Origin of the sequence: Mesorhizobium sp. M0983 (genome assembly GCF_040318975.1) — a bacterium.
Lineage (GTDB): Bacteria > Pseudomonadota > Alphaproteobacteria > Rhizobiales > Rhizobiaceae > Mesorhizobium.
In genome coordinates this window covers 111,087-154,859 of sequence record NZ_JAMYNH010000014.1, presented here as the reverse complement: position 1 = coordinate 154,859, position 43,773 = coordinate 111,087, and the positions used below count along the sequence as shown (strand labels likewise).

General features: G+C 63.2%; 45 protein-coding genes (1 of these 45 cut by a window edge). 15 read left to right on the top strand and 30 right to left on the bottom strand.

Annotated elements, in window-relative coordinates; all coding sequences use genetic code 11:
- From NKH71_RS23555 to NKH71_RS23540, 4 genes are all read right to left on the bottom strand, one after another.
- Window positions 1–286, bottom strand: a 286-nt coding sequence (locus NKH71_RS23555; protein ID WP_352549386.1) for an ATP-binding cassette domain-containing protein, incomplete at its 3' end; no start/stop codon positions are given.
- A complete protein-coding gene (locus tag NKH71_RS23550) occupies window positions 283–1,113 on the bottom strand; it encodes an ABC transporter permease (protein WP_023722306.1) in 831 nt (276 codons plus the stop codon). The genes NKH71_RS23550 and NKH71_RS23555, both read right to left, overlap by 4 nt.
- Window positions 1,110–2,096, bottom strand: coding sequence for an ABC transporter permease (locus NKH71_RS23545; protein ID WP_352484963.1), 987 nt, complete (start codon window positions 2,094–2,096; stop codon window positions 1,110–1,112). Before NKH71_RS23545 ends, NKH71_RS23550 begins: the two co-directional genes overlap by 4 nt.
- 282 nt (window positions 2,097–2,378) lie before the next feature.
- Window positions 2,379–3,989: an ABC transporter substrate-binding protein gene (locus NKH71_RS23540; protein WP_352895358.1), complete on the bottom strand. Its 1,611-nt coding sequence runs from the start codon at window positions 3,987–3,989 to the stop codon at window positions 2,379–2,381.
- Window positions 3,990–4,353: 364 nt separating this feature from the next.
- On the opposite strand from NKH71_RS23540, the gene NKH71_RS23535 reads away from it, so the two are divergent.
- The gene (locus NKH71_RS23535) at window positions 4,354–5,541 is read left to right on the top strand and encodes a M24 family metallopeptidase (RefSeq protein ID WP_352484965.1); all 1,188 of its coding nucleotides are present in this window, start codon (window positions 4,354–4,356) and stop codon (window positions 5,539–5,541) included.
- A gap of 12 nt (window positions 5,542–5,553) precedes the next feature.
- Here the strand turns inward: NKH71_RS23535 and NKH71_RS23530 are convergent, their stop codons facing one another.
- The 3 genes from NKH71_RS23530 to NKH71_RS23520 are packed head-to-tail and all read right to left on the bottom strand — an operon-like array spanning window position 5,554 to window position 8,037.
- The gene (locus NKH71_RS23530; protein ID WP_023722310.1) at window positions 5,554–5,973 is read right to left on the bottom strand and encodes a cupin domain-containing protein; all 420 of its coding nucleotides are present in this window, start codon (window positions 5,971–5,973) and stop codon (window positions 5,554–5,556) included.
- Window positions 5,974–5,989: 16 nt separating this feature from the next.
- Window positions 5,990–6,829 carry a phosphoenolpyruvate hydrolase family protein gene (locus NKH71_RS23525; protein ID WP_352495528.1) on the bottom strand — a complete coding sequence of 280 codons (840 nt, stop codon included), beginning with the start codon at window positions 6,827–6,829 and terminating at the stop codon, window positions 5,990–5,992.
- 11 nt (window positions 6,830–6,840) lie between these two features.
- Window positions 6,841–8,037 carry a Tm-1-like ATP-binding domain-containing protein gene (locus tag NKH71_RS23520; RefSeq protein WP_023722312.1) on the bottom strand — a complete coding sequence of 399 codons (1,197 nt, stop codon included), beginning with the start codon at window positions 8,035–8,037 and terminating at the stop codon, window positions 6,841–6,843.
- A 107-nt stretch (window positions 8,038–8,144) separates the two neighbouring features.
- Between NKH71_RS23520 and NKH71_RS23515 the strand changes: the two genes are divergently transcribed.
- From NKH71_RS23515 to NKH71_RS23480, 8 genes are all read left to right on the top strand, one after another.
- Entirely contained in the window at window positions 8,145–8,840 is a 696-nt protein-coding gene (locus tag NKH71_RS23515) for a TetR/AcrR family transcriptional regulator (RefSeq protein WP_023722313.1), read from the top strand.
- Between the two features lie 359 nt (window positions 8,841–9,199).
- Window positions 9,200–10,516: an ABC transporter substrate-binding protein gene (locus NKH71_RS23510; RefSeq protein ID WP_023722314.1), complete on the top strand. Its 1,317-nt coding sequence runs from the start codon at window positions 9,200–9,202 to the stop codon at window positions 10,514–10,516.
- 74 nt (window positions 10,517–10,590) lie between these two features.
- On the top strand, window positions 10,591–11,496 hold the full coding sequence (locus NKH71_RS23505) for a carbohydrate ABC transporter permease (protein ID WP_352895357.1): 906 nt from the start codon (window positions 10,591–10,593) through the stop codon (window positions 11,494–11,496).
- A gap of 1 nt (window position 11,497) precedes the next feature.
- Entirely contained in the window at window positions 11,498–12,457 is a 960-nt protein-coding gene (locus NKH71_RS23500; RefSeq protein WP_352484970.1) for a carbohydrate ABC transporter permease, read from the top strand.
- Complete coding sequence (locus tag NKH71_RS23495; protein WP_023722317.1) at window positions 12,454–12,675, top strand: hypothetical protein; 222 nt, start codon at window positions 12,454–12,456, stop codon at window positions 12,673–12,675. Before NKH71_RS23500 ends, NKH71_RS23495 begins: the two co-directional genes overlap by 4 nt.
- Window positions 12,672–13,775 carry an ABC transporter ATP-binding protein gene (locus NKH71_RS23490; protein ID WP_352495526.1) on the top strand — a complete coding sequence of 368 codons (1,104 nt, stop codon included), beginning with the start codon at window positions 12,672–12,674 and terminating at the stop codon, window positions 13,773–13,775. The genes NKH71_RS23495 and NKH71_RS23490 overlap by 4 nt, the downstream gene beginning before the upstream one ends.
- Window positions 13,775–14,878 carry an ABC transporter ATP-binding protein gene (locus NKH71_RS23485; RefSeq protein WP_023722319.1) on the top strand — a complete coding sequence of 368 codons (1,104 nt, stop codon included), beginning with the start codon at window positions 13,775–13,777 and terminating at the stop codon, window positions 14,876–14,878. The genes NKH71_RS23490 and NKH71_RS23485 overlap by 1 nt, the downstream gene beginning before the upstream one ends.
- A gap of 246 nt (window positions 14,879–15,124) precedes the next feature.
- A complete protein-coding gene (locus NKH71_RS23480; protein ID WP_352483638.1) occupies window positions 15,125–15,406 on the top strand; it encodes a hypothetical protein in 282 nt (93 codons plus the stop codon).
- A 12-nt stretch (window positions 15,407–15,418) separates the two neighbouring features.
- On the opposite strand, the gene NKH71_RS23475 is transcribed toward NKH71_RS23480, so the two are convergent.
- Window positions 15,419–16,399 carry an AraC family transcriptional regulator gene (locus tag NKH71_RS23475; RefSeq protein ID WP_023721991.1) on the bottom strand — a complete coding sequence of 327 codons (981 nt, stop codon included), beginning with the start codon at window positions 16,397–16,399 and terminating at the stop codon, window positions 15,419–15,421.
- Window positions 16,400–16,490: 91 nt separating this feature from the next.
- Between NKH71_RS23475 and NKH71_RS23470 the strand changes: the two genes are divergently transcribed.
- Entirely contained in the window at window positions 16,491–17,714 is a 1,224-nt protein-coding gene (locus NKH71_RS23470) for an MFS transporter (RefSeq protein ID WP_352895356.1), read from the top strand.
- 100 nt (window positions 17,715–17,814) lie between these two features.
- Here NKH71_RS23470 and NKH71_RS23465 read toward each other — a convergent pair whose 3' ends face one another.
- Window positions 17,815–18,162: a GFA family protein gene (locus tag NKH71_RS23465; protein ID WP_352495522.1), complete on the bottom strand. Its 348-nt coding sequence runs from the start codon at window positions 18,160–18,162 to the stop codon at window positions 17,815–17,817.
- Window positions 18,163–18,281: 119 nt separating this feature from the next.
- Between NKH71_RS23465 and NKH71_RS23460 the strand changes: the two genes are divergently transcribed.
- Window positions 18,282–19,577, top strand: coding sequence for an amidase (locus NKH71_RS23460; RefSeq protein ID WP_352483635.1), 1,296 nt, complete (start codon window positions 18,282–18,284; stop codon window positions 19,575–19,577).
- 14 nt (window positions 19,578–19,591) lie between these two features.
- Here NKH71_RS23460 and NKH71_RS23455 read toward each other — a convergent pair whose 3' ends face one another.
- Genes NKH71_RS23455 through NKH71_RS23435 form a run of 5 tightly spaced genes read right to left on the bottom strand, consistent with a single transcriptional unit; the run spans window position 19,592 to window position 23,837 of the window.
- A complete protein-coding gene (locus NKH71_RS23455; RefSeq protein WP_352789276.1) occupies window positions 19,592–19,975 on the bottom strand; it encodes a hypothetical protein in 384 nt (127 codons plus the stop codon).
- Between the two features lie 49 nt (window positions 19,976–20,024).
- Window positions 20,025–21,005, bottom strand: coding sequence for a hydroxyacid dehydrogenase (locus NKH71_RS23450; RefSeq protein ID WP_352483634.1), 981 nt, complete (start codon window positions 21,003–21,005; stop codon window positions 20,025–20,027).
- Between the two features lies 1 nt (window position 21,006).
- On the bottom strand, window positions 21,007–21,723 hold the full coding sequence (locus NKH71_RS23445) for a FadR/GntR family transcriptional regulator (RefSeq protein ID WP_352483633.1): 717 nt from the start codon (window positions 21,721–21,723) through the stop codon (window positions 21,007–21,009).
- Window position 21,724: 1 nt separating this feature from the next.
- Window positions 21,725–22,894, bottom strand: a complete 1,170-nt coding sequence (locus NKH71_RS23440) for a mandelate racemase/muconate lactonizing enzyme family protein (protein WP_352495521.1) — start codon at window positions 22,892–22,894, stop codon at window positions 21,725–21,727.
- Window positions 22,895–22,949: 55 nt separating this feature from the next.
- Window positions 22,950–23,837 (bottom strand): sugar phosphate isomerase/epimerase family protein, encoded by an 888-nt coding sequence (locus NKH71_RS23435; RefSeq protein WP_023721982.1) that lies wholly within the window; start codon window positions 23,835–23,837, stop codon window positions 22,950–22,952.
- Between the two features lie 394 nt (window positions 23,838–24,231).
- On the opposite strand from NKH71_RS23435, the gene NKH71_RS23430 reads away from it, so the two are divergent.
- The 3 genes from NKH71_RS23430 (at window position 24,232) to NKH71_RS23420 (ending at window position 27,658) form a co-directional block, all read left to right on the top strand.
- On the top strand, window positions 24,232–25,287 hold the full coding sequence (locus NKH71_RS23430; protein ID WP_352895355.1) for a sugar phosphate isomerase/epimerase family protein: 1,056 nt from the start codon (window positions 24,232–24,234) through the stop codon (window positions 25,285–25,287).
- A 154-nt stretch (window positions 25,288–25,441) separates the two neighbouring features.
- On the top strand, window positions 25,442–26,629 hold the full coding sequence (locus NKH71_RS23425) for a Gfo/Idh/MocA family protein (RefSeq protein WP_023721980.1): 1,188 nt from the start codon (window positions 25,442–25,444) through the stop codon (window positions 26,627–26,629).
- Window positions 26,630–26,806: 177 nt separating this feature from the next.
- Entirely contained in the window at window positions 26,807–27,658 is an 852-nt protein-coding gene (locus NKH71_RS23420; protein WP_352816906.1) for a sugar phosphate isomerase/epimerase family protein, read from the top strand.
- 23 nt (window positions 27,659–27,681) lie between these two features.
- Here NKH71_RS23420 and phnE (NKH71_RS23415) read toward each other — a convergent pair whose 3' ends face one another.
- The 11 genes from phnE (NKH71_RS23415) to phnG form a co-directional block, all read right to left on the bottom strand.
- On the bottom strand, window positions 27,682–29,049 hold the full coding sequence (gene phnE, locus NKH71_RS23415) for a phosphonate ABC transporter, permease protein PhnE (RefSeq protein ID WP_352895354.1): 1,368 nt from the start codon (window positions 29,047–29,049) through the stop codon (window positions 27,682–27,684).
- Window positions 29,050–29,051: 2 nt separating this feature from the next.
- Window positions 29,052–30,008 (bottom strand): phosphonate ABC transporter, permease protein PhnE, encoded by a 957-nt coding sequence (gene phnE / locus NKH71_RS23410; RefSeq protein WP_031194926.1) that lies wholly within the window; start codon window positions 30,006–30,008, stop codon window positions 29,052–29,054.
- A gap of 52 nt (window positions 30,009–30,060) precedes the next feature.
- Window positions 30,061–30,969, bottom strand: a complete 909-nt coding sequence (gene phnD / locus NKH71_RS23405) for a phosphonate ABC transporter substrate-binding protein (RefSeq protein ID WP_023721976.1) — start codon at window positions 30,967–30,969, stop codon at window positions 30,061–30,063.
- A gap of 87 nt (window positions 30,970–31,056) precedes the next feature.
- On the bottom strand, window positions 31,057–31,905 hold the full coding sequence (gene phnC, locus NKH71_RS23400) for a phosphonate ABC transporter ATP-binding protein (RefSeq protein ID WP_023721975.1): 849 nt from the start codon (window positions 31,903–31,905) through the stop codon (window positions 31,057–31,059).
- 221 nt (window positions 31,906–32,126) lie between these two features.
- Complete coding sequence (locus NKH71_RS23395) at window positions 32,127–32,744, bottom strand: DapH/DapD/GlmU-related protein (RefSeq protein ID WP_352483629.1); 618 nt, start codon at window positions 32,742–32,744, stop codon at window positions 32,127–32,129.
- Window positions 32,741–33,448 carry a phosphonate C-P lyase system protein PhnL gene (gene phnL / locus NKH71_RS23390; protein ID WP_023721973.1) on the bottom strand — a complete coding sequence of 236 codons (708 nt, stop codon included), beginning with the start codon at window positions 33,446–33,448 and terminating at the stop codon, window positions 32,741–32,743. Before phnL ends, NKH71_RS23395 begins: the two co-directional genes overlap by 4 nt.
- A gap of 211 nt (window positions 33,449–33,659) precedes the next feature.
- Entirely contained in the window at window positions 33,660–34,436 is a 777-nt protein-coding gene (gene phnK, locus NKH71_RS23385) for a phosphonate C-P lyase system protein PhnK (protein ID WP_140536281.1), read from the bottom strand.
- Window positions 34,433–35,344 carry an alpha-D-ribose 1-methylphosphonate 5-phosphate C-P-lyase PhnJ gene (locus tag NKH71_RS23380; RefSeq protein WP_352483628.1) on the bottom strand — a complete coding sequence of 304 codons (912 nt, stop codon included), beginning with the start codon at window positions 35,342–35,344 and terminating at the stop codon, window positions 34,433–34,435. The genes phnK and NKH71_RS23380 overlap by 4 nt, the downstream gene beginning before the upstream one ends.
- Window positions 35,341–36,453, bottom strand: coding sequence for a carbon-phosphorus lyase complex subunit (locus NKH71_RS23375; protein WP_352895353.1), 1,113 nt, complete (start codon window positions 36,451–36,453; stop codon window positions 35,341–35,343). The genes NKH71_RS23380 and NKH71_RS23375 overlap by 4 nt, the downstream gene beginning before the upstream one ends.
- A 1-nt stretch (window position 36,454) precedes the next feature.
- A complete protein-coding gene (gene phnH / locus NKH71_RS23370; protein WP_352495514.1) occupies window positions 36,455–37,066 on the bottom strand; it encodes a phosphonate C-P lyase system protein PhnH in 612 nt (203 codons plus the stop codon).
- Window positions 37,066–37,527, bottom strand: coding sequence for a phosphonate C-P lyase system protein PhnG (gene phnG, locus NKH71_RS23365; protein ID WP_352495513.1), 462 nt, complete (start codon window positions 37,525–37,527; stop codon window positions 37,066–37,068). Before phnG ends, phnH begins: the two co-directional genes overlap by 1 nt.
- Window positions 37,528–37,661: 134 nt before the next feature.
- Between phnG and phnF the strand changes: the two genes are divergently transcribed.
- Window positions 37,662–38,405 (top strand): phosphonate metabolism transcriptional regulator PhnF, encoded by a 744-nt coding sequence (gene phnF, locus NKH71_RS23360; RefSeq protein WP_352895352.1) that lies wholly within the window; start codon window positions 37,662–37,664, stop codon window positions 38,403–38,405.
- 18 nt (window positions 38,406–38,423) lie between these two features.
- On the opposite strand, the gene NKH71_RS23355 is transcribed toward phnF, so the two are convergent.
- The 5 genes from NKH71_RS23355 to NKH71_RS23335 all read right to left on the bottom strand — a co-directional run.
- On the bottom strand, window positions 38,424–39,440 hold the full coding sequence (locus NKH71_RS23355; RefSeq protein WP_352642648.1) for a zinc-binding alcohol dehydrogenase family protein: 1,017 nt from the start codon (window positions 39,438–39,440) through the stop codon (window positions 38,424–38,426).
- A 69-nt stretch (window positions 39,441–39,509) separates the two neighbouring features.
- Entirely contained in the window at window positions 39,510–40,475 is a 966-nt protein-coding gene (locus tag NKH71_RS23350) for an ABC transporter permease (protein ID WP_352483622.1), read from the bottom strand.
- Window positions 40,472–42,025 (bottom strand): sugar ABC transporter ATP-binding protein, encoded by a 1,554-nt coding sequence (locus NKH71_RS23345; protein ID WP_352592779.1) that lies wholly within the window; start codon window positions 42,023–42,025, stop codon window positions 40,472–40,474. Before NKH71_RS23345 ends, NKH71_RS23350 begins: the two co-directional genes overlap by 4 nt.
- Window positions 42,026–42,127: 102 nt before the next feature.
- Window positions 42,128–43,123, bottom strand: coding sequence for an ABC transporter substrate-binding protein (locus NKH71_RS23340; protein WP_023721963.1), 996 nt, complete (start codon window positions 43,121–43,123; stop codon window positions 42,128–42,130).
- 332 nt (window positions 43,124–43,455) lie between these two features.
- Window positions 43,456–43,773: the end of a UxaA family hydrolase gene (locus NKH71_RS23335; RefSeq protein WP_352789298.1), read on the bottom strand. The gene runs 1,188 nt beyond the window's last position; only the last 318 of its 1,506 coding nucleotides appear in the window; its start codon lies off the right edge, out of view — the gene reads right to left on this strand; the stop codon is at window positions 43,456–43,458.

The following is a 43,773-nucleotide window of genomic DNA, read 5'->3' as shown; positions in this document are numbered from 1 at the left end:
CCTCTGTCCTGCCGGACATGTCCGGCAGGACAGAGGGGGGTGTCTTGGCACCAGACATTGGCGGCGGGCGCAAGAGCCAATCGATGCGGCCTTCGATCCTGGCAGAACCCGGCAGCAGCCCGGCAATGGCAAGCGCCAGCGTGCTCTTGCCCGAACCGCTCTCGCCGATGATGGCAAAGCGCTCGCCGGCGGGAATGTCGAGGCTGACACTCTTTAGTGCCGTCACCTCGGAGCCATCGCGGCGATAGGTCACCGTCAGATTGCGGATCGAAAGCAGCGCCGTCACGACAGGCCCCTCCTCACCGCCGTCGTCTCGACGACGCCTTCGCCGGCGAGATACACACCTAGCACCGTGAGCACGAGTGCTATTCCCGGAACGATCGACAGGAACGGCGCGGTGCGCAGCACGGCACGGCCTTCGGCGATCATGCCGCCCCAGGTAACGCGGTTGGGGTCGCCGAGGCCCAGAAAGGACAATGCCGCTTCGGTGAGAATCGCCGCGGCGACGATCACCGACGACAATGCCAGTACCGGCGGCAATGCGTTGGGCAGCACCTCGCGAAAGGCGATCTCCAGCGGATGCATGCCGATGACGCGGGCGCCCGCTACAAAATCGCGCTCGCGGATCGACAGCACTTCGGCTCGCGCCACGCGTGCCGGTCCGGTCCAGGCGCCCAGTGCGATCGCCGCGACGACGACGCCGAGCGACGGCCCGACGATGCTGACGAAAGCCAAAGCCAGCAGAAAAGCTGGCACGGTCTGGAAAGCGTCGGTGATGCGCATCAGCACTTCGTCGATAAGGCCGCCGGCAAAGCCGGCCAGCGTGCCGATCACTGCGCCGACGGCAAGGGCGGCGGCCGCGGCCGCCAGGCCGACCGCCAGCGAGGTGCGGGCGCCGTGGAAAAGCTCGGCCAGCATGTCACGGCCGAGGCGGTCGGTGCCTAGTGGTAGCGACCAGTCCTGGAACGGCGGCAGCAATGCCGGCCCGGCAATGGCCTGCGGATCGCCGGGAAAGAACAAAGGTGCGGCAAGCGCCACGGCAAACAGCGCCGCCAGGATGACAATGCCGGCGATCGCTTCCGGCGTCCGGAGAAAACGGCGAAGCGGGTTCACGCGCCGGCCTCATTGGCTCTGACGCGCGGATCGAGGACGGCGTAGGCGATGTCGACGAGAAGGTTGATGATGACGACCAGAACGGCGCTGACGAGAATGATGCCGAGCAGCAACGGCGTGTCGCGTGCCGCCACCGCTTCCTGCGCCAATCGGCCAAGGCCTGGCACCGAAAAGACGCTTTCGATGACGACGCTGCCGCCCAGCATTTGCGCGGACTGCAGGCCAAGCATGGTGACCAGCGGCAACAGCGCGTTGCGGGCGACATGGGCGAGCACGACGCGACGGCGGGAAAGTCCCCTGGCGCGAGCGGCGAGGACAAAATCCTGCCGCCAGACCTCGGCCATGCCGGCGCGCATCATGCGCAGATAGAGCGCGAGATAAATGAAGCCGAGCGCGGAGACCGGCAGGACGAGATGGCGGGCGATGTCGCCAGCGCGATCAAGGCCGGTCCTGGCCGAGGCGATGCTCTCGATGCCGCCGATCGGAAACCAGCGCAGGTCGACGGCAAAGACGATGATCAGCACCAGCCCGAGCCAGAAGCCCGGTATGGCATAGACCGCCAGCGAGCCGATAGACAGGAAGCGATCACGGACGCTGCCGGGTCTGGCGCCGGCATAGATGCCGAGCACCGAGCCGAGTCCGAAGGAGAGCGCGGTGGCGCTGCCCATCAACAGCAGCGTGTTGGGCAGGCGCTCGGTGATGACATCGCGGATCGGCCGCGAAAAGGTGACGGACTGGCCAAGGTCGAGATGCAGCAGCGCCCAAAGGTAATTGGCCAGCCGCGTCAGCTCAGATTGGTCGAGCCCCCAGCGGTGACGCAACAGCTCGATCATGCCGGCGTCGCCGCCGGTCGAGACGATGTAGGCATCGACCGCATCGCCGGGAGCGGCTTCGAGCAACAGGAAGGTGCCGATGACGACAATCAGCAACACGAAGATGCTGCCGACGAGGCGACGGCGAAGGAGGGTGAGGGCGCGGCTCATGGCGGCGCCGGGTGCTTGGCGCAGTGGCAATTAGGAGATGCGGTGTTTCTTCCCACCCCCCTCTGTCCTGCCGGACATCTCCCCCGCAAGGGGGGAGATCGGATGTCATTAGCGATTTCGCCAATCTTCAACGCAGCAGGCAAATAAGCCGACGTTGCGGCCAGCCAATCTCCCCCTTTGCGGGGGAGATGTCCGGCAGGACAGAGGGGGGTATGAAGGAACTCGGTATTTGACCAAGTTTCCACACGGATTTCGGCGCGAATTTTCATCCGCCAGAATGTGTCACGATTCTAAATAGGTGTCCGCCCAGTTCGACACCGCCCAGCGCGGGGTGTTGGCGATGTTCTTGACCGTATCGCGGGCGACGCTGATGAAACTCCATTCGGCGACGTTGATCAGTGGCAGGTCGGCGGCAACTTTTCTCTGGAACTCCTTGTAGAGTTCGGTGCGGGCGGCGGTGTCAAGCGTCTCCGATGCCTTGGCGATCAGAGCGTCGAGATCGGCGTTCTTGTAGCCGCCCGGGTTGGAGAAAGGCACCCCGTCGGGAATGCCGCTCTGCACGAGGATGGTGGTCGAGATCGCCGGATCGCCGCGGAACACCGGCGGCCCGACCGCAAGGTCGAAGGCGTGGTCGGTGTAAACCGCCTTGATATGCGCGGCAGAGTCGTTGTTGACCAGCTGGGCGTCGATGCCGATGGCGGCGAGCGCCTGACGAAGATAGTCGCCGAACTGCTTGGTCTCGTTGAAATAGGGCGCCGGCAGCAGTTTCAGCGAAAAGCGCTTGCCATCATCGCCTTCGCTGTAGCCGGCCTCGTCGAGCAAGGCGTTGGCCTTGGCGACGTCGAAAGCATAGGTCGGCACGTCGGCGGTGTAGAATTGCGGGTCGTTTTTCGGCACCGGGCCAGTGGCGGTGGCGGCATAGCCGAGAAACACCGTCTTGACGACGAAATCCTTGTCGATAGCGTGAGCGATCGCCTGGCGCACTTTCAGGTCGGCCAGCTCCTTGCGGCGATGGTTGATCTCGACGACCAGTTGGTAAGTCAGCCCTTCGTATCCTTTGGTGATCACCTTGAGGCCGGGCACTTTGGAGATGCGGTCGAGATCGGCCAGGGGCACGGCGGAGAAGGCGGCGAGCTGGATCTCTTCGGCCTCGAGCGCGCTGGCCGCCGACGTGCGGTCCGGCAGCACCTGATAGATGATCTCATCGAGATAGGGCTCGTCCTTGCCCCAATAGTCGGTGTTCTTCTCCAGCCGGTAATATTCGCCGGGCTTGTATTCGGCAAATTTGAACGGTCCGGTGCCGACCGGGGCGTTGTTGGCCGGGTTGTCCTCGATCTTTCCGGTCTCGTAGATGTGCTTGGGCACCACGCTGCTCAGCGCCGGCAACGCGTTGCGGATCAGCTGGAACGGGGTCGGCTTGGCGAATTTGAACACGGCGGTCGCCTCGTCCGGCGTGTCGACCGCCTCCAGATCCTTGAACACGGTGCGGCCGAGATTCTGCAGCGGTTTCCAGACCTGCAGCGCCGAGAAGGCGACATCGGCTGAGGTGAAGGGCTTCCCGTCATGCCATTTGACGTCCTCGCGCAGTTTGAACGTCACCGACAGGCCGTCGGCGGCGCCTTCCCAACTGAGCGCCAGCCGTGGCTCGAGCCCGTCCTTGCCGCCGAAGGAGGCCTCGGCCAAGGTTTCCACGATCTTGCTCGAGATGAAGAAGACGCCGTTCGAGGCGACAATCGCCGGATTGAGATTGCGCGGCTCGGAATCAGCGGCGACAACCAGTCGTCCGCCCTTTTTCGGCGTCTGCGCCCAGCCGATCGTCGGCATGGCGGTGGAGGCCAGCAGCAATGCCGAACCCGCAAGCATCGTACGCCTGGAAATGGTGAACTCTGGCATGATCGAACTCCGTCCTCTCCGCGACCCGGCCGGGTGCGCCGTACCCCTCGGACGCTCGTGAGCATCCTGCAAAGCTGATTATGGCCCTTGTCCGGGGTTTCGCCAGAGACGGAATTGGCGCATCCTCACGTGGCTTTGAAATTTCCGTCCGCTGGACCAGTTACAGGGAAGCGGTCCAATGCGCTGATCTGGCCGGACCAGATTAGACCATGCCGGTAGCGGAATGAGCTTTTGGCGCCCGCTCGACCCATTCTGGCTGGACCAGACCGGGCAAAATGATGCAGATTTGAGGGGAGCCAAGGCTCTAAAACCAGAAAGGCCGGCGCCACGTGCGGTCGGTCATGGCACTTCAGGGAGAGAGACAATGAACGTTGCTCCGGGCAAGAATGTCGTCGGCAGCGTGCCGTTCGACCAGGCCAGGGTGGACGGGCTGATGGAGGAAGCCGGCATCGACGTGCTGCTCGCCACCTCCAAGCACAACACGCAATATCTGCTTGGCGGCTACAAGTTCATCTTCTTCGCCGCCATGGATGCGATCGGCCATAGCCGCTATCTGCCTGTCGTCGTCTACGAGAAAGGCGGGCCGGAGCATGCCGCCTATATCGGCAACCGCATGGAGGGCGGCGAGCACCAGAACCATCCGTTCTGGACGCCGACACTGCATGCCGCCTGCTGGGGCACGCTCGATGCCGCCAACCTGGCGGTCGAGCATTTGCGGAAGATCGGCAAGGGCAATGCCCGCATTGGCATCGAGCCCGCCTTCCTGCCGTCCGACGCCTATATGCTGATCCGCAACGCGCTGCCGGACGCCAAGCTGATCGACGCCACGCACATGCTGGAGCGCATGCGAGCAATCAAAACCGAAGCCGAGCTGGAGAAGCTGCGCATTGCTTCGGAGCTGATCACCGATTCCATGCTGGCGACCATCGGCTGGGCACGCGAAGGCACAACCAAGAGCGAGATCATCGAACAGCTCAGGCGCGAGGAGACCAATCGCGGCGCGCATTTCGAATATTGCCTGTTGACGCTAGGCTCCAGTCACAACCGCGCGGCCTCGCCGCAAACGTGGAAGAAGGGCGAGGTGATGTCGATCGATTCCGGCGGCAACTACCACGGCTATATCGGCGACCTTTGCCGCATGGGCGTGCTGGGTGAGCCTGACGCCGAACTCGAGGATCTGCTGGCCGAGATCGAGACGGTGCAGCAGGCGGCCTTCTCCAAGGTAAAGGCGGGCACGCTGGGCGGTGACATGATTTCTCATGCCGAAGGCGTGCTGAAGAAATCCAAGGTTGCGGCCTATACCGATTTCTTCGCGCATGGCATGGGGCTGATCACGCACGAAGCGCCGTTCCTGATGACCAACCATCCGGTGACCTATGAAGGCACCTATGCCGCAAAGCCGCTGGAGAAGAACATGGTGCTTTCGGTCGAGACGACCATGCTCCACCCGACGCGCGGCTTCATCAAGCTGGAGGACACGGTGGCGGTGACCGGCGCCGGTTACATTATGTTCGGCGATCGGGGTAGGGGCTGGAACAGGGGCGGGGCTTAGGCGCCGTCTATCTCAATTCCCACCTGACGGCAGCAGCCTGAAATCCGGCAGGTCGCGCAGTGCCAATTCCGGCCCGGCCGGCGAATAGACGACGAAAAGCTGCATCGGCGCGTCGCCGGTATTGAGCGTCGAATGGAAGCGGCTTTCCGGCACATAGATGGTGCAACCGGGGCCGACCTTCTCGACGACCGGATTGCCCTTCTCGTCTTCGACCATCTGCTCGCCATTGCCTGAGATGACGAAAATGATCTCCTCGGCACCCGGATGGTTATGACGCGTATGGCCCTTGCCCGACGGCAGGTCGACGACACCACCGGAAAAGCGCTTCGCGCCGTTCACTTCGGGAGCGACCGTCAGCGACAGCCTGCCCCAGTCGAAGCCGAAGGCGCTGACGTCTTTTGGGTATACGAACACCTTGCTGTTGTCGGTCATCGTCTCACCCCTTCTTCTACGCAGCGCCGAACGTGACGGCCTTGAAATCCGCCGTTTGCCTGGCGATCGAAGCTTCCGCCGGCAGCCGTTCCATCGAACTCGCGCCGTAGAAACCGTGCAGGCCCTTGCAGCGCTCGAGAATATATTTGGCGTCGTCCGGCATCGAGATCGGCCCGCCATGGCAAAGCAGGATGATATCCTCGCGCACTGAGCGTGCCGCTTCGGCAATGGCGTCGATCTCCTTCACACAATCGTCCAGCGATTTAGCCGAGGTCGCACCGATCGAACCGCCGGTGGTCACCCCCATATGGGCGACGACGATGTCGGCGCCGGCATGTGTCATGGCGCGAGCCTCGTCTGGATTGAAGACGTAGGGCGTGGTCAACAGGTCGAGTTTGTGAGCCTCGGCGATCATGTCGACCTCGAGCCCGAAGCCCATGCCGGTTTCTTCAAAACTCTGCCGCATCTGGCCGTCGAACAGGCCGATGGTCGGAAAGTTCTGCACACCGGAAAAGCCCATCGTCTTCAACTCGGCCAAAAGCAGCGGCATGATGACGAAGGGATCGGTGCCGTTGACGCCGGCCAGCACCGGCGTCTTCTTCACTACCGGCAGCACTTCGTAGGCCATCTCCTTGACGATCTCGTTGGCGTTGCCATAGGCGAGCAGGCCGGCGGCCGAGCCGCGCCCGGCCATGCGGTAGCGGCCGGAATTGTAGATGATGATCAGGTCGATGCCGCCAGCTTCCTCTGCCTTGGCCGACAGGCCGGTGCCGGCACCGCCGCCGACGATCGGAACGCCGTCCGCGATCATCTTGCGGAATTTCTCCAGGATTTTCTTGCGCGGTATGGCGGCCATATCTTGGTGTCTCACTGTCTGGCGATGTCGAGGAAGGCCGTTGTGGCGGCCCAGGCGAATTCGGGGTCGTTGATATGCAGCGGCAGGCGCAGAACGCGCCGCGTTTTGGCGGGTTTGATGGTGCGCTCGATCGCCTCGAACAAAGCTGCATCGGCTTCAGGGTCGAAGAAGGCGCCGCCTTCGATGTCGAGCGCCGACACGCCTTTCTCCGGAATGAGGAAACGAACCGGACCCTGGCAGAGGCTCAGCCTTGTACCGATCCATTCGCCGATCATTCTGCTTTCGTCGGCGGTGGTGCGCATCAGTGTGACGTTTGGATTGTGCTCATAGAATAGCCGGCCGCGATAGCGTTCCGGAATTGTTGGCGGCGCCCAGAAATTGACCATGTCGAGCGCGCCGACCGAGCCGACATAAGGCAGCCCGGTGCGGGCGATGGCACCAAAGCGATCGTCCGTCGCCGGCAGCACGCCGCCAAACAGCAAGTCGCAGACTTCGGTCGTGGTGATGTCGATGACGCCGGACAACAAGCCGCTGTCGGCCAATTTTTCCATGGTGCGGCCGCCGGTTCCAGTGGCATGAAATACCATACAGTCATAAGTCGAACGAAGTTCGTCGGCGATGGCGGTCACGCACGGCGTGGTGACGCCGAACATGGTGAGGCCTATCGAGGGTCTGCCGTCGGCCGGCGGCGCCGGCTTTGCCGCCATGCCTGATATCGCCTGGGCGGCATTGTGGAGCACGACACGGGAAAGCCGGTTGAGGCCGGCCATGTCGGTCACCGACGGCATCATGACGATGTCGGAGACGTCGACATAAGGCGCGGTGTCGCCGGAGGCCAAGGTCGAAACCATGATCTTGGGCAGGCCGAGCGGCAGCGTGCGCATGCCTGTGGTGATGATCGAGGTGCCGCCGCCACCGCCGATGCCGATAATCCCGGCAATATCGCTACGCGATTGAACAAATCGGGCAAAGGCGGCAGCCATCGCCGCCACTGCGGTGCCGTGGTCGTCGACGCCGAGCACGGCATTGCGACCCTCTGAATGGTGGCTGGCGACCTCGTCTGCCGAAACATCGACCGGCACGGTCGCGCCGCGTGTTCCGATGTCGACACGGGCAATCGAAGCGCCGGTTGCGGCGACCGCATCGGCCAGAAAAGCGAGTTCCTCGCCCTTGGTGTCGGCGGTGCCCACCACATAGATGCGCTTCATCGCGTTTCCCCGGTCCTGGGCGTGTTCGACGCTGCCGCCCCTTTGCCCGGCCATTCGACGGCGCGAAGGGCCATTGCAATTTTTTGAGACGCGCGTATCGTATTGACATGAATGTCTCACGTCAACAAGCGGCAACGGACGACGATGCCGGCCAGGGGCCGAACCCGCGGGTAGAGCGCGGGGCCCGCGCGCGCACCAGGCGGCTGATGCTGGAGACGGCGACAAAGCTGATGCAGGCGGGCGCCACGCCGTCGGTCAGCGAGGTGGCGGAGGCGGCGGAAGTCTCACGCGCCACCGCCTATCGGTATTTTCCGAGCCAGGCGGCGCTGGTGCAGGCGGTGGTCGATGAGGGGCTCGGACCGATCCTTACCTGGAAATCGAGCTCTGCCGATCCCGAGCGCCGGGTGGCCGAGCTGTTCGAGACCGCCATGCCGCGCATCGAGGCCTTCGAAGCGACGTTCAAGGCGGCGCTGAAACTGTCGCTCGACCAGTGGGCGCAGCGACAGGCAGGCACGTTTGACGGCGAACCGGCGTTCACGCGCGGCCATCGCGTCGATCTTTTGAAAGATGCGATTGCGCCACTCAAAGGCCGGTTGCCGCCGCGCGAATTCAAGCGGCTCGCGCAGGCGCTGTCATTGATCTTCGGTGTTGAGATGCTGATCGTACTGAAGGATATATGGGGATTGGACAGCCGCAGTATGATGTCGGTCGCGCAATGGGCCGCCAGCGCGCTGGTACGCGCAGCTGTGACGGAATCGATGATTGAAGGAGATGGGATCGCACCGATGACAGCCGCTAGATGACGCCAATCTGGTTCGACCAGATTTGCACCCTGCCTACTCATACTATTGGCGATGCAGCGGCCGAGGCAAGGCCCCTCTGTATCAAGGAGTAGGAAAATTCAGGGAAAACAGGCAGATATCGCAGAAACCAACTTGTCTGCGTGTCCGCCGCCGTCCAAGAAAGGGCTTGACGTTCGTCTGAAATTGGTAATACCAGATCAGGACAAATAAAGCGGATCAAAGGGTGAAGGCTAATATCCGTTTCGGTCGAACGAGGAGGCTCAAAAACCGGAACGGTGCCGTCACGGGAGGACTACCAGGGCCGGCCTCGCCGCCGGCTCGCATGACGCGGTAGAATGCGCACAAGGGAGGAAATCATTATGCGCAAGACAATGACCAGCTTGCTTGCTGGTATCGGCTTAGTGCTAGCCTGCGGAACGTCCGTCTACGCGCAGGAAAAGGAACTTACAATCTTCTGGGCGGAATGGGATCCGGCCAATTACCTGCAGGAACTCGGCAACGAGTACGAGAAGGAAACCGGCGTCAAAATCACGGTGGAAACCACACCGTGGCCCGACTTCCAGACCAAAGCCTTCACCGAGTTCAACGCCCATGGCGACGCCTATGATATGGTCGTCGGCGACTCGCAATGGCTCGGTGCCGGCTCGACCGGTGGCCACTATGTCGACCTGACCGACTTCTTCAACAAGCACAAGGTCGGCGACGTGATGGCACCGGCGACGGTGAAGTACTACGCCGAATATCCGGGCGGCAGCAGCAAGTACTGGGCCATTCCGCTTGAAGGCGACGCCGTCGGCTGGTCCTACCGCAAGGACTGGTTCGAGGATCCGAAGGAAAAGGAAGCCTTCAAGGCCAAGTATGGCTACGATCTCGACGTGCCGAAGGATTTCAAGGCGCTGCGCGACATCGCCGAGTTCTTCTACCGGCCGGACCAGAAAAAATACGGCATCGCCATCTACACCGACAATTCGTATGACGCGATGGCGATGGGCTTCGAAAACGCGCTGTTTTCCTTTGGCGGCGAGCTGGGTGATTATAAGACCTACAAGGTCGACGGCTTCATCAACTCCGACAAGGCGATCGCGGCGCTCGACGCCTACAAGGAACTCTACAAGTTCACGCCTCCGGGCTGGGCCAAGTCGTTCTTCGTCGAGGACAACCAGGCGATCACTGAAAACCTGGCCGCGATGAGCATGAACTACTTCGCGTTCTTCCCCTCGCTGATCAACGAGGCGTCGAACCCGAACGCCAAGAACACCGGCTTCTTCGCCAATCCTCCCGGCCCGAACGGGGACCAGTTCGCCGCACTCGGCGGTCAGGGCATCTCCATCGTTTCCTACTCGCAGAAGCAGGAAGAGGCGACCAAGTTCCTGGAATGGTTCATCAAGGACGAGACCCAGAAGAAATGGGCAGCGCTTGGCGGCTACACCTGCAGTGCCGCCGTGCTCAAGTCGCCCGAATTCCAGAACGCCACGCCCTACAACAAGGCGTTCTACGAGACCATGTTCAAGGTCAAGGACTTCTGGGCGGTTCCGGAATATGCCGAACTGCTGCAGCAGCTCAACCAGCGCATCTACCCCTACATGATCGGCGGCGAAGGCACCGCCAAGGAGACGCTGGACGCACTGGCAGCCGACTGGAACGCGACCTTCAAGAAATACGGCCGCGGCCAATAAGTATGAACCTTCACGGAGGGGGCGTTCGTGCCTCCTCCGTTTCTTTTTCTGATTCTTGAACCGGGAGCAGGGTCTTGGCGACCACGATGATCACCACGCTGGACAGGTCCTCGCGGGCCGCTGCTCGCGGTCTGAGCGACATTTCGATCCGCAATCTCTTCATCATCCCGACGATCCTGTTTCTGATCGTCTTCAACATCTTCCCGCTGATCTATTCGCTGGGCTATTCGTTCACCGATTTCCGCGCCTCGACCAGCGCGGCGGCGAATTTCGTCGGGCTGCAAAACTATCGCGACCTGCTCAGCGATCCCTATGTCTGGTCCAACTTCGCCATCACCGCAAAATACGTCGTCATCTCGGTCGCCGGCCAGCTGCTCGTCGGCTTCGGCGTGGCCATGCTGCTCAACCGCGACATTCCGCTCAAGGGCCTGCTGACGACGCTCCTGTTGTTGCCGATGATGCTGTCTATGGCCGTCGTCGGCCTGTTCTGGAAACTGCTCTACGATCCGTCCTTCGGCATCATCAATTATGCGCTGGGCCTCGGCACCTTCGAATGGCTGTCGGATCCGAAAATGGCGCTCTATGCGGTCGCGCTGACCGATATCTGGATGTGGTCGCCCTTCGTCATGCTGTTGTCGCTGGCCGGCCTGTCGGCCGTGCCCAAGCATCTCTACGAGGCCGCCGCGATCGACAGGGCCGGGCCGTTCTACACCTTCTTCCGCATCACGCTGCCGCTGGTCGCGCCGATCCTGATGATCGCGGTCATCTTCCGCACCATGGAAGCGTTCAAGACCTTCGACCTCGCCTATATCCTGACCAGCCAGCCGACGGCCGAGCTGATCTCGATCCGGCTCTACAAGATGGCGTTCCAGGAATGGCAGACCGGGCGCTCCTGCGCGCTCGCCTACATCGTGCTGATCATGGTGCTAGCGATCACCAACATCTATGTCAAATACCTCAACAAGGTGAAGGAGCGCTGAGATGGCCGCAGTCCGCACTTCTTCCGAAATCACCTTCAACCGGGTCGCCATCGTCGCCGTCCTGCTGGTGACGATCATCTTCCTGGCGCCGATCTACTGGATAGCCTCGACGGCGTTCAAGCCGCGCAACCTCGCCACCACCATTCCGCCGACGGTGGTTTTCCAGCCGGAGATATCGCCCTTCGTCAAGTTGTTCACCAAGCGTTCGCAGCTGCGCAGCCCGCCATCACCGGAGGAGTACGCGGCTGCGCCGTGGTGGGAGCGCGTCGTCTTCAATGGCGGCGAAAAGATCGTGCGCGACGGCAAGGGCCAGGTGCAGTGGTCGGGCTATCCGAGCCGTTTCATGAACTCGCTGATCGTTGCCATAACCTCGACCGTCCTGGCCGTCGGCATGGGCACCTTCACCGCCTATGGGTTCTCGCGCTTCAAGGTGAAAGGCGAGGCGGACCTGCTGTTCTTCATCCTGTCGACGCGCATGCTGCCGCCGGTGGTCGTCGCCATTCCGATGTTCCTGATGTACCGGGCGGTCGGCCTCAACGATTCCCATATCGGCCTGATCATCCTTTACACCGCCTTCAACCTGTCCTTCTCGGTGTGGCTGATGAAAGGCTTCATGGACGAGATCCCCAAGGAGTATGAGGAGGCGGCCCTCGTCGACGGCTATACGCGCATGGAGGCCTTCTTCAAGATCGTGCTGCCCGAGGCCGCCACCGGCATCGCCGCCACCGCCGTGTTCTGCTTTATCACGGCGTGGAACGAATATGCCTTCGCACTGATCATGACCAGCCGCCGTGCCCAGACGGCGCCGCCTTTCATTCCCAGCCAGGTCGGCGCCGGCCTGCCGGACTGGACGGTGATTGCCGCCGGAACCTTCCTGTTCCTGCTGCCGGTTGCGATCTTCACCTTCCTGCTCCGCAACCACCTCTTGCGCGGCATGTCCTTCGGAGCGATCCGCAAATGAGTTTTCGCGACATCAATCAGAAATATCTTGAACCGGGCAGCCAGGTGCTGATGGTGCTCGGCATCATCGCGCTCTGCCAGCCATGGCACATGCTGCTGCACAGCTACGGCGTGACCATCATCCTGATCGGCCTGATCGGCTTCAACATCACCTCCAAGATCGCGCCGGAGGAGAAGGCCGGCACCGGGCAAGGGGCAAACCCGGGGGCACAGCATTGACCCAGATCGAGCTTCGCGGCGTCCAGAAATATTTCGGCGCCGTCCAGGTCATCAAGGACCTCAACCTGAAGATCGACGATAACGAGTTCATCGTGCTGCTCGGCCAGTCGGGCTGCGGCAAGACGACGACGCTCAGGGCCGTTGCCGGACTGGAGACGATCGACGGCGGCGACATCCTCATCGACGGCAAGCCGGTCCAGCACCTCAAGGCCGCCGACCGCGACATCGCCATGGTCTTCCAATCGTTCTCGCTCTATCCGCATATGAGCGTCTACGAGAACATCGCCTTTCCACTGAGGGCGACGCGCAAGAGCAAGGCCGAGATCGACAGCGAGGTGCGCTCGGTCGCCAAGACGCTGCAGATCAGCGATCTCCTCGCCAAGAAACCGTCGGCCCTGTCCGGCGGCGACATGCAGCGCGTCGCGATCGGCCGAGCCTTGGTGCGGCGGCCGAAGGCGATGCTGATGGACGAGCCGATCGGCGCGCTCGATGCCAAGCTGCGCGAGGAGATGCGGGCCGAGATCAAGCGGCTGCACATCAAGCAGGGCTCGACCAGCATCTACGTCACTCACGACCAGATCGAGGCGATGAGCCTCGCCGACCGCATCGTCATCATGCATGAGGGCGTACTGCAGCAGGTCGGCTCGCCGGACGAGGTCTATTCGCATCCGGCGAATCTTTTCGTCGCGCAGTTTGTCGGCAGCCCGGTGATGAACGTCGCCGACGCTTCGGTGACCGAGAAAGCCTCGTCGGCCTCGGTCACGGTCGGCGATGCGGCCGCCGGCTTCGAATTCCCGCGCACCTTGCTGTCGAAGCTCAACGGCCATGTCGGCGGCCAGCTCGCGCTCGGCATCCGGCCGGAAGGCGTTCTCGTTCGCCGCGAAGCCGCCGAGGGGTTCTTGCCGGTGGAGACGCAGATCGTTGAGCCGCTCGGCTCCTTCGATATCGTCGACCTCAAGGTCGGCTCCAAGATGCTGCGTGCACGCACCAAGAGCGGCTTCATCGGCGGCCCCGGCGAAAGGGTCTTCGTCAGAATCGATCCCAGCCAGGCGCATTTCTTCGACACGGCGAGCGGCAAATCGCTGGGAGTGAGACTCTGATGGCCCACATCCAGCTCAAGAACATTTCGAAGAAATTCGGCAACCACACCGCTTTGACCGGGCTCGACCTCGACATCGCCGACGGCGAGTTCTTCGTCCTGCTCGGCGAGACCGGCGCCGGCAAGACGACGACGCTGCGCATGATTGCCGGCCTGGAAAAACCGAGCGAAGGCCAGGTCTTTATCGACGGCGTCGATGTCGCCGATTGGGGCGCGGCCGAGCGCGACGTGGCGCTGGTGCTGCAGCAATATTCGCTCTATCCGCGTTATACGGTGCGCGAAAACCTCGAATTTCCGCTGAAGCCGAAGATCCGCCGGTTGCCCGATGCCGAGATCAAGGATCGTGTCGACCGCGCTGCCAGGACACTGCGGATCGAGCATCTGCTCGACCGCAAGACCGACCGGCTTTCAGGCGGCGAGATGCAGCGCGTCTCGATCGGCCGCGCCATCGTGCGCAAGCCGCGGGTATTCCTGATGGACGAGCCGTTGTCGGCGCTCGACGCCAAATTGCGCGAGGCGCTGCGCACCGAATTGAAGAACCTGCAGATGCAGCTCGGCGCCACCTTCCTGTTCGTGACGCACGATCAGATCGAGGCGATGTCGATGGGTGACAAGGTCGGCGTGCTCAACCATGGCCGCATCGTCCAGACCGGCACGCCGTACGAGATCTACAATAATCCGCGCGACACCTACGTGGCGAGCTTCGTCGGCTCGCCGCCGATGAATCTCATCGACGGCAAGCTTGTTAACGGGCGTGCGGTGATGGCACCGCTGAATTTCGAATTGCCGTTTGCGGGGGGTGCCAAGACTTCGGGGGGTGCCAAGACGGGCGCGGCGACCGACGGTCGCCCGCTCGTCTTCGGTATTCGTCCCGAGGACGTCTATCTCGAGACCGGCGCGCCGGTCGAGGCGCGGGTCCATGACGTCGAGAACCATGGCGTCGAGAAGATCCTGACGCTGCGGGTCGGCGACGCCATGCTGCGCGCCACTGTGCCGGCCAGGACCGACGTGCAGATAGAGCAGCCGGTGCGCTTTGCCTGGAACCCGGACAAGGTGGTGCTGTTCGATAAGGGCAGCGGAATAAGCCTGCGTCACGCCGGCTAAGTACAAGCCTCTTTACTGCAGCTAGAGCGGGATGCGTTCAAATTGACCGTGCATCCCGCTCTAGCTATCTATTTTAGTCGCATTTGTGCGACGCCGTGTGATTCCACTTGGCTGCGAAATGCTCGAGTCTTCCCGTCATCCCCCGTACGGGGGATGCGGATGCTCCGATTTGTCGAATAGGCTGATCCTTTGGTCCCAAACGGGCTTTGCACGCCCAATTTGGAGACCCAAAACGGAGGGTTGGCTATGGGAAATCTGTTACGCAGCTTTGCGACGATCCTGCTTGTCGCGGGTATGGGATTGTCGGCGGTGCATCTGAGCGAGGCGCAGGCAGCCAAGAAAGTTGTCGCCGGTGCGAAGGTCGACGCCAAGAAGATCAAGGATCTCAACGGCACGGTCAATCTGTCCACCAGTGACTGCAAGCTGTTGTTGAGCGGCACCGTTGTCGAAGTCTCGGATGGCAGGTGCGGGGCTTCCGGCAAATATTGCAAGAGCAGCGCCGGCTCGGCCTGCATCACCGAGCAATAACCCGGCCAACGTTTAGCCGGCCTGGCGGATCTCCGCCTGTTCCTCGGCCCGGAAATGGCTGGGCGGCGATCCGATTACCCGCTTGAAGGCGCGGCTGAAGGAGGCGTCGGATTCGTAGCCGAGGCGCGCCGCGACGACGGAAATCTTGAGCCGGTCGCGGACCAGCCATTGCCGCGCCTGGTGCATCCGTACCTGCGTGACGTACTTTGCCGGTGTTTCGCCGACAATGGTTGCGAAGCGCTCGGCGAAACCTGATCGCGAGGCGCCCATCATCTTCGCCAGAGCGTCCACCGTCCAGTCGCGGCTCGGTTCCAGATGGATCGCGGCCAGCACCCGGCCGATCTCGCGGTCCCTCACCGCCGCGATCCATCCGGAAGAGTCGCCGCAGCCGCGCTCGACCCATGAGCGGATGACGGTCGCGGCGAGCACATCGGCCAGCCGCGCCAGGATGCCGCCGGAGCCGACGCGCTCCATCGTCACCTCGCGGGCCATCGCCTCCAGCAAATGCGGGATACCTGGCTCATAGGCTTCCAACTCATGCGCGCGCATCACGTCCGGCATCATGCCGAGCAAGGGGTGCAAGCCATCGAGATTGAAATACATGCTGCCGAAAAACAGCAAGGTGCCCGGACGGCAGCCGGGCACGCCGTCGTTCGACATGCAATAGACACCCTTGCAGATCTCCTCGACCTCATAGCCGTGGATCGGCGCCGCCTCGATACCCGGCTCGCTCGCCAGCGTGTGGGCTGAACCGCGCGGCAACAACACCGCGTCGCCCGCCTTGAGCTCGACCCATTCGCCGGACGGCTGCAGCAACCAGCAGCCTTTGCGACCGATGAAATGAAACCGTGCCGCCGCCTGAGCCGGAAAATGGATGCCCCAGGGTTCCTTCATCTCGCAACGGCCGTAATCGACGCCTTCGAGGCGCAATCCGCGCAATATGTCTGTCAGCGGATCACCGGTGACAGGGATTTTGGACGAACGGTCAAGCATAATGGTGTTTCTAGCATGGAAACTCCGGACAGTCACTCCCTATGTTGCACTGCAGCCAGATGCTGCGCTGCAACCAGATCGGAGATCCCTCATGACCGAACCCGCGACAGGCGTCATGGACGCCGTTCTCGACCTGACGGAAACCGGCGAACGATCCGAGCCCGCATGGGGGGCGGTGGTCTCCTTGGCGCTCGGAGTCTTCGGCCTGGTGACCGCGGAATTTCTGCCTGCCAGCCTGCTGACGCCGCTTGCGCAGGATCTCGGCATCACCGAAGGCGCCGCAGGGCAGGCGGTAACGGCCACCGCCGTCATTGGCGCGATTGCGGCGCCGACAATGGCCATTGTCACCAAGCGGCTGGACCGCAGGCTGGTCATGTGGGCGCTGACGGTGCTGCTTGTGCTGTCAAATCTGGTAGCCGCGTTTGCGTCGTCGCTTCCCGTTCTTCTGATCGCCCGTATCATGCTTGGCATTAGTCTCGGTGGCTTCTGGTCGATGTCAGCAGCCATGGCGATGCGGCTCGTTCCGATGCGGCTGATGCCGCGCGCCATGTCGATCATCCTCACCGGCGTTTCGGTGGCGACGGTCTGTGCGGCTCCGGTCGGCGCCTATGTCGGCGACATCTGGGGATGGCGGACGGCCTTCATGATCGCCGCCGTGGTCGGCGCGCTAGCGCTGCTCGTGCAGGTGGCTACCATTCCGAAGCTGCCGCCGGCAGGTACGGCAGGTTTTCGCACGCTGCTGGAGGTGATGAAGCGGCCGATGATCAGGGTGGCACTGCTGGTGGTGCTGCTGGTCGCCTCGGGACACTTTGCCGGCTTCACCTATGTCCGCCCGTTTCTCGAGAAGGTGCCCGCGCTGGACATCGAGACGATCTCGCTTGTGCTGCTCGCCTACGGCATTGGTGGCTTCTTCGGCAATTTTGCCGGCGGCTTCATGGCGGAACGCAGCCTCAAGGCAGCCGTCAGCCTGGCGCCTCTGCTGATCGCGTTTTCGGCGCTCCTGCTGCTGGTGGTCGGAGGCTCACCCGTCGTGGCTGCAATAGCGGTGGCCAGCTGGGGCTTTGCCTTCGGCGCCGTCCCAGTCGGGCTGCAGACCTGGCTGGTGCGAGCCGCCCCCGATCAGGCGGAAAGCGCCGGCGGGCTGATGGTCATGACGTTCCAGGTCGCCATCGCGTTGGGCGCCGTCTTCGGCGGCCTGCTGGTCGACAATACCGGCGTTGCCAGCGCCTTCGCGTATTGCGCGGCGGCGACGTTGCTTGCGGCATTGGCGGCGTTCTTCCTTGGCCCCAAGCCGATCGACGGTCCCAAGGACTAAAGCGCGTCGCACTCGATCGGCCTTATGCGACGCGCTTTAGATTCTTTTTTTTATGCATGTCGTTATCACAAAACCGCTGCACACTTTTGCGCGACATGCATTAGACGGAACGGCCGTCGAAGTCGAAGACCGGCACGGCGGCGACGTCCAACGCCTCGATGCAATGAATGTTGATATAGGCACTTCGCCCGCTCCCTTCGCCGACATCCTCGGCGAAGGGGTGAATGCCGCAGCTGCGGCAGAAGCGGTGGGCGATGACATGGTTGCCGAAGCTGTAGCGGCCGAGATCATCGCCCCAGGCAAGCACCCGCATGCTCTCATGCGGCACTGCCCATAGCAGTGCACCCTTGCGCGTGCAGATCGAGCAATTACACCGTACGGCTCCGGTCAGCTCGCCTTCGACCTCGAACGCGACCTTGCCGCAGTGGCAGCTGCCTTCGTAGAGCATCGGGCCTTCCTCGTGCGGTTCGACAGGTGCAAACCTGGCCGTGCCGGGCTATGTCTCCTGCGGCCAGTTTGTGGCTGCTACATTAAGACGTTGCAAGCGTGCGGAGTCCGACACCGAAAATGCAATCAGCCCGTGATCGCCTGGAAGCAATTGTTTCGCGTCTTGCTGCTCGCGTGGGCGATGAGAGCGTTTTCGCAAAGCTCTATCCTGAAGCAGCACGGGCGGCGGCCGACGCCGCCGATGCGCGGCGAAAAGCCGGCGTCACGCTCGGGCCGCTCGATGGGGCGATCACCTCGATCAAGGATCTGTTCGATGTCGCCGGCGAGCCGACGACGGCGGGCTCGCTGCTGCTCGCCACGGCAGCGCCGGCGTTGCGGGATGCCATTGTCGTGGAACGGTTGCGCCAGGCCGGTGCAGTCATCCTCGGCAAGACCAACATGACCGAGTTCGCCTTCACCGCGATCGGCGTCAATCCGCATTACGGCACGCCCGGCAATGCAAGTGATGCCCGCCGTATTCCGGGCGGCTCGTCCTCAGGCGCCGCGGTTTCGGTCGGCGAAGGCACCAGCGAAATCTCCATCGGTTCCGATACCGGCGGATCGGTGCGCATTCCGGCATCGTTGAATGGCGTCGTCGGTTTCAAGCCGACGGCGCGGCGCGTGCCGCTCGCGGGTGCGTTTCCGCTGTCGGCCACGCTGGACTCGATCGGTCCGCTGGCCCGCACCGTCGCCGAATGTGCGGCGGCCGACGCAGTGATGGCGGGCGAAAACCTGGCGGCACTGTTGCCGCTTCCGCTGGACGGCCTGCGCATCGGTATTCCGCGCGGCGTGCTGTTCGATGATACGGAGGAAGAGGTCGCGACGACGTTCGACCGGTGTCTTCGCAAGATGGAGCTTAGCGGCGCACGGCTTGTGGAGTTGTCGATCGACGACCTGCTTGTCGATCTGCGCGCGGCAACCAAACGCGCCTCGATCGCGGCAATGGAAGGGGCGGAGATCCATGCCGACTGGCTGGCGACGGGAGCGACGATGCCGGTCGACCCGCGGGTAAGCGGGCCATTGTCGCGCGCCGCCGCCATTCCGGCCACGGTCTATATCAGAGCAATGCGCCGTCGCGCAGCACTTGCCGCCGCGATGGATGACCGGCTGGCGTCGGTCGACGTGCTGGCCCTGCCGACCACGCCGATGACCGCGCCGACGATCGTCTCGATGACCGGCGACGAGGCCCTGTGCGACAGGACGGAAGGCCTTCTGCTGCGCAACACGCAGGTCGCCAACCAGTTCGATCTTTCAGCCATCTCGCTGCCGATGCCCGGGATGATGCGTCCGGCCGGGCTGATGCTGGTGGCGCGCAATGGCCATGACCACCACCTGCTGCGGATCGCCGCTGCGGTCGAGGCACTGCTTGCAAATTGATCCGATAGCGCGTGTCAGCGCGACGAGCAGTGGCCGCGCTCGTTGTCCTTGGCGGTGCGCTCGATGCTGGTGGCAACCAGCCAAGGCAGGGTGTATCGCTTGCCGTTGAAGGTCCGGGTGCGGTTCTCGATCGAGCCGACAACAACGACCTTGCCGGCATAGAGCTTGTGCGAAAGATCGAGGCCCTTGTCTTGCTGCGGCAGGCGATCGATGTCGATCGAAACGCCTTTGACGAACTTGCCGGTGTCGAGGTCGAGCGCGCTGTTCGATGGACAGGGTGCCATCACGCAGCGCAAGTCGTTGTCGCAGAACACGTAGCTGCCCTGTCCGTTGGCCAAGGCATGCGCCGCCGCCATGCAGACACTGGCGGTCAGCAGGAATTTTGTGGTGTTTCCCATACCGGCAACGTCGCTGGCGAATTCGGGAAAATTGAGGCGTAGCCTTTGCTTAGAAATCGGCAGGGAACCGCCGCCGGTAGTGCTCGACCACTTCGGGATTGCGCAGATTGACCGGCAATCTGTTGGCCAGCACCAGCAAGGCTTCGCCAGCCGCGCCGACGCCCATGCGCATCATCGACTGTTCGGTGATCCCGGCCATGTGCGGGGTGACGATGACGTTGTCGAAGCCGAAGTAGGGATGGTTGGGCGGCAGCGGTTGTGTCGCAAAAACGTCGAGCGCGGCGCCGCCGATGCGGCCCTTCTGCAAGGCCTCGATCAGCGCGTCGTCGTCGATCACCGGCCCGCGCGAAACATTGATTAGCAGCGCATCCGGCTTCATCCGGTCAATACGTTCCCGGCTAATCAGCCCCCGCGTTTCGGGCGTCAGCGGGCAGCACAGAACGATGATGTCGCTCTGCTCGATGAGCGCATCGATCGACAAGAAGCCGACGCTGTCCGGCGCCGGCTGCATGCTGCGCGTCGTTGCCACCACATTCAGATCGAAACCATGGGCGGCGATGTGGCCGACCGCCTGGCCGATTGCGCCGAGGCCGACAATGCCGATCGTCTTGCCGGCAAGCTCATTAGCCACGACGGTGTGTTCGCGGCCGGCCAGCCAGCCCTTCGCCCGCAAGTCGCGGTCCAACACACGAAAGCGCCGAAGCAGCGCCAGTGCCGCGAACATCACATATTCGGCGACCGAGCGCGCGTTCACTCCCGGAACGTTCGCCACCAGCACGCCCGCCGCGTTGGCCGCTTCCATCGGTACCATGTCGAGCCCGGCGCCGTGGCGGATCGCGGCCCTGAGCTTGGTCGCGCCTTCGAAAAGCGCCGCAGGCAAAGGAGCGCGAACGATGATGACATCGGCGTCCCTTGCCTCGGCGGCCAGCGTGGCCGCGTCGAGAGCGGAGGCAACGACGAGTTCGCCGGCCCCTGTCAGCATGGAAGAGGCACGGGGGTGCAGTCTGTGTGTCGACAGGATCTTGGGCATTTCAGGCCTTTTCGAGCGCTGGGCTTTGCGGTTCCGCCTCACGCCCCTCGATCAGCCCCTTCCAATAGCTTTCGGCGCCTTGCAGATGAGCGCTCATCAGCGCCTGGGCGAGGTTGCCGTCGCGGCGCAGCAGCGCCTCGTAGATCTGGATGTGCTCGGCATGCGAGCGCACGCTGCGTTCGGGATCGTTGAAATAGATCGGCAGGCGCATCTCGCCCATCATGTAGTAGACGCTGCAGACATTGTGGAACACACTGTTCTTGGTCGCCCGCACGATCTCGAGGTGGAACTCGCGGTCTTCCCTGGCAAGGCCTTCGCCGGCCGCTATGCGATCCTCTGAGGCCTTCAGGATCTCGCGCAGCCGCTCGAAATTCTCCTCGGTGGCGCGGGAACAGGCAAGTTCGGCGGCCTTGATCTCGTGGATCTTCCGCAACTCGACCGTCTCGTAGATCTGGACAGGATCGAGCGGCAGGCCGGCGCGGGCGAACAGCGCCATAGCCTCGACGCTCGCCTGCTTTGTATCGATGTAGATGCCGGACTTCGCCCGTCGTTCGACGATGCGCATGGCCTCGAGAATGGCCAGCGCCTCGCGGATCTGACCGCGGCTGACGCTGAAATGCTCTGCCAGTTCGCGCTCCGACGGCGTGCGGCCCGTCTCCTTGTCCGAATGGGAGAACAGGTAGGCGGCGAGTTCCGCGAGAAGGTTCTTTTCTTTCATGTCAGCCGTGTTGCGCGTGCGCCTCCAGGAACCGCTCCGAAATAGTGAATCCCAGCCCGGGTCTATCAGGGATCGCTACCATACCGTCCTTTGCTTCGACAGTCTCTTCGATCAGATCGTGGATCATCGGGTTGGCCCCGAGTGAATATTCGACGGTGAAGCTCGCCGGCGAAGCGGCGCAAACATGCAGCCCGGCAAAAAAGCAGGGCGCGCCCGCCCAAAGGTGCGGCGCAAAGCGCAGATTGAAGGCGCTGGCGATGGTTCCGATCTTCATCGCCTCGCTGATGCCGCCGCAAAAGGCCGGATCCGGCTGGAAGATATCGGCGGATTTGAGTACGGCGAGATCGCGGAAGGCGTAGCGCGTCGCCTCACTCTCGCCGGTGGCAATCGGGATCGAGCCGCAGGCGCGCACCTCAGCCATGCCGCGCTTGTCGTCGGCGATCACCGGCTCCTCGAACCAGGCGAGATCGAGGTCGCCGGCGAGATGGATGAAGCGCTTGGCTTCGGCCACCGTGTAGGTGCCGTGCGCGTCGACCATCAGGTCGATGTCGGGACCGAGCGCCTGTCTTGCAGCGCGGACGCGGGCGGCGGAGACGTGCGGGGCGCCGTCCATGGCGCCGACGCGCATCTTCAGCGCCTTGAAGCCGCCCTTGGCGACGTAGGATTGCAGCTGATCGCCGATGGCTTCCGCAGTGGCCCAGCCGCCGGAAGCATAGGCCGGCATGCGGTCCAGCTTGCGGCCGCCGAGCAGTCGCCAGACCGGAACGCCGAGTGATTTGCCGAGAATGTCCCACAATGCGATGTCGACGGCGCTGATAGCGGCGATGCTCATGCCGCGTCGCGCCAATTGCGGCATGGCGTGGCCGGCGCGGGCGGCGCTGTCGTGACGCGCGCCATTGTACAGCATCTCCCAGATGACGCCGATGTCGGCCGGGTCGAGGCCGACCAGCTGCGGCCCGACCTCATGGTTCAGCAAATGGACAAGGGCGCCGTAGCTGCCGGCGCTGCCGGCGGCGTTCTTGCCTTCGCCCCAGCCGACAAGCCCGTCGTCGGTTTCGATGCGCAGGATGGCGGCGTCGAACGTCGCCACCTGACCGAAGTCGCTGCGGTGCTGCTTCGCGGCTTCGATCGGTATGCGAACCCACCAGGCTTGGACCGTCTTGATGCGCATGTTCATCCTCGGCCCGGCCGCTGTGAGGCGGAAGGGCTTTTTCCAAACGGCTTGGCTACTTGATCAGCGGCAGCAGCGTTTCCGCATTGATGCGCATCTGGTCAGTGTAGAATTTTTCCGTGAGCACGCTGGAGCCGTGGTCCTGAATGAATTTCAGCTGCTCTGGCGAGATGTCGACCGGATTGCGTTCGACCATGTCGGGATAGGGGGCTGCCGGCGTGCGGTCGACTGGGGCGACGAATTCATTGGTCAGCGCGCCGTCATAGCCGATCTCCTTCAGCGTGCCGACAATCTTCGGCCAGTCGATCTGCCCGAGGCCGGCAGCGAAGCGGTTGTTGTCGGCGACATGGAAGTCGTACAGGCGCTTGCCGACCTGCCGGATGGCGTCATAGACGTTAAATTCTTCCATGTGGATGTGGTAGGCGTCGAGGCAGACGCCGCATTCGGGGCTGACCGCATCGGCAAGGGCCAGTGCCTGGGCGCCGCGGTTGAACAGGTAGGTTTCGAAGCGGTTGAGCGGCTCGACCGCGATCTTGACGCCGACCTTCTTGGCGTGGGTGAAGCATTCCCGGGTGGCGTCGACCACCCATTTCCATTCCTCTTCCTCGGTGCCGTCCGGCACGACCTTGCCGACGGTGGCGGGAACCAGCGTGATGATCTCGCCGTCGAGCTCGCTGACCATGGTCAGCACGTCCTTGACATATTGCACCGAGCGCTCGCGCTGGCCCTGGTCCTTGGCGGCGAGATTGCGCTCGCCCAGCATCAGCGTCACCGCTCCCCAGCAACGGATGCCGTACTCGTTCAGCAGCGCGCGTGTTTCCTTGGTCTTGTACTGTTCGGGTTCGCCGGAAATCTCGATCGACTCATAGCCGAATTTCTTGATGCGCTTGAGCGTCGTTTCCAGCGGCTCCGCCCGCATCCAATTGTGCGTCGAAAGATGCATGGTCTATCCTTCCCAGAATCGCCTGTACCAGTTCGCCTGCGACGCACTCTGCCGAAGTGCGCTGCATGATTCCTCCCCAAGGCCTCCCAGCATTTTTTTGGCAAACTGGTTCGACCAATTGGGCTTGATGGGAGGTCTACAGTAATTTCATCTGGACGGCAAGAAGTGCTACCATCAAGCGCCGTCTCTTGCTTACAGCATTGATTACGTTGAATTATGTTGGGCAGCTCGGCATGGTTGCAGGACTGCGGCCGCGCGTCAAATGGCTTGACCAGATTTCGGCATTTGGTAATACCAGAATAGCGGCGCCGAGCGCGCTGTGCAAAGAGACCAAAGAGGCTGGCCCTGTTTTCAATCGGCGCTATGCTTGGTCGCGAAACATAGGGAGATGCCGATGCCGACGACGATGAAGGGGCCTGGTCTGTTCCTGGCGCAGTTTGCGGGCGACGCCGCTCCGTTCAACTCGCTGGCCTCGATCACCAAATGGGCGGCCGGTCTGGGCTACAAGGGCGTGCAGATCCCGACATGGGACGCCCGGCTGTTCGATCTCGAGAAGGCAGCGTCGTCGAAGGCCTATTGCGACGAGGTGAAGGGCATCTGCGCCGATGCCGGCGTCGAGATCACTGAACTGTCGACGCATCTGCAGGGTCAGCTGGTGGCGGTGCATCCGGCCTACGACGCACAATTCGACGGCTTCGCTCCACCTGCGGTGCACAACAATCCAAAAGCCAGGCAGCAATGGGCGGTCGAGCAGATGAAGTTCGGCGCCAAGGCGTCGAAGAATCTCGGGCTCAAGGCGTCGGTGTCGTTTTGCGGGGCGTTGGCCTTCCCTTACCTCTACCCGTGGCCGCAGCGGCCGGCGGGATTGATCGAGGAAGCATTTGCCGAACTCGGCAAGCGCTGGAAGCCGATCCTCGACGTCTATGACGAGAACGGCGCCGATGTCGGCTACGAAATCCATCCGGGCGAGGACGTGTTCGACGGCGCGACATTCGAGATGTTCCTCGATGCGGTCGGCGGCCACAAGCGCTGCAACATCAACTACGACCCGTCGCACTTCCTGCTGCAGCAGCTCGATTATCTCGAATTCATCGACATCTACCACGAGCGGATCAAGGCGTTCCACGTCAAGGATGCCGAGTTCAATCCGACCGGGCGGCAAGGTGTCTATTCGGGCTACCAGAGCTGGACCAACCGTGCCGGGCGGTTCCGCTCGCTCGGCGACGGACAGGTGGATTTCGGCGGCATCTTCTCCAAGCTTACCCAATACAACTATGATTCATGGGCGGTGCTGGAATGGGAATGCTGCCTGAAGCACCCGGAGGATGGTGCTGCCGAGGGCGCTCCCTTCATCCAGCATCATATCATCAGGGTTACGGAAAAGACATTCGACGATTTCGCCGGCGGCACGACCGACAAAAAGGTGCTGCGCGGGATGATGGGGATCTAACACAGCTTTCCCTCCCCCTTGAGGGGAGGGTCGATCCGCGCAGCGGATCGGGGTGGGGTCGCTGGGTTGAGCTCGGCATTGACCGACCCTCCCGGCCCTTCGGGCCACCCTCCCTCAAGGGGGAGGGGTATCTCAGACAACGAGGGAGAAAATCATGGTCGGCGCATCGAAGGCGGAAACCGGGGGCGGTCCGATCCGCTACGGCATGGTTGGCGGCGGACAAGGCGCCTTTATCGGCGCGGTGCACCGCATCGCGGCGCGCATGGACAACGAGTTCGTGCTGGTCGCCGGCGCGCTGTCATCGAATCCGGAGCGCGCCAAGGCCTCGGCGGCCGAGCTTGGGCTCGATCCGGCACGCAGCTACGGCTCCTATGCCGAGATGGCCAAGGCGGAGGCCAAGCGGCCGGACGGCATCGAGGTGGTCGCCATCGTCACGCCGAACAATGTGCACGTGCCGGCTGCCAAGGCTTTTCTCGAGGCCGGCATCCACGTCATCTGCGACAAGCCGCTGGCGACGACGCTGGCCGAGGCAAAGAAGCTGGCGGCGCTGGTCGAAAAGACCGGCAAAGTGTTCGTGCTGACGCATAACTACACCGCCTATCCGATGGTGCGGCAGGCACGCGAGATGGTGGCCAAGGGGCAGCTCGGCGATATCCGCATCGTGCAGTCGGAATATCCGCAGGACTGGCTGACCGAGGACCTGGCCGCCACCGGCCAGAAGCAGGCTGCGTGGCGCTCAGACCCCAAGCAGGCGGGTGCGGGCGGTGCGCTGGGTGATATCGGCACCCATGCCTACAACCTTGCCCGTTTCGTCTCCGGGCTGGAGCTCGATTCGTTGTCGGCCGATCTCGATGCCTTCGTGCCGGGGAGGCTGCTCGACGACAACATCAATGTGCTGCTGCGCTTCAAGCCGGTCGGCGGGTCGCACCCGGCCAAGGGCATGGTCTGGGCCAGCCAGGTGGCGCCCGGCCACGAGAACGGGCTGAAATTGCGTATCTACGGCTCGAAGGGCGGGCTCGAATGGGTGCAGGCCGACCCGAACTATCTCTGGTACACGCCGTTCGGCGAGCCGAAGCAGTTGATTACCCGAAATGGCGCCGGCGCGCTCCCCGTCGCGGGGCGCGTCAGCCGCGTCCCGCCAGGGCATCCGGAAGGCTATCTCGAAGGTTTCGCCAACATCTACCAGGAAGCCGCGCGGGCTATTCGTGCGGCGCGCCGGACGGGCGGCAAGCCGGCTAAGGATGTCGTCTTCCCAACCGTGCAAGACGGCGTCGAAGGCATGGCCTTCATCGAAGCCTGCGTGAAGTCGTCTAAGAAGAATGGGGCGTGGACGAAGCTTTGAAGGGGTGGTGATATTCAGGTGAGGCCGGCCTGCAAATGGCAGTTTTCCTGCGCTTCCGGTGCTCACGTACCAAAAGTACGCTTCGCTCCGGTTCTCGGAACCTACCATTTTCGGCTCGGCCTGACCTGAATCTACCACTCCTCGGGGGCGATCGAGCGAATGAAGGGAGGGGCGTCGATGAAGATCGGCATGTGCATGCTGTTGTGGACGACGGCCGTGTCGAAAAAACACGAGCCGCTGTTGAGAGACATCAAGGCGACCGGCTTCGACGGCGTCGAGATACCGGTCTTCTCCGGCACGCCGGACGACTACAGGAAACTCGGCGAGCTGCTCGACCGTATCGGGCTGCAACGCACCGCCGTCTCGGCGATGGGCGATCCGGCGATGAATTTGATCTCGCCGGATGCCTCGACGCGCAAGGCCGGTATCGACTACATGAAATCGGCGATCGACTGCGCTCAGGCGCTTGGCGCGAACACGTTGAGCGGCCCGCTCCATTCGACGCTCGGGGCCTTCTCGGGCAGCGGGCCGACGGCGGCCGAGAAAAAACGTTCGATCGCTTCGCAACGCGCCATTGGCGACCATGCCGGCAACAAGAGCGTCACCATCGGGCTGGAGGCGCTCAACCGCTTCGAATGCTATCTGCTCAACACGATGGACGATTTGTCGGAGCATATCGACGCGATCGACCGGCCGCACATCAAGGCGATGTACGACACCTTCCATGCCAACATCGAAGAGGCCGACCCGATCGGCGCCTATTCGCGCAACCGCAAGAACGTCGTCCATATCCATATTTCGGAGAACGATCGCGGCGTGCCGGGCCGTGGCCATATTCCCTGGAAGGAGACGTTCTCCGCCATCCGCAAGAGCGGCTACGACGATTGGCTGACGATCGAGGCGTTCGGGCGTTCGCTGAAGGATTTGGCCGCGGCCACCAAGGTGTGGCGCGACTTTTCCGAAGGCCCGGAAGCTGTCTACCGCGACGGCTACAGGCATATCAGGAGCGGGTGGAGTAAGGCGGCCTAACTGCCGCCGGCGCAACGCGGCCGTCACCCCTGGTCGGCCTGGATCCTGTTGTAGTCGTGGATCGTCCTGCTCAAGCGGCGGCGCAGGAAATTGGAAATGTTGTCGAAGATGAAAACGACGAGCAGGACCAAGAGCACCATGTAGAAGACATTGGCCCAGTTGGAGTTGGTGCGCATCGCTTCCCAAAGCTTCAGGCCGATACCGCCGGCACCGACAGCGCCGATGATCGTTGCGCCCCTGGTGTTGGATTCCCACTGGTAGAGCGTCTGGCTGATGAAGACCGGAATCACTTCCGGCAGCACGCCATAGCGCTGCACCAGCAAGCCGTTGGCGCCGGTCGACTGGATGCCCTCGCGCGGCTTGTCGTCGATGTTCTCAAGGCCTTCCGAATAGACTTTGCCGAGCGTGCCGATCTCGGTGAAGAAGATCGCGGCGCTGCCGGCCAGCGGGCCGGGGCCGAAGGCGCGGGTGAAGAACAGCGCCCAGATCAGCATGTCGACCGAACGCATGAAATCGAAGAAGCGCTTGAGCACCTGACTGATCACGCCGCTCGGGGTGATGTTGCGGGCGGCAAAGAAGGCGAGCGGGAAGGCGACGATGCCGCCGAGCAAGGTGCCGAGAAATGCCATGACGATGGTCTGGAACAGCTTCGTCCAGACATCGCCATGCTGCCATTGGGCGTTGTTCCAGATGTTGTCGCCGGCCAGTGCCAGATTGGATGTGCCGGGCTTGAGCTGGGGTCCGGACATCAGCAACGAGACCACCTCGCCGGGCGACTTGCCGAAGAAGGGCGAGCGTGTGTCGAAGACGAAATTCGCCCAGCCGAGGAAGCGCTTACGGACTTTGACGCGATCGACGGTTATGCGGACCTCGCCGGCAAAGCCCATCCTGGCGACGATTTCGTCGTCGTGTGCGGTGATCCAGTCCGGCACCAGGCCGGATATCACCGGCTTGCCGCTGGCCAAGGACACCGGCACCGTCTGGCCATTGGCGACCAGCGTCGCCTCGGTCTTGTCGAAGGTAACCGATTTGGCCCGGCCGGCGATCAGAATGGTGTAGGAGCCGTTCGCATTGGTGATAACCCAGTCGGGATGAGGATCTTCGCCCAGCGCGGAAAAACGCGGGTATTTGGGCGTGATCTGAGGCTGATCGAGACGGAATTCCGGCTGCAGATCGTAGCTGATCCATTGCGTCAGAAAGAGCGGCAGGCGCTCCCAGTGGGATTCCCTCAGAACTTGCGGCAGGCTGAAGAACCACAAGGTGTAGACGAGGTAGAGCAGGATGCCGGCGAACAGGACCAGCGGGCCGAAGCGTTTGTACAGGGGCCGCCGGAACACATGGGGGAAGCGCTCCTCGATCGACTGCATCTCATCGGCGGTCATTGCGGCCATGCTCAGGCGCCCATCATGAAAGCCTGCTCGCCGACGAGCTTGCGGCGAAGCCAGGCAGAGAACTGATCGACGAGGAAGATGGTGGTGAACAACAGCAGCACCAGAGCCAGCGTCTTGGCGCCGAAGCCGCGCGAGATGGAGAGCTTCAGCTCCTCGCCGATGCCACCACCCCCGACCGCGCCGATGATGGTCGAGATGCGGACATTGATCTCGATCCTGAGCAGCGTGTAGGACGTGAAATTGGGCAGCACCTGCGGCAGGGCAGCGAAGCGCATGCGCTCGAACCAGTTGGCGCCGACGGCGCGCAGGCCTTCTTCGGCGCGCATGTCGATGTTTTCGTTGATCTCGTAGAAGAGCTTGCCGAGGGCGCCGATCGAATGCAGGCCGATGGCGATGATGGCTGCGACCGGGCCGGTCGAGAGGATGGCTGCGAACAGGCCGGCAATGACGATCTCCGGGAAGGCGCGAAGCAGTTCCATGAAGCGCTTGACGACGAGCCTGAGCACCGGACTGGGCGTCAAGTTGCGCGCCGCGATGAAGGAGAAGGGCACCGCAAAGACGAAGCCGATGAAAGTGGAAACCAGCGCCACGTTGAGCGTAGTGAGCATCAGCTCGAAATATTCGGGTAGATAAAAGCCGCGCCAGAGATAGACGCGGCCAAGCGGGAAGTTGAACTCCTGGCTGCCTTTGTCGTGCGGCGATGCGATGTCGAACAGCGCGCGCCAGACGTCATTCCAGTCCTTGGGAACAAGCCAGCTAAGGAAATCCAGTATGTGCGGCAGCCGATCGAAGAAATGTCCGGCATTGGCCTCGTCGGCGAACCACATGGCTGTGCACATGGCAACAAGCAGCAAGCCGATGCCGAGCGCGGTGTAGAACCGGCGCAAGGACGTCTGGCGTCGCCAGGTGTCGGCCGTCCGCCGGGTCGCGTCTGAACGGATCGTGGCTGAGATGGTCATGATCGGCATGCAAAAAGGGCGGCGCTGGTAAGGCCGCCCTTTTCAATTGCATTCACCCGCCGATCGCGGCTTTGCGGGCTTCGACGATGACGCTGTAGAAGTCCGGCTTCACTGGAACGTAGCCAGTGAAATCGCCGCCTTCGATGGCTTCGAAGCAAGGCTTGTCCTTGGCCGGCAAGCTGGTGAAGAAGTTGGCGAGCTTGGCGCTCATATCGCCGCCGAGCGCGGTGCGCACGACCAGCGGGCCATTCGGGATCAGGCCGGAGCGCCAGACTTCGACGAAGTCGTTGGGGTCGACGGCGCCCTTGGCGACTTCCTTGTGGAAGGTGCCGGACGTGTAACCGTTCTTGAAGTCGCCGATGCCCGAGGAGTCGTCAACCGCCACGTCGACCTTGCCGTCGCGGACGGCGAGAAGGTTGTTCTCGTGGCCGCCATTGAACTGGGTCGAGGCGAAGAAGGTTTCGTTCGAAGCGCCGGTGTCCTTCGGGATCTGGGTCAGCGGGATCAGATAGCCCGACGTCGAATCCGGGTCGGCATAACCGAGCTTCTTGCCCTTGGCCGATTTGATGTCGGTGATGCCGGACGACTTCAGCGCCAGGCCTATCGAATAATAACCGGTCGCACCGTCGGTCTGCTGGGTGGTGAGGATCGGGGTCACCGCGTTCGGATCCTTGAGGTAGACGCTGGCATAGCCCGACGCACCAAGCTCGGCGAAATCGAGCGTGCCGCCGAGCAGGCCCTGGATGACGCCGTCGTAGTCGGCGGCCGGGAACAGCGAGACCTTCTCGAAGCCGAATTCGGACGTCAGGTGATCGGCGAGGCACTGAAAATTGCGCAGCCGGTCCGCTTCATTTTCACCGCCAAGGATACCGATGCGGAATTCCTTGATATCCTGGGCGTGAGCGGCACTGGCCGCGATGGCGAGCAATGAAACCGCGCCAAAAACCATCTTCCTGAACATTGGGTCTCTCTCCTTTGATCCGGCCTCGCGCCGGTTGCGATCGAATTTTGACGAGTGCCTTTGACGCGGGCGGCGATCAGGCCGTTCTCAATAACCAGGAAACGCTGGCTCGAGCGGTCCGGCGGATGCAGCGATTTTCTGTTTGATGGCGACACTGGTCGAGGTGATGGCCTCGGAGATTTCGCCGCCATTGCTGTCGGCGCCATAGACCATGCGCACCGCCTCGCGATTGAGGTCTTCGGGCGGGCCGTCGAAGACGACCTTGCCGGCGGCCATGCCGATGATGCGGTTGCAATAGTTGCGCGCCGTATCCAGCGTATGCAGATTGGTGATGACGGTGATACCCTCGCGCAAATTGATATCCTGCAGCGAATCCATCACCACTTTGGCGTTGAGCGGATCGAGCGAGGCAATCGGCTCGTCGGCGAGCAACACCTTCGGCTGCTGCATCATGGCACGCGCGATCGCAACGCGCTGCTGCTGGCCGCCGGAAAGCGTGCCGGCGGGCTGCAGCGCGGTGCGGGCGATGTCCAGGCGCTCGAGGGCTGCAACCGCCTCGGCGCATTCGTTGCGGGAGAACATGCCGAACAGGTTGGACAGGGTCGAGCGGTGGTTGAGCCGGCCGAGCAGCACATTGGTCAGCACATCGAGGCGCGGCACCAGATTGAACTGCTGGAAGATCATGGCACAGTCGCGTTGCCAACGCCGGAGCGGCGAGCCGCGCAACCCGGAAACCTCGACGCCGTCGAACAGGATGGATCCCTGGCTGGGATCGATGAGGCGGTTGATCATGCGCAGAAGGGTCGATTTGCCGGCGCCGGAGCGGCCGATGACGCCGACCATCTGTCCTTGCGGGATCGAGATGTGAACATTGCTGACGGCGGTGTTCTTGCCGAACCGGCGGGTGACGCCGCGGATTTCGAGCGTAGCTGACATGGTGCAGGCTCCAGTCCAATCGCAATTGAAGGTCTGTTAACCCTCGCTAGCGCAGCTACGTGAACCTGCGGTGTCTGATTGATGTCAGTTTTGTTACCGCCCACAGCCTGGAGCGGGGCGGGATCAACTCGGCGCGAGAAGCTCGAACGGTGAATGGTGATAAGAAAGGCTTTCCTGAGCCTCGAAATTTATTCGCTGCCCGCCATTACCATTCACGATCCTTAGCCACCATACTTCTCCAGAAAAGCCTCCGCCGACAGCTCCCGGAAATCGTCGAGCGCGGCGCGCAGCCTTGCATGATCCCAATCCCACCAGGCGAGCGCCTGATAGCGCTCCGCGGTGCGGCGGTCGAAGCGCTCGCGGATCGGCTTGGCCGGTACGCCGCCGACGATGGTGTAGGGAGCGACGTCCTTCGATACCACTGCGCCGGCACCGACCGCCGCACCGTCGCCAACGGTGACGCCGGGCAGGACGGTCGAGCCATGGCCGAGCCAGGTGTCGTGGCCGATGGTGACGCGTTTGGCGCGGCGCTGAGCGAAGAATTCGCTCTCGTGCTCGGCGTCGTCCCAATAGTCGGAGGCGCGATAGGTGAAATGGTGCAGCGTCGGCCGCCAGGTCGGATGATTGGTGGCATTGATGCGGACGCTGGCGGCGATGTTGGCGAATTTGCCGATTGTCGCGCACCAGACGCTGCAGTCCTGCATCATGTAGGAATAGTCGCCGATCATGCTTTCCGAAACCCGGCTTCGGTCGGCGATCTCGGTCCAGCGGCCGAGCGTCGAGTTCTCGATCTCCGCCGTCTCGTGGACCAGCGGGGCCTCCGACAATTTCCTGGTCATGCGGCGATTTTCCCAGCGGCGAAGGCGGTCACGTCTATGATGCGATCGGCGACGGCTTCGCGCACGTCGTAATCGTGGAAGATGCCGAGCAAAGCGACGCCCGCCGCCTTCTTGGCAGCGATCAGGGAAATCACCACGTCCCGGTTCTTCGCATCAAGCGAAGCGGTCGGCTCGTCGAGCAGCAGGATCGGATGCTCGGTGATGAAGCCGCGCGCGATGTTGACGCGCTGCTGTTCGCCGCCGGAGAACGTCGCCGGCGGCAGCGCCCAGAGTTTTTCCGGCAGGTTCAATTGGGCCAGCAAGTCGCGTGCCTTGCCGCGCGCGGCTTCGCGCTCCTCGCCGCGCTCGACCAGCGGTTCGGCGACGACATCGAGCGCCGAGACGCGCGGCACGGTGCGCAGGAACTGGCTGACATAGCCGATCGTGAGCCGGCGCACGGCTAGCACGGTGCGCGGGCTGGCCGTGGCGAGATCGATGAGCCCGTCCTCGTGCTGGACGATGATCTGGCCTGCGTCGACGGCATAATTGCCGTAGAGCATTTTCAGGATCGAGCTCTTGCCGGCGCCGGACGGGCCGCCGAGCACGGAGCATTCGCCGGCCCTGATCGCGAAAGAGACACCGGCGACGACAGGCAGTTTGATGCCGTCGCGCAGATGCATGGTGAAGCTCTTGGCGACATCGGAGACGACGAGCGGGGTTGCCATCAGAGGGTGCTCCATTCGCCAGTCGTTTGCGGGCCAACACCCCCCTCTGGCCTGCCGGCCATCTCCCCCTCAGGGGGGGAGATTGGCTGTCGCATTCGGTTTCGCCATTCTCCTGTGTCGCAGAACGGGCGGGACATAAAAGCTGCCGATCTCCCCCCTTGAGGGGGAGATGGTCGGCAGGCCAGAGGGGGGTACGCCGGAGCAATCATCGTCACACCTGCAGAATCGAGGAGACAAGCAACTGGGTGTAGGGCGCGCGCGGATCGTCGAGGACGCGGTCGGTGAGGCCGCTTTCGACAACACGGCCGTCCTTCATCACCATCATGCGCTGCGACAACAGCCGCGCCACGGCGAGATCGTGGGTGACGACGATGGCCGCCAGGCCGAGATCGGTGACCAGCCCCCGCAGCAGATCGAGCAGGCGTGCCTGTACCGAAACGTCGAGGCCACCGGTCGGCTCGTCCATGAACACCAGCCGCGGCCCTGTGACCAGGTTGCGGGCGATCTGCAGGCGCTGGCGCATGCCGCCGGAGAAGGCGCGCGGCTCGTCGTCGATGCGGTCCTCGTCGATCTCGACGCGCGACAGCCAGTCGACCGCCGTCGCGCGGATCCTGCCATAGTGGCGGTCGCCGACCGCCATCAGCCGTTCGCCGACATTGGCGCCGGCCGACACCGTCATGCGCAGCCCGTCGGCGGGGTTCTGATGGACAAAGCCCCAGTCGGTGCGCATCAGGAAGCGGCGCTCGGCCTCGCTCATGCGGTAAAGCTCACGGAACTGGCCGTCGCGCATGCGGTAGCTGGCGGTGCCGGAAGAGGGCAGCAGCCGAGTCGACAGGCAGTTGAGCAAAGTCGTCTTGCCGGAACCGGATTCGCCGACCACCGCCAGCACTTCGCCCGGCCACAGATCAAAGGTGACGTTCTCGCAGCCGACGCGCGAGCCGTAGAATTTGGACAGCGCCGAAACGCGCAGCAGCGGTTCGTCGGTCATTCAGCCGGCTCCATTTTTCCTGGGGCAAGATGGGTCTCGGGCGCGAGATGGCCGCGGTGGCCTTCGGCGCGCCGCTTCTCGCAATAATCGGTGTCGGAGCAGACGAACATGTGGCCGCCATGGTCGTCGAGGATGACCTCGTCGAGATAGACGTTCTCGGCCGCGCACAGCGCGCAGGGCTGGTCGAAGGTCTGCACTTCGAAGGGATGATCCTCGAAGTCGAGGCTGACCACCTCGGTAAAGGGCGGCAGCGCATAGATGCGTTTTTCGCGGCCGGCGCCGAACAACTGTAGAGCCGGCGAACGGTGCATCTTGGGATTGTCGAATTTCGGCGTCGGCGACGGATCCATCACATAGCGGCCTTCGACCTTGACCGGGTAGGCATAGGTGGTGGCGATGCGGCCGTGCCTGGCGATGTCCTCGTAGAGCTTCACATGCATGAGGCCGTATTCCTCAAGCGCATGCATTTTGCGCGTCTCCGTTTCGCGCGGCTCGAGGAAGCGCAGCGGCTCGGGGATCGGCACCTGATAGACCAGCACCTGACCGGCACTCAGCGGATGTTCAGGGATGCGATGGCGGGTCTGGATGATGGTCGCCTTGGCCGTCTCGGTGGTGACCGCGACATTGGCGACCTTCTTGAAGAAGGCGCGGATCGAGACGGCATTGGTGGTGTCGTCGGCGCCCTGGTCGATGACCTTGAGAACATCGTCCGGTCCGATGATCGACGCCGTGACCTGGACGCCGCCGGTGCCCCAGCCATAGGGCATCGGCATCTCGCGCGAGGCGAACGGCACCTGATAGCCGGGGATGGCGATGCCCTTGAGGATGGCGCGGCGGATCATCCGCTTGGTCTGCTCGTCGAGATAGGCGAAGTTGTAGGTGGCGATGTCGGTCGGTTGTCCGGTCATTCCGCGGCCTGCCTTTTCTCGTCGGCCTTGCCGGCGTTTTCGCGGGCGTCGTGCGCGGCGCGCATGCGGCGCACGAGGTCGAGCTCGGCCTGAAAATCAACATAGTGTGGCAGCTTCAAATGCTCGACGAAGCCGGTCGCCTGGACATTGTCGGAATGCGAGATGACGAACTCTTCGTCTTGCGCGGCGGCGACGACATCTTCGCCGAATTCGGTTGCACGAAGAGCGCGGTCGCATAGCGCCATGGCCATCGCCTTGCGCTCGCTCTGGCCGAAGACGAGGCCGTACCCGCGGGTGAATTGCGGCGGCGCCTTGGCCGAGCCCTTGAACTGGTTGACCATCTGGCATTCGGTGACGCGGATGCTGCCGAGCGGCACGGCAAAGGGCAGTTCCGGCACGTCCAGTTCCAGTTCGACCTCGCCGATACGAACCTCGCCGACGAAAGGATGGTTGCGCGCATAGCCGCGCTGGGTGGAATAGCCGAGCGCCAGCAGAAACCCCTCGTCACCGCGCGACAGCGCCTGCAGGCGGATATCACGCGCCATCGGGAATTCGAGCGGCTCGCGGGTGATGTCGCCGGGGACATGATCCCCGGGCATGTCGCCGTCGGGCTCGATCAGGCCTTCGCGAGCGAGGATGGCCGAGACGCGCGGCATCGCCTCCGCTTCGCCTGCACGCTGCTCCGGTTCGGCGACTTCGCCGCCGGCGGCAAGCTCGGGATCGAGCAGCCGGTGGGTGTAGTCGAAAGTCGGGCCGAGCAACTGCCCGCCGGGCAGGTCCTTGTAGGTCGCCGACACGCGCCGTTCGACCAGCATCGAGCCGGTTTCGATCGCCCTGGTATAGCCGAAGCGCGGCAGCGTCGTGCGATAGGCGCGAACCAGGAAGATCGCCTCGATCATGTCGCCGCGCGCCTGGACGATGGCGAGTGCCGCCAATTCCCTGTCGTAGAGCGAACCTTCGCTCATCACCCGGTCGACGCCGAGCGCCAGCTGCTCGACGATCTGGTCGAGCCGAAGTGCGGGCACCGAGCGATCGCCGCGCCGGCGGTCGGCGAGCAATTTGTGGGCGTTGCGGATGGCCGCTTCACCGCCTTTTACCGCGACATACATCCTACGCCTCCATCGTCTTAATGCGCGTCGTGCGCGGCAGGCAGGCAATTGCGTCGGACGTGGCGAGGATGATGTCGACACCCCGCGGAAAGCGCTGATTGTTCTGCTTCCATTGCTCGACGAAATGACGCGGCATTTGCGCCGGCGCGATCGTCGCCGTCTTCTCGATGCCCGGGCCTTCGAGCAGCAGCGGAGCGCCGGAGACGAGATCGCCGACCTCGAGGATCAGCGTCGTCGAACGATCGGGATAATCCTGGGTGCCTTGCGAAAACCCGTCGAGCGCCATCATCTCGGCCGGCGTGGCAATCAGCGCGAAATGTGCGTCGGCCGGGGTGTTGGCCAGCGGCGCGCCGGTATGGAAGCCAAGCCAGGATTTCACCGCCGCCGACCCCTGCAAAGCCGGGTCGAGCCAGAGCGGCGTGTCGTTGTCGCACAGCGCCAGAGCAATGGCACCGGCGGTGGCCGACAGCGGCACGGGGGGGTGGGCGAGGGCCGGCAAGGGCTGCACGCTGCCCGGCCGCGCCATCGCGTCCATCACAGCGCGGAATACGGTCTGCGCGTTGAATACCGGATCGGCGAAGCCGCCTTCGATCGATTGAGTGGCGAGGTCCATCAGTCTTCTCCGCGCACCATTGTGAAGAAATCGACCTTGGTCGCCGCCGTCTCGGCGCGGCGCTGGTCACGGGCCTTGGCCAGTGCCGCCTGCAAGGGCGCGACGAGCCTGGTCTCGACCCCGTTGCGGTGGGCCGGGTCCTGCCACAGCGCATCGGCGATTGCTGCCAGCCTTGCCTTCTGCTTGTCGCGGCCGAGCGCATAGCAGTGGCCGACATGGCCGGACGCAAGCCGCACCGTGGCACGGGTGACCGTCGCCTCGCCGACATTGAACGGCGCGCCGCTGCCGCCGATGCGGCCGCGCACGGTAACCAGGCCGGTTTCGGGGCCACGCAGAAGTTCCGCTTCACAAGGCAGGCCGGCTTCGTCCCAGAGGCGGACAATGTCGTCCCCGGCCGATTGCGCCAGCGTCGCCATTACGGCCTTGCGCTCGGCCTGCTCTCGCGCTTCCCGTCCTCGCATGGCCGCTACTCCTCGTCTGCGTGCATTTGTCGATTGATATAGACAACTATACAAATTATATCTATTATCTAGCGCGTGTCTATGACGTGTACGTGACACGGGCCAAAAGGTCGGCGCAAAGATTGGGGCGGGAAATGATCGGGCAAGCAAACAGCATCGAGCGGCGCAGCGGTGTCGCGCTATGGCGGCAGATCGCCGACCAGATCCTGCACTCGATCGCCGTTGGCGATTTTCCCGAGAATGCCGCGCTGCCGCCGGAGGTGGCACTTGCCGAACGCTATGGCGTCAACCGCCATACGGTGCGCAGCGCTATCGCAGCCCTGGTGCAGGAGGGTGTGCTCAAGGCGGAGCAAGGGCGTGGCACCTTCGTGCTGTCGCGAAAGCGGCTGTCCTATCCGATCGGCGCCCGCACCCGCTTTTCCGAGGGATTGCAAGGACAGGCGTCCGAGCGGCATATCACCTTGCTCGCCTCATCGGTCGAGCCGGCCAACCGTCGTGTCGCAGAGGGCTTAGGCCTTGCGCAGGGGGCCGACGTGATACGCCTGGAAACGCGGGGCGAAGCCGATGGAATGCCGGTGTCCCGCGCTGCCGGCTGGTTCGATGCCAGGCGCTTTGCCGGCATCGATGCTGCCATGGCAGAAACCGGTTCGATCACGGCATCGCTGGCACGTTTCGGCATCGACGACTATCTCCGGCAATCGACCGTGCTGTCGGCGCGCCATGCCGATGCCGCCGACCTTGCCGACCTCGACCTGCAGCCCGGCGCCATCGTGCTGGTGACGGTCGCCGTCAACGTCACGCCCGACGGTCAGCCGATCCAGTTTTCGGAGTCGCGCTTCCCGGCCGAGCGGATCGAACTCAGACTGTCGGCGCTTTGAGACGCGGCTATCGTTGTGTCATCCGACCTGGATGACCGCCTTGATCAGCCCGGATTTCTCATGTGCCCAGCGGGCGAGGTCGCGCGGCGTCTCGCCAAGCGTGGTGCGGTGGGTGACTAGCTTTGCCAGCGGCACCGCACCGTTGCGGATTGAAGCGGCGACATGGTCGAAATCGGCGCGCAGAGCGTTGCGGCTGCCGATCAGCATCATCTCGCGCTTGTGGAATTCGGGATCGGAAAAGGCGATGTCGTCCTTGACGACGCTGACCAGCACCAGCGTGCCGCCATGCGCGACATGGGCGAAGGCCGACTGCACCGACTGGGTGTTGCCGGTGGCGTCGAAGACCACGTCAAAACCATCGCCGTCGGTCGCCTGTCGCACCAGATCGGCGGCGGCTCCCCGCGAACCGTCGAGGGTCGCGAAGCCGAGTCCGCTTTCGGCAAAGCCAAGCCGTTCAGCGCTCATGTCGAGCAGCGTCACGTCGAGCCCGGCGATCCGGGCGAACAGCGCCGTGCCGAGGCCGATCGGGCCGGCGCCGATGACCAGGGTACGCGCGCCCGATTGAGCCAGCGAGCGCCGCACCGCATGCGCCCCGATCGCCAGGAATTCGACGGCGGCCGCATCGGCCAGCGACAGGCCGTTTGCCGGATAAAGATTTTGCGCCGGCACCAGGATCTGCTCGCACATGGCGCCGTCGCGATGGACGCCGAGCACCTCGATCCTGACGCAGCAATTCGGCTTGCCTTGCCGGCAGGCGATGCATTTGCCGCAGGCGAGATAGGGATTGACGATCACCGCTTCGCCTATTGCCAGATCGACGCCTTGGCCGGTCTCCAGCACGGTCCCCGAGACTTCATGGCCCATGATGCGGGGATAGGCGAGGAACGGGTGCTTGCCTTCAAAAATGTGATAATCGGTGCCGCAGATGCCGACATGACTGACCGCAACCAGCGCCCAGCCCGAGGGCGGCGCGCCAGGCGCCGGGCGATCTTCGAGGACAAGTTCGCCGGGCGAGCGGCAGACGACGGCTTTCATGCTTCAATCCAGTCGGTTCATGGCACCGCCGGCTCTGCTGTTGCGAGGCCGGCGGCTGTTAGGGGCGATCTATTTGCCGCGGCGGCGCAGCCCGTCGAAATAGACGATGACGATGATCAGCACCCCGGTGATGATGCGCTGCCAGAAGGCGTTGACGTTGAGCAGATTGGCGCCGTTGTTGATGGTGGCAAGGATGAAGGCGCCGAGCAGCGGCCCGTGCACGGAGCCGACAGCGCCGAACAGCGACGTGCCGCCGATCACCGAAGAAGCGATCGCCTGCAATTCCCAGCCCTCGGCCTGCGTCGGATTGCCGATGCCGATGCGCGACGCGAGCAGCACGCCGACGAAGGCCGCACACAGCCCCGACAATGTATAGGCCATGTAGATTGTGCGCTGGACGTTGACGCCCGACAGACGCGATGCCTCGGCGTTGGAGCCGACCGAGAACAGGTAGCGGCCCCAGCGGCTGTGGTGCAGGAAGATGTAGGCCGGAATGCCGACCAGGATCACCATCCAGAACAGATTGGGGACGCCGACGAAGGAACTGCGCGAGAACGTCTGGAAGGCGTCGTTGTTGATCGAGATCGAGTTGCCGTTGGTCATCAACAGGCCGATGCCACGCAGCGAGGTCAGCGTCGCCAGGGTGATGATGAAGGGTGGCAAGCCCATCTTGACGATGCCGAAGCCATGGAACATGCCAATGGCGACGCCGACCAGCAAGGTAATCAGGATGGCTAGGAAAACCGGTGTGCCGGCGTTGATCAGCATCGCGACGATGACGGTGGCGAAGCCGACAACGGCGCCGACGGAAAGGTCGATGCCGCCGGTGATGATGACGAAGGTCTGGCCGACCGCCAGGATGGCGATCATCGACCCTTGCCGCAACAGGTTCGAGATGTTGTTGGCCGAGGCGAAGCTCGGCGTCGCCACCGACAAGATGATCCACAAAAGAACCAGCAGTGCCAGCAGTGTCAGCCCGAACAGGGCGTTGTAGTTGCGTTTCGGCCTTTCGGCAGCGATCGCCTCGGTGCTCATATCCGTCCTCCCGGTCTTTCTTGTTTCTCGGCCAGCGCCTGGGTGAGGATCTCCTCGTGGTCAGCGGTACGAAACCCATGAGTGGCCACCAGCTTGCCGCGCCGGAACACATGCAGCGTGTCGGCGAGCTCATAGACCTCGGGCAGGTAGGACGAGATCAGGATGATGCCGGCGCCCTTGGATAGCAGCGCGCCAAACAGGCGGTAGATCTCGGCCTTGGTGCCGACATCGACGCCGACGGTCGGCTCGTCGAAGATGAACAGCTTGGCGCCGTGCGCGAGCCATTTGCCGATGACGATCTTCTGCTGATTGCCGCCGGACAGGCTGGAGGCCAGCGCACTTCGCGTCGGCGTCTTGATGCGCAGGTCGGCGATCTGGCGATCGGCCTGGGCTTTTTCTTGCGCACGGGAGATCAGCAGATTGCTCGAGATGCGCTTGTAGATCGGCAGATTGAGGTTGAGCCCGACCGGCAGGTTGAGGCAGAGGCCCTGGTCGCGGCGGCTTTCCGGGGCCAGCGCCATGCCGAGCCTGATCGCGTCGTGTTCTGAATTGACCTTGACCTCCTTGCCCTCCCAGAGGATCTGGCCGCCCGATTTGCGGTGTCGGCCATAGAGCGTGGTGACGAACTCGCTGCGGCCGGCGCCGATCAGGCCGTAGAGGCCGACGATCTCGCCGGCGCGGACGGACATCGAGACATTTTCGAAACCCTTGCCGGAGAGGTTCCTGGTTTCTACAAGCATCGCGCCCGGGGTGAAATGCTCCTTGTGGTAGACCTGCTCGATCGAGCGGTTGATCATCATCTTGACCAGCTCGGCGTCATTGGTCTCGGCGATATTCCTGGTGCCGACCAGCGTGCCGTCGCGCAGCACCGAGACGCGGTCGGCGAGCTCGAACACTTCTTCCATGCGATGGCTGATGTAGATGATGGTGACGCCTTCGCCCTTCAGCCGGCGGATCAGCGTGAACAGCTGGTCGGCCTCCTTGCGGGTGAGGTAGGCGGTCGGTTCGTCGAAAATCAGGAATTTGGTGCCGCGCACGGTGGCGCGGGCGGCGGCGATCAACTGCTGCTGACCGATGGTCAGGTCACCCAGCATGACATGCGCCGGCAGGTCGAAGCCGAGATCGTCGATGATCTTCTGCGCCTGCCTGACCATAGCCCGCTGCTGCAGGATGCCGAAACGGGAATCCTCCTCGCCGAGGAACATGTTGGCGGCGACGGTGAGATGGCGGCACAGGACGACTTCCTGATGCACGGCATTGATGCCGAGCGCCATCGCCTCATGCGGCGTCGCCAATGCGGCAGGCTTGCCCTCCCAGATGACGTCGCCGGAGGTGCGCGGCATGACGCCGGTCAGAAGCTTGATCAGGGTGGATTTGCCGGCGCCGTTCTCGCCGACGATGGCGTGGATCTCGCCGGCCTTGAAGGCGAGGTCGACCGGCTTCAGCGCGTGAGTGCCGGGATAGCGCTTTTCCAGCCCGCGGAGTTCGAGGATGGTCCTGCCCGGTTCAAGCGTTGGGGCCGGATGGAGTTCCTGCGCCGTCGACATCATGACAATCCTCCCAGATTGGCCCCCAAAGATTGGCCTCGCGATTGGCACGAGTGGGATGTTTCCGGGGCGAAAAGGCCCCGGAACAGTTCACAGTGGCGATGCTCAGTCGAGCTTCGGGTTGAGCAGCGCGTCGATCTTCGGATCCTTCATGTTGGCCTTGGTGACCAGGTTGGCGCCGGTGTCGACATTGGCTTCGACCTTCTCGCCCTTCGAGGCGGCAAGCGCCGTCTTGATGCCGTCATAGCCCATCCGGTACGGATCCTGGACGACGAGCGCCGAAATGACGCCGTCATTGAGGAACTTGATCAGCTTCTCGTCGCTGTCGAAGCCGACCAGCCCGACCTTGCCTGCGAGGCTGTTCTCGGCGATCGCCTGACCGACGCCCTGCGCCATGATCAGGTTGGAGGCGAAGATGCCCTTGAGGTTGGGGTTGGCGGTGATCAGGTCGGTGGCGATGTTGAGGCCGGTGGTGGCCTGGCCGTCGGCGTATTTGTCGGCGACCAGCTTGAGGCCGGGATATTTGGCGGCGAGTTGTTCTTTGAAGCCCTGGGCGCGCTGTTCGAGCGAGCCGGCGCCCGGAAGCGCGGTGATCAGGGCGACGTCGCCCTCGACCTTGCCGCCATTGGCTTCGCCGATGGCTGCGGCAAGGCCGTCAGCGGCGACGCGGCCGCCCTGAATGTTGTCGGTGGTCAGGAACGAGGTGAAGGCCTTGGAGTCGGCGCCGGAGTCGATACCGATGATCTTGACCTTGGTGGCGGCCTCGTCGATCGGCTTGCCGAGCGCCTTGGCTTCGGTCGGTGCGATGACGACGGCGGCCGGGTTGCCGGCGACGGCATTTTCGAGGATCGAGATCTGGCCGTTGACGTCGGTCTCGGCCTGGGCGCCGAGCTCCGGCACGTTGACGCCCAGGTCCTTGCCGGCCTTGCGGGCGCCGGCCAGGACGATCTGCCAATAGAAGGACGTGGTGTCCTTGACGATGATCGGAATGGTCACGTCGGCCGCGGATGCCGGGGCCGAATGCATCACGCCGGCAAGCATCGAGGCGGCTGTGAGTGCCACGAAGGCGCGGCGATTGAGAATGCTGGTCACGAATTTCATTAGGAGTCCTCCCTAAGTCGCCCGGTGAATGTTATGGAAGCTCCATTCGGATGGCGCGGCCCAAACGGAACTTTATCAATAAAAAACATTTACCGCATTTTGATAGTGCATCAACTCAGTCGGCGCAAGCGCTGTTTGATGCCTGCCTCGGATGGCTGGGCGGAAGAGTTCTTTCTGTCGGAACTCCGCTGCCAATCTCCTCCAATGTCCCGCATGGAATATTAATTCCATCACTCAGTCAATATGGAATGTTCATTCTTTTTTTGGGAGTGTACGAACTGCGACACCTGGCGATCACGTCAGGTGTTCGCGACTGTCGCGAGCGGTCCGGCTTAGAGCGTCGCGCCGAGGTGCCAAGGCACGAACTCGTTGTCGCCGTAGCCGAATTCCTCGCTCTTGGTCTTGCGGCCCGAAGCTGTCTCGACGATCAGTTCGAAGATCTCGCGGCCCATGCCGGCAATGGTCTTTTCGCCCGAGGCGATGACGCCGCAATTCACGTCCATGTCCTCTTCCATGGTGTGGTACATGGTCGAGTTGCTGGCGACCTTGATCGACGGCGTCGGCCGGCAGCCGAAGCAGGAGCCGCGGCCGGTGGTGAAGACGATGACGTTCGCGCCACCCGCCACCTGGCCGGTGGCCGAGACCGGGTC

Excerpts from the sequence above, each read along its gene's own strand:
- NKH71_RS23545 (WP_352484963.1), bottom strand. The coding sequence starts at position 2,096 with ATGAGCCGCGCCCTCACCCTCCTTCGCCGTCGCCTCGTCGGCAGCATC.
- NKH71_RS23540 (WP_352895358.1), bottom strand. The coding sequence starts at position 3,989 with ATGCCAGAGTTCACCATTTCCAGGCGTACGATGCTTGCGGGTTCGGCA.
- NKH71_RS23535 (WP_352484965.1), top strand. The coding sequence starts at position 4,354 with ATGAACGTTGCTCCGGGCAAGAATGTCGTCGGCAGCGTGCCGTTCGAC.
- NKH71_RS23530 (WP_023722310.1), bottom strand. The coding sequence starts at position 5,973 with ATGACCGACAACAGCAAGGTGTTCGTATACCCAAAAGACGTCAGCGCC.
- NKH71_RS23525 (WP_352495528.1), bottom strand. The coding sequence starts at position 6,829 with ATGGCCGCCATACCGCGCAAGAAAATCCTGGAGAAATTCCGCAAGATG.
- NKH71_RS23520 (WP_023722312.1), bottom strand. The coding sequence starts at position 8,037 with ATGAAGCGCATCTATGTGGTGGGCACCGCCGACACCAAGGGCGAGGAA.
- NKH71_RS23515 (WP_023722313.1), top strand. The coding sequence starts at position 8,145 with ATGAATGTCTCACGTCAACAAGCGGCAACGGACGACGATGCCGGCCAG.
- NKH71_RS23510 (WP_023722314.1), top strand. The coding sequence starts at position 9,200 with ATGCGCAAGACAATGACCAGCTTGCTTGCTGGTATCGGCTTAGTGCTA.
- NKH71_RS23500 (WP_352484970.1), top strand. The coding sequence starts at position 11,498 with ATGGCCGCAGTCCGCACTTCTTCCGAAATCACCTTCAACCGGGTCGCC.
- NKH71_RS23495 (WP_023722317.1), top strand. The coding sequence starts at position 12,454 with ATGAGTTTTCGCGACATCAATCAGAAATATCTTGAACCGGGCAGCCAG.
- NKH71_RS23485 (WP_023722319.1), top strand. The coding sequence starts at position 13,775 with ATGGCCCACATCCAGCTCAAGAACATTTCGAAGAAATTCGGCAACCAC.
- NKH71_RS23480 (WP_352483638.1), top strand. The coding sequence starts at position 15,125 with ATGGGAAATCTGTTACGCAGCTTTGCGACGATCCTGCTTGTCGCGGGT.
- NKH71_RS23475 (WP_023721991.1), bottom strand. The coding sequence starts at position 16,399 with ATGCTTGACCGTTCGTCCAAAATCCCTGTCACCGGTGATCCGCTGACA.
- NKH71_RS23470 (WP_352895356.1), top strand. The coding sequence starts at position 16,491 with ATGACCGAACCCGCGACAGGCGTCATGGACGCCGTTCTCGACCTGACG.
- NKH71_RS23465 (WP_352495522.1), bottom strand. The coding sequence starts at position 18,162 with ATGCTCTACGAAGGCAGCTGCCACTGCGGCAAGGTCGCGTTCGAGGTC.
- NKH71_RS23460 (WP_352483635.1), top strand. The coding sequence starts at position 18,282 with ATGCAATCAGCCCGTGATCGCCTGGAAGCAATTGTTTCGCGTCTTGCT.
- NKH71_RS23455 (WP_352789276.1), bottom strand. The coding sequence starts at position 19,975 with ATGGGAAACACCACAAAATTCCTGCTGACCGCCAGTGTCTGCATGGCG.
- NKH71_RS23450 (WP_352483634.1), bottom strand. The coding sequence starts at position 21,005 with ATGCCCAAGATCCTGTCGACACACAGACTGCACCCCCGTGCCTCTTCC.
- NKH71_RS23445 (WP_352483633.1), bottom strand. The coding sequence starts at position 21,723 with ATGAAAGAAAAGAACCTTCTCGCGGAACTCGCCGCCTACCTGTTCTCC.
- NKH71_RS23440 (WP_352495521.1), bottom strand. The coding sequence starts at position 22,894 with ATGCGCATCAAGACGGTCCAAGCCTGGTGGGTTCGCATACCGATCGAA.
- NKH71_RS23435 (WP_023721982.1), bottom strand. The coding sequence starts at position 23,837 with ATGCATCTTTCGACGCACAATTGGATGCGGGCGGAGCCGCTGGAAACG.
- NKH71_RS23430 (WP_352895355.1), top strand. The coding sequence starts at position 24,232 with ATGCCGACGACGATGAAGGGGCCTGGTCTGTTCCTGGCGCAGTTTGCG.
- NKH71_RS23425 (WP_023721980.1), top strand. The coding sequence starts at position 25,442 with ATGGTCGGCGCATCGAAGGCGGAAACCGGGGGCGGTCCGATCCGCTAC.
- NKH71_RS23420 (WP_352816906.1), top strand. The coding sequence starts at position 26,807 with ATGAAGATCGGCATGTGCATGCTGTTGTGGACGACGGCCGTGTCGAAA.
- phnE (WP_352895354.1), bottom strand. The coding sequence starts at position 29,049 with ATGGCCGCAATGACCGCCGATGAGATGCAGTCGATCGAGGAGCGCTTC.
- phnE (WP_031194926.1), bottom strand. The coding sequence starts at position 30,008 with ATGACCATCTCAGCCACGATCCGTTCAGACGCGACCCGGCGGACGGCC.
- phnD (WP_023721976.1), bottom strand. The coding sequence starts at position 30,969 with ATGTTCAGGAAGATGGTTTTTGGCGCGGTTTCATTGCTCGCCATCGCG.
- phnC (WP_023721975.1), bottom strand. The coding sequence starts at position 31,905 with ATGTCAGCTACGCTCGAAATCCGCGGCGTCACCCGCCGGTTCGGCAAG.
- NKH71_RS23395 (WP_352483629.1), bottom strand. The coding sequence starts at position 32,744 with ATGACCAGGAAATTGTCGGAGGCCCCGCTGGTCCACGAGACGGCGGAG.
- phnL (WP_023721973.1), bottom strand. The coding sequence starts at position 33,448 with ATGGCAACCCCGCTCGTCGTCTCCGATGTCGCCAAGAGCTTCACCATG.
- phnK (WP_140536281.1), bottom strand. The coding sequence starts at position 34,436 with ATGACCGACGAACCGCTGCTGCGCGTTTCGGCGCTGTCCAAATTCTAC.
- NKH71_RS23380 (WP_352483628.1), bottom strand. The coding sequence starts at position 35,344 with ATGACCGGACAACCGACCGACATCGCCACCTACAACTTCGCCTATCTC.
- NKH71_RS23375 (WP_352895353.1), bottom strand. The coding sequence starts at position 36,453 with ATGTATGTCGCGGTAAAAGGCGGTGAAGCGGCCATCCGCAACGCCCAC.
- phnH (WP_352495514.1), bottom strand. The coding sequence starts at position 37,066 with ATGGACCTCGCCACTCAATCGATCGAAGGCGGCTTCGCCGATCCGGTA.
- phnG (WP_352495513.1), bottom strand. The coding sequence starts at position 37,527 with ATGCGAGGACGGGAAGCGCGAGAGCAGGCCGAGCGCAAGGCCGTAATG.
- phnF (WP_352895352.1), top strand. The coding sequence starts at position 37,662 with ATGATCGGGCAAGCAAACAGCATCGAGCGGCGCAGCGGTGTCGCGCTA.
- NKH71_RS23355 (WP_352642648.1), bottom strand. The coding sequence starts at position 39,440 with ATGAAAGCCGTCGTCTGCCGCTCGCCCGGCGAACTTGTCCTCGAAGAT.
- NKH71_RS23350 (WP_352483622.1), bottom strand. The coding sequence starts at position 40,475 with ATGAGCACCGAGGCGATCGCTGCCGAAAGGCCGAAACGCAACTACAAC.
- NKH71_RS23345 (WP_352592779.1), bottom strand. The coding sequence starts at position 42,025 with ATGATGTCGACGGCGCAGGAACTCCATCCGGCCCCAACGCTTGAACCG.
- NKH71_RS23340 (WP_023721963.1), bottom strand. The coding sequence starts at position 43,123 with ATGAAATTCGTGACCAGCATTCTCAATCGCCGCGCCTTCGTGGCACTC.